The organism is Actinomadura kijaniata, assembly GCF_014138665.1.
GTDB classification, from domain to species: Bacteria; Actinomycetota; Actinomycetes; order Streptosporangiales; family Streptosporangiaceae; genus Spirillospora; species Spirillospora kijaniata.
Map to the genome: position 1 here is coordinate 283,952 of NZ_JACJIA010000001.1, position 56,343 is coordinate 340,294.

Annotated in this window: 53 protein-coding genes (2 of these 53 only partly in view); 22 read left to right on the top strand and 31 right to left on the bottom strand. The window is 72.1% G+C overall.

Features of this window, described 5'->3' with window-relative positions; translation table 11 throughout:
* Positions 1-2,242, top strand: the 3' portion of a protein-coding gene (locus HNR61_RS46600) for a glycohydrolase toxin TNT-related protein (RefSeq protein WP_220508846.1). It extends 191 nt beyond the left edge of the window; 2,242 of the gene's 2,433 nt are visible here — the last part of the coding sequence; its start codon lies off the left edge, out of view; it ends in the stop codon at positions 2,240-2,242.
* 67 nt (positions 2,243-2,309) lie between these two features.
* The gene (locus HNR61_RS49800; RefSeq protein ID WP_312897708.1) at positions 2,310-3,122 is read left to right on the top strand and encodes a VOC family protein; all 813 of its coding nucleotides are present in this window, start codon (positions 2,310-2,312) and stop codon (positions 3,120-3,122) included.
* A 210-nt stretch (positions 3,123-3,332) separates the two neighbouring features.
* Here HNR61_RS49800 and HNR61_RS01320 read toward each other — a convergent pair whose 3' ends face one another.
* Positions 3,333-4,874, bottom strand: a complete 1,542-nt coding sequence (locus HNR61_RS01320; RefSeq protein WP_246442065.1) for an alpha/beta hydrolase — start codon at positions 4,872-4,874, stop codon at positions 3,333-3,335.
* Positions 4,875-5,005: 131 nt separating this feature from the next.
* On the opposite strand from HNR61_RS01320, the gene HNR61_RS01325 reads away from it, so the two are divergent.
* Positions 5,006-5,260: a hypothetical protein gene (locus HNR61_RS01325; RefSeq protein WP_182841273.1), complete on the top strand. Its 255-nt coding sequence runs from the start codon at positions 5,006-5,008 to the stop codon at positions 5,258-5,260.
* A gap of 67 nt (positions 5,261-5,327) precedes the next feature.
* Here HNR61_RS01325 and HNR61_RS01330 read toward each other — a convergent pair whose 3' ends face one another.
* From HNR61_RS01330 to HNR61_RS01350, 5 genes are all read right to left on the bottom strand, one after another.
* Complete coding sequence (locus HNR61_RS01330; protein WP_182841274.1) at positions 5,328-6,416, bottom strand: trypsin-like serine peptidase; 1,089 nt, start codon at positions 6,414-6,416, stop codon at positions 5,328-5,330.
* Between the two features lie 143 nt (positions 6,417-6,559).
* On the bottom strand, positions 6,560-7,084 hold the full coding sequence (locus HNR61_RS01335; RefSeq protein WP_182841275.1) for a hypothetical protein: 525 nt from the start codon (positions 7,082-7,084) through the stop codon (positions 6,560-6,562).
* A gap of 332 nt (positions 7,085-7,416) precedes the next feature.
* Positions 7,417-7,971, bottom strand: a complete 555-nt coding sequence (locus HNR61_RS01340; protein WP_182841276.1) for a hypothetical protein — start codon at positions 7,969-7,971, stop codon at positions 7,417-7,419.
* Between the two features lie 122 nt (positions 7,972-8,093).
* Positions 8,094-8,720, bottom strand: coding sequence for a cysteine--tRNA ligase (locus HNR61_RS01345; RefSeq protein WP_182841277.1), 627 nt, complete (start codon positions 8,718-8,720; stop codon positions 8,094-8,096).
* Positions 8,717-9,511: a class I SAM-dependent methyltransferase gene (locus tag HNR61_RS01350; RefSeq protein ID WP_312897709.1), complete on the bottom strand. Its 795-nt coding sequence runs from the start codon at positions 9,509-9,511 to the stop codon at positions 8,717-8,719. Before HNR61_RS01350 ends, HNR61_RS01345 begins: the two co-directional genes overlap by 4 nt.
* Before the next feature lie 152 nt (positions 9,512-9,663).
* Between HNR61_RS01350 and HNR61_RS01355 the strand changes: the two genes are divergently transcribed.
* From HNR61_RS01355 to HNR61_RS01365, 3 genes are all read left to right on the top strand, one after another.
* The gene (locus tag HNR61_RS01355; RefSeq protein WP_182841279.1) at positions 9,664-10,020 is read left to right on the top strand and encodes a hypothetical protein; all 357 of its coding nucleotides are present in this window, start codon (positions 9,664-9,666) and stop codon (positions 10,018-10,020) included.
* 252 nt (positions 10,021-10,272) lie between these two features.
* Positions 10,273-11,334 carry a hypothetical protein gene (locus HNR61_RS01360; RefSeq protein ID WP_182841280.1) on the top strand — a complete coding sequence of 354 codons (1,062 nt, stop codon included), beginning with the start codon at positions 10,273-10,275 and terminating at the stop codon, positions 11,332-11,334.
* 47 nt (positions 11,335-11,381) lie between these two features.
* Positions 11,382-12,254 carry a crotonase/enoyl-CoA hydratase family protein gene (locus HNR61_RS01365; protein WP_182841281.1) on the top strand — a complete coding sequence of 291 codons (873 nt, stop codon included), beginning with the start codon at positions 11,382-11,384 and terminating at the stop codon, positions 12,252-12,254.
* A 9-nt stretch (positions 12,255-12,263) separates the two neighbouring features.
* Here HNR61_RS01365 and HNR61_RS01370 read toward each other — a convergent pair whose 3' ends face one another.
* A complete protein-coding gene (locus tag HNR61_RS01370) occupies positions 12,264-13,406 on the bottom strand; it encodes a serine hydrolase domain-containing protein (protein WP_182841282.1) in 1,143 nt (380 codons plus the stop codon).
* Positions 13,407-13,634: 228 nt separating this feature from the next.
* On the opposite strand from HNR61_RS01370, the gene HNR61_RS01375 reads away from it, so the two are divergent.
* Positions 13,635-14,375, top strand: coding sequence for a polysaccharide deacetylase family protein (locus HNR61_RS01375; RefSeq protein ID WP_246441912.1), 741 nt, complete (start codon positions 13,635-13,637; stop codon positions 14,373-14,375).
* A 3-nt stretch (positions 14,376-14,378) separates the two neighbouring features.
* Here the strand turns inward: HNR61_RS01375 and HNR61_RS01380 are convergent, their stop codons facing one another.
* The 3 genes from HNR61_RS01380 to HNR61_RS01390 all read right to left on the bottom strand — a co-directional run bounded on the left by HNR61_RS01380 (position 14,379) and on the right by HNR61_RS01390 (position 18,346).
* Entirely contained in the window at positions 14,379-16,937 is a 2,559-nt protein-coding gene (locus tag HNR61_RS01380) for a YhgE/Pip family protein (RefSeq protein ID WP_182841283.1), read from the bottom strand.
* Positions 16,937-17,653 (bottom strand): ATP-binding cassette domain-containing protein, encoded by a 717-nt coding sequence (locus HNR61_RS01385; RefSeq protein WP_182841284.1) that lies wholly within the window; start codon positions 17,651-17,653, stop codon positions 16,937-16,939. The genes HNR61_RS01380 and HNR61_RS01385 overlap by 1 nt, the downstream gene beginning before the upstream one ends.
* 441 nt (positions 17,654-18,094) lie before the next feature.
* A complete protein-coding gene (locus HNR61_RS01390) occupies positions 18,095-18,346 on the bottom strand; it encodes a putative acetyltransferase (protein WP_182841285.1) in 252 nt (83 codons plus the stop codon).
* 88 nt (positions 18,347-18,434) lie between these two features.
* Between HNR61_RS01390 and fdxA the strand changes: the two genes are divergently transcribed.
* From fdxA to HNR61_RS01435, 9 genes are all read left to right on the top strand, one after another.
* Positions 18,435-18,758, top strand: coding sequence for a ferredoxin (fdxA, locus tag HNR61_RS01395; protein ID WP_182841286.1), 324 nt, complete (start codon positions 18,435-18,437; stop codon positions 18,756-18,758).
* Positions 18,759-18,845: 87 nt separating this feature from the next.
* Positions 18,846-19,931, top strand: a complete 1,086-nt coding sequence (gene dapC / locus HNR61_RS01400) for a succinyldiaminopimelate transaminase (protein WP_182841287.1) — start codon at positions 18,846-18,848, stop codon at positions 19,929-19,931.
* Between the two features lie 145 nt (positions 19,932-20,076).
* Entirely contained in the window at positions 20,077-20,694 is a 618-nt protein-coding gene (locus HNR61_RS01405; protein WP_182841288.1) for a DUF4178 domain-containing protein, read from the top strand.
* Positions 20,694-21,200: a DUF2617 family protein gene (locus HNR61_RS01410; RefSeq protein ID WP_182841289.1), complete on the top strand. Its 507-nt coding sequence runs from the start codon at positions 20,694-20,696 to the stop codon at positions 21,198-21,200. Before HNR61_RS01405 ends, HNR61_RS01410 begins: the two co-directional genes overlap by 1 nt.
* Complete coding sequence (locus HNR61_RS01415; protein ID WP_182841290.1) at positions 21,197-21,601, top strand: DUF4247 domain-containing protein; 405 nt, start codon at positions 21,197-21,199, stop codon at positions 21,599-21,601. The genes HNR61_RS01410 and HNR61_RS01415 overlap by 4 nt, the downstream gene beginning before the upstream one ends.
* Positions 21,598-22,506 (top strand): hypothetical protein, encoded by a 909-nt coding sequence (locus HNR61_RS01420; RefSeq protein WP_182841291.1) that lies wholly within the window; start codon positions 21,598-21,600, stop codon positions 22,504-22,506. Before HNR61_RS01415 ends, HNR61_RS01420 begins: the two co-directional genes overlap by 4 nt.
* Complete coding sequence (locus tag HNR61_RS01425; protein WP_182841292.1) at positions 22,506-22,934, top strand: DUF350 domain-containing protein; 429 nt, start codon at positions 22,506-22,508, stop codon at positions 22,932-22,934. Before HNR61_RS01420 ends, HNR61_RS01425 begins: the two co-directional genes overlap by 1 nt.
* Before the next feature lie 32 nt (positions 22,935-22,966).
* Positions 22,967-24,559: a polyamine aminopropyltransferase gene (locus HNR61_RS01430; protein WP_182841293.1), complete on the top strand. Its 1,593-nt coding sequence runs from the start codon at positions 22,967-22,969 to the stop codon at positions 24,557-24,559.
* A 513-nt stretch (positions 24,560-25,072) separates the two neighbouring features.
* Positions 25,073-25,969, top strand: coding sequence for an alpha/beta fold hydrolase (locus HNR61_RS01435; RefSeq protein WP_182841294.1), 897 nt, complete (start codon positions 25,073-25,075; stop codon positions 25,967-25,969).
* On the opposite strand, the gene fxsT is transcribed toward HNR61_RS01435, so the two are convergent.
* The 10 genes from fxsT to HNR61_RS01480 all read right to left on the bottom strand — a co-directional run bounded on the left by fxsT (position 25,955) and on the right by HNR61_RS01480 (position 39,359).
* Positions 25,955-29,878: an FxSxx-COOH system tetratricopeptide repeat protein gene (gene fxsT / locus HNR61_RS01440; RefSeq protein WP_182841295.1), complete on the bottom strand. Its 3,924-nt coding sequence runs from the start codon at positions 29,876-29,878 to the stop codon at positions 25,955-25,957. The genes HNR61_RS01435 and fxsT overlap by 15 nt on opposite strands.
* Before the next feature lie 17 nt (positions 29,879-29,895).
* Positions 29,896-31,098 carry a TIR-like protein FxsC gene (locus HNR61_RS01445; protein ID WP_182841296.1) on the bottom strand — a complete coding sequence of 401 codons (1,203 nt, stop codon included), beginning with the start codon at positions 31,096-31,098 and terminating at the stop codon, positions 29,896-29,898.
* A gap of 92 nt (positions 31,099-31,190) precedes the next feature.
* A complete protein-coding gene (locus tag HNR61_RS01450) occupies positions 31,191-31,958 on the bottom strand; it encodes an AAC(3) family N-acetyltransferase (RefSeq protein WP_312897793.1) in 768 nt (255 codons plus the stop codon).
* Positions 31,959-32,017: 59 nt separating this feature from the next.
* Entirely contained in the window at positions 32,018-34,282 is a 2,265-nt protein-coding gene (locus HNR61_RS01455) for an FxsB family cyclophane-forming radical SAM/SPASM peptide maturase (protein ID WP_182841298.1), read from the bottom strand.
* Between the two features lie 13 nt (positions 34,283-34,295).
* Positions 34,296-34,427, bottom strand: coding sequence for a hypothetical protein (locus tag HNR61_RS49010; protein ID WP_281400282.1), 132 nt, complete (start codon positions 34,425-34,427; stop codon positions 34,296-34,298).
* A gap of 603 nt (positions 34,428-35,030) precedes the next feature.
* A complete protein-coding gene (locus HNR61_RS01460) occupies positions 35,031-35,504 on the bottom strand; it encodes a hypothetical protein (protein ID WP_182841299.1) in 474 nt (157 codons plus the stop codon).
* A 31-nt stretch (positions 35,505-35,535) separates the two neighbouring features.
* Positions 35,536-36,438, bottom strand: coding sequence for a DUF4231 domain-containing protein (locus tag HNR61_RS01465; protein WP_182841300.1), 903 nt, complete (start codon positions 36,436-36,438; stop codon positions 35,536-35,538).
* 205 nt (positions 36,439-36,643) lie between these two features.
* Positions 36,644-37,048, bottom strand: coding sequence for a MarR family winged helix-turn-helix transcriptional regulator (locus tag HNR61_RS01470; protein ID WP_182841301.1), 405 nt, complete (start codon positions 37,046-37,048; stop codon positions 36,644-36,646).
* Positions 37,045-38,457 (bottom strand): MFS transporter, encoded by a 1,413-nt coding sequence (locus tag HNR61_RS01475; RefSeq protein WP_182841302.1) that lies wholly within the window; start codon positions 38,455-38,457, stop codon positions 37,045-37,047. Before HNR61_RS01475 ends, HNR61_RS01470 begins: the two co-directional genes overlap by 4 nt.
* Before the next feature lie 59 nt (positions 38,458-38,516).
* Positions 38,517-39,359 (bottom strand): NAD(P)H-binding protein, encoded by an 843-nt coding sequence (locus HNR61_RS01480; RefSeq protein ID WP_182841303.1) that lies wholly within the window; start codon positions 39,357-39,359, stop codon positions 38,517-38,519.
* A 98-nt stretch (positions 39,360-39,457) separates the two neighbouring features.
* Between HNR61_RS01480 and HNR61_RS01485 the strand changes: the two genes are divergently transcribed.
* Complete coding sequence (locus HNR61_RS01485; protein WP_220508847.1) at positions 39,458-39,946, top strand: MarR family winged helix-turn-helix transcriptional regulator; 489 nt, start codon at positions 39,458-39,460, stop codon at positions 39,944-39,946.
* 5 nt (positions 39,947-39,951) lie between these two features.
* Here HNR61_RS01485 and HNR61_RS01490 read toward each other — a convergent pair whose 3' ends face one another.
* Complete coding sequence (locus HNR61_RS01490) at positions 39,952-40,665, bottom strand: MerR family transcriptional regulator (RefSeq protein ID WP_182841305.1); 714 nt, start codon at positions 40,663-40,665, stop codon at positions 39,952-39,954.
* Between the two features lie 87 nt (positions 40,666-40,752).
* Here HNR61_RS01490 and HNR61_RS01495 point away from each other — a divergent pair, with 87 nt between their 5' ends.
* Entirely contained in the window at positions 40,753-41,895 is a 1,143-nt protein-coding gene (locus HNR61_RS01495; RefSeq protein WP_182841306.1) for an acyl-CoA dehydrogenase family protein, read from the top strand.
* A gap of 101 nt (positions 41,896-41,996) precedes the next feature.
* Entirely contained in the window at positions 41,997-42,461 is a 465-nt protein-coding gene (locus tag HNR61_RS01500) for a hypothetical protein (RefSeq protein WP_182841307.1), read from the top strand.
* Here HNR61_RS01500 and HNR61_RS01505 read toward each other — a convergent pair.
* From HNR61_RS01505 to HNR61_RS01525, 5 genes are all read right to left on the bottom strand, one after another.
* A complete protein-coding gene (locus tag HNR61_RS01505; RefSeq protein WP_182841308.1) occupies positions 42,445-42,888 on the bottom strand; it encodes a universal stress protein in 444 nt (147 codons plus the stop codon). The genes HNR61_RS01500 and HNR61_RS01505 overlap by 17 nt on opposite strands.
* A gap of 24 nt (positions 42,889-42,912) precedes the next feature.
* On the bottom strand, positions 42,913-44,049 hold the full coding sequence (locus tag HNR61_RS01510) for a sulfotransferase family protein (RefSeq protein WP_182841309.1): 1,137 nt from the start codon (positions 44,047-44,049) through the stop codon (positions 42,913-42,915).
* A 9-nt stretch (positions 44,050-44,058) separates the two neighbouring features.
* Entirely contained in the window at positions 44,059-44,841 is a 783-nt protein-coding gene (locus tag HNR61_RS01515; protein ID WP_182841310.1) for an SDR family oxidoreductase, read from the bottom strand.
* Entirely contained in the window at positions 44,841-46,013 is a 1,173-nt protein-coding gene (locus HNR61_RS01520; RefSeq protein WP_182841311.1) for a hypothetical protein, read from the bottom strand. The genes HNR61_RS01515 and HNR61_RS01520 overlap by 1 nt, the downstream gene beginning before the upstream one ends.
* A 119-nt stretch (positions 46,014-46,132) precedes the next feature.
* A complete protein-coding gene (locus HNR61_RS01525; protein WP_312897710.1) occupies positions 46,133-47,020 on the bottom strand; it encodes a hypothetical protein in 888 nt (295 codons plus the stop codon).
* A gap of 215 nt (positions 47,021-47,235) precedes the next feature.
* On the opposite strand from HNR61_RS01525, the gene dapE reads away from it, so the two are divergent.
* From dapE to HNR61_RS01540, 3 genes are all read left to right on the top strand, one after another.
* Positions 47,236-48,291 (top strand): succinyl-diaminopimelate desuccinylase, encoded by a 1,056-nt coding sequence (gene dapE, locus HNR61_RS01530; RefSeq protein ID WP_182841312.1) that lies wholly within the window; start codon positions 47,236-47,238, stop codon positions 48,289-48,291.
* Positions 48,292-48,349: 58 nt separating this feature from the next.
* A complete protein-coding gene (locus tag HNR61_RS01535; protein ID WP_182841313.1) occupies positions 48,350-49,156 on the top strand; it encodes an LOG family protein in 807 nt (268 codons plus the stop codon).
* 185 nt (positions 49,157-49,341) lie between these two features.
* Positions 49,342-49,953 carry an LOG family protein gene (locus HNR61_RS01540; protein ID WP_312897711.1) on the top strand — a complete coding sequence of 204 codons (612 nt, stop codon included), beginning with the start codon at positions 49,342-49,344 and terminating at the stop codon, positions 49,951-49,953.
* A gap of 161 nt (positions 49,954-50,114) precedes the next feature.
* Here the strand turns inward: HNR61_RS01540 and HNR61_RS01545 are convergent, their stop codons facing one another.
* The 5 genes in view from HNR61_RS01545 to brxD are tightly spaced (at most 44 nt apart) and all read right to left on the bottom strand, a layout consistent with a single transcriptional unit that may run on beyond the window.
* On the bottom strand, positions 50,115-51,845 hold the full coding sequence (locus HNR61_RS01545; RefSeq protein ID WP_182841314.1) for a DUF262 domain-containing protein: 1,731 nt from the start codon (positions 51,843-51,845) through the stop codon (positions 50,115-50,117).
* A gap of 12 nt (positions 51,846-51,857) precedes the next feature.
* Complete coding sequence (locus HNR61_RS01550; protein ID WP_182841315.1) at positions 51,858-52,832, bottom strand: hypothetical protein; 975 nt, start codon at positions 52,830-52,832, stop codon at positions 51,858-51,860.
* The gene (locus tag HNR61_RS01555) at positions 52,822-54,123 is read right to left on the bottom strand and encodes a DUF3696 domain-containing protein (RefSeq protein WP_182841316.1); all 1,302 of its coding nucleotides are present in this window, start codon (positions 54,121-54,123) and stop codon (positions 52,822-52,824) included. Before HNR61_RS01555 ends, HNR61_RS01550 begins: the two co-directional genes overlap by 11 nt.
* 44 nt (positions 54,124-54,167) lie before the next feature.
* Complete coding sequence (locus HNR61_RS01560) at positions 54,168-56,261, bottom strand: DEAD/DEAH box helicase (protein ID WP_182841317.1); 2,094 nt, start codon at positions 56,259-56,261, stop codon at positions 54,168-54,170.
* On the bottom strand, positions 56,261-56,343 hold the end of the coding sequence (brxD, locus tag HNR61_RS01565; RefSeq protein ID WP_376770247.1) for a BREX system ATP-binding protein BrxD. The gene runs 1,222 nt beyond the window's last position; 83 of the gene's 1,305 nt are visible here — the last part of the coding sequence; its start codon lies beyond the right edge, outside the window; its stop codon occupies positions 56,261-56,263. The genes HNR61_RS01560 and brxD overlap by 1 nt, the downstream gene beginning before the upstream one ends.

The window sequence follows — 56,343 nt, forward strand, 5'->3', positions numbered from 1 at the left end:
GGGCGGCCTGCTGGACGAGCTGCGGCGGGCCTGCTACCGGTCGGAGGAGGGGACCTGGTTCTCGGTCGTCTTCTTCGTGGAGCCGTCGGGGTTCCAGGTCCTCTACAACCGGGAGTTCGATCCGGGGTGGGAGCCCCCGATCCCCGAGGAGTGGTGGCGGCGGGACCAGGTCGTCATGCCCCGGGACGCCGCCCACGTGCCCGGCTGGCTGCGGGACCGGATGGAGGGGCGGGAGCCGTCGCCCGGCGCCGGTGACGTCCCCGCGCTGGGACCGGTCGAGCAGGCGGAGGTGCTCTCGGAGGGGCTGGCCGGGCTGGTCGCGGACCAGGCCCCGCCGCTGTGGGAGAAGGTCTTCGGGTACTACCAGGCGGCGGGCGGGCACGTGGAGCTGCCGCCGCTGATGGTGGCCCTGGCCGGCGGGCGCATGGAGATGTGGACGCCGCCCCCGTCCGTCGCGGCCCTGCTGGAACGGCTGCGGGGAGGAACGCACGCGTTCCAGGGGGACACCTGGTCGCGGATCGACTTCGAGGTCCTGTACGAGCACGGCGGCGTGCGGTGCCGGGCGGGCTTCGTCTACGACGAGGACCCCGCCTGGAGCGCGGTGCCCTCGGGGGAGGACGTCCGGCGGGAGCTGGAACGCCACCCGCGCGAACGGGTGCCGGAGTGGATGCGGCGGGTGCTGGGGGCGGCGGAGCCGTCCGCCGGAGGGTTCCGGAAGGCGCGGGTCTTCGACCACGGCGATCCCGAGAGCGGGCGGCCGGTGGTGACGCGCCCCGCCGTTCCGTGGCACGAGGTCGAGGACGTGGTGGCGTACCTGCGGCACGCGCCGGTGGTGCTGGGGGCGCGGTCGCTCGCGCCCGACCGGGTCGAACCGGAGCGGGGCGAACGCGTGCCGCTGACGTTCCACACCGACGGCACCTGGGTGTGGTCGGGGGCGGTCGGCTACTACCTGGAGCAACACGGGGTCCCGCCGGAGGCGGACCTGGTGGCGCACATCCGCGCGCGGGGCTTCCGCGTCCCGGAGGTGAGCGACGCGGAACGCGAGGCGGCCCGCGCGGCGGTGACGGGCGGCCGGGACGCACCCGCACCCGCGCCGATGACGATGGTGGACTCCGCGCCCGCCGCCGGTCGCGCGCCCTCGGTGGAGTTCGCGCCTGCATCGAAGGCCGTCGCGGAGCCGGTGCCCGCGCCGATGACGATGGTGGACTCCGCCCCCGCCGCCCGTCGTGAGCCCTCGGTGGAGTTCGCGCCCGCGCCGGAGGCCGTCGCGGAGCCGGTGCCTGAGGCGGGTGGGGCTTCCGGCAACATGCCCGCGCCCGGCGCGATGACGATGGTGGACCCGGCGCCTGCTGCCGGTGGTGCGCCTGCGGTGGAGTTCGCGTCCGCGCCGGAGACCATCGCGGAGCCCGTGCCGGGGGGCGGGGGAGAGCGTGCTTCCGGCGGCGGGCCCGCGGACGAGCCCGTGGCCGGGGAGGGGCGCGGGGGCGCGGACGGCTCCGGTGGTGATTTCAAGGTCGCGCCCGTTCCCGCGCCCGCCACCACCGTCGCGGAGGGGCTGTCCACCGCCGTGTCGCTCGGCGCGGTGCCCGAGACCCTCGTCGACGACGGGGAGCCCCTGGGGAAGCCCACCCCCACCAAGGTGTGGCTGACGCGGTTGGACCGCAAGCTTGAGGAGCTGGGCGTCGACCCGGCCCGCTACCGGGTCAGGGGGACCGCCGAGGACGCCTGGTGCCTGGTGGTGGAGGACGGGCGGTGGGTCGTCTTCTACCTCCAGGACGGCGAGCGGCACCACGCGATGGCGTTCGAGGAGCCCGGCCAGGCCGTCTCCTACCTGCTGGGCAGCGTGCTGCTGCGGCGTCCGGGATCCCCCGAGCCGAAGGAGCCGTCGCCGCCGCCCGAGGAGGAGGAACGGATCGGGTCCCTGCCCGGAGAGCCGCCGCTCAGCCTCTTCCGGGAACGGCGGATCGTCGAGCTGCCCGCCGGAACGCGCGTGGACCGCCACGGCAGCCCCGCCGGGAACGTCGTGTACATCGCCCGCACGCCGTTCCCGCACCGCTCGCTGCCCCCGGACTGGGAGGAGCGGCCCTACCACGTGTACCGGACCGAGCAGCCGCTGCGGGTGCTGACCGGGACGGCCGTGCCCTGGTTCGGCCAGCCGGGCGGCGGCGTCGCGTACGTGCTGCCGTGTTCGGTGGCCGAGCTGCTGGCCGACGGGTTCCTCGTCGAGGGCGAGGCTCCCTGACGGCGGGCGGTGAGTTCCGGGGGCGCGCGGAGTCCATTTCGGGAGAGACCGCGAACGTGGAGGACGCATGACCCCGAATATCGGAAGCATCCTGCTGGCGAGCACCGACCCCGCCCGCCTGCGAGCCTGGTACGAGCGCGCCTTCGACGTGCGGGCGGACGGGGACGGGTTCCTGCCCCTGGGCGAGGTGGGGGTGCTCGTCGACGGCCGCGAGGACGTGGCCGAACGGGCCGCCGAGCCGGAGCGGGTGATCCTCAATCTGCACGTCGCCGACGCGCGTGCCGTGGCGCGGCGGCTCGACGCGCTGGGCGTGGAGTGGGTCGCCGAGCCGGAGTACCGGGAGGGGGCCGGGGCGTGGTTCGCGACGCTGCGCGACCCCGATGGCAACCTCGTGCAGATCATCGAGCTGACGCCGGAGTACTGGACCGCCCGCCGCGCGCGGCTGGGAACGGGGAGCGTCGGCCCGCTGGCCGGCGCGTCGGTCGCGGGGCGGCTTCCCGCGCTGGACCTCGACCGGGCCCGCCGGTTCTACCGGGAGAAGCTGGGGCTGGAGCCCGTCGAGACGCGGCCGGGCGGCCTGCGCTACCGGTTCCCGGGCGGCGAGTTCGCGCTGTTCGCGTCCGCCGGGAAGCCCTCCGGTGAGCACACCCAGCTCTCCTGGCACGTCGACGATCTCGAACGGACCGTCGCCGAGCTGCGCGAACGCGGGGTGGAGTTCGAGGAGTACGACCTGCCCGGCCTGCGCACCGTCGACGGGATCGCCGAGGTCGAGGGCGACTACCCCTCGCACGGCGGGGTCGGTGAGCGCGCCGTGTGGTTCCGCGACAGCGAGGGGAACCTGCTCGGCATCGGCCAGTCGCTTCCCGCGCCCGGGCGGTGAGGGGCGAGGCGTGGGGGGGGGGGGGGGGGGGCGCCCCCCCCCCCGGGGGGGCGCCCCCCGCCGTGCCCCGGGGCGCGGGGGGGCGCCGCGGGGGGGCCGGGGGGGGGGGGGGGGCCCGGGGGGGGCCCCCCCCCCCCCGGGGGGCCCCCGGGGGGGGGGGGGGGGGGGGGGGGGGGGGGGGGGGGGGGGGGCCCCCCCCACGCCGGGGCGTCAGAAGCGACGCGGCTTCGCCGGGCCGCGGCTGCTGCCGCGGGCCTCGGTGAAGTCCGGGGCCACCGCCGGGCAGGTCGCCCCGAGGCGGGGGGTCTTCCCGCTCAGCAGGTAGGCGTCCACCGCCTTGCGGGAGCACGGGCTCAGCGTGTACGCGCCGTGGCCCGCGCCGCGGTAGGTCAGCAGCGAGGTGCGCGGGATGCGCAGCGTCGTGCTGACCGCCCACGGGTAGACCGTCACCGGGTCGGCCACGGCGTTCACGACCAGCGACGGCGGGGCGTTCCGCACCCGGTAGGGGCGCTGCGGGTCCGTCGCGGCGGGACGGCCGAGGCAGGCGGTGATCGCCTCCCAGCCCAGCGGGTTCAGCCGGAGGTGCGGCGCGGCCCGGCGGGTCTCGGCGCGGACCGCCGCGAGCGCCCTGTGGTCGCGGATCGGGAACGACCAGTCCGCGCACAGGATGCCCGCGAACCTCCCGTCGGCCGCGACGGCCTCGGCGGTGCCCGTCCTGATCCGGCGGACCTTCTGGCGGGACAGCTCGCGCAGCTCCTCGCCCAGCTGCGCCCAGGAGATCGGGTCGTAGGACGACGCCCGGACCATCTGGGCGAGGTCGGTGGCCTCCAGGCGTTCCTTCGGGTCGCCGATCTCGTGGAGGGTGCCCTTGTCGGCGCGGGCCATCAGGCCGTCCAGGACCTTGACGGCGTCCTTGCCGCGCAGCGCGCAGTGCTTGGACGTGCGGCACCACCGCGCGAACTGGCCGTAGGCCGCCTCCAGCCCGCGGGCCTCGTCCACGGAGAAGCGGGCGGCGGTGTTCACCGTGTGGTCCATGGCGCCGTCGAGCGCCAGGCCGCGCAGGCGGGTGGGGAACAGCTCGGCGTACCGCTGGCCGAGCCACGTCCCGTAGGACACGCCGTAGAACGACACCTTCTTCGCGCCGAGCGCCGCGCGGATCGCGTCCATGTCGCGGGCGACGCTCCCGGCGCCGAGGAAGTCGTACAGCGTCCCGGTCTTCGCGCGGCACGCCTTGTACAGGGCGGCCTGGTACTTCTTCAGCTTGTCGAACTCGGCCTGGTTGCGCGGATACGCGCGCGGGGCCTTGCCGACCTTGCCGCACTTCACCGCGCGGCTGCCGCCGGTGCCGCGCGGGTCGAAGCCCACGATGTCGTAGCGCTGCCGGACCTGCTTGGACAGGCCCGCGCGGTCCAGCGCGAAATCGACGCCCGAGCCGCCGGGGCCGCCCGGGTTGACCAGCAGGACGCCGATGCGCTTCTTGGGGTCGGTGGCCTTGGCGCGGGCGACGGCGAGCTTGACGCTGCCGCGCTTGGGGTTGGACCAGTCGATGGGAACGGTGAGCGTTCCGCACTGCACGGTGCGGTCGTCGGGACACTTGCGCCAGGAGATCTTCTGGGCGGCGGTGGTGACGGGGGCGGTGGCGGGGGACTGCGGCCGTTCCGGCTGGCGCGGTGCGGCCTGCGCCGGGCCCTGGACCAGGAACGCGGCGGTCAGCGCGACGCCGCCGAACAGGACTCCGGCGGTTCGGCCCATACGGGTCACGTGGGGGGACTCCCTGTTGTCGCGGGGTTCACGGGGTCAGGGGAGATTGTCGTGACGACAGATCACGAAAGCGTCATCTTCTAGGATGAATTTCCGGGTCCATCGATCCCCGGGGAGGGCGTATGAACCGGCGCAGGATCGCCGTCCTGGCAGGCGCGGCCGCGATGGCGGCGGGCGCCGCCGTCGTGGGCCTGGCGACCGCGGGGCAGGCCGGCCGCGAACGGCGCGGCCCCGACGAGCCGGCCGGCGGCGCCGCCGTCGTGCACGAGGTGCGCGAGAGGCCCGAGGACGTCGCGGAGTACTGGACCGAGGAGCGCATGCGGGACGCCAGGCCCGTGGACATGCCCGAGGGGCCGACCGGCGACGGCCGCCCCTGACCCCTTCCGAACGCGGAACGCCCCCACGGGAACCCGTCCCGCGGGGGCGTTCGCGTGCCCGGTCAGGTCAGCCGGAGATCTTCTTGTAGACGCTCACCGCGGCCGAGCCGTGGTAGGGGGAGTACATGTTCAGGTTCTTCAGGTTGTGCATGCTGTTGATGCCGAAGATGCGGCCCAGGCCGTTCTTCTTCATCCCGGCGATCCACGGGCCGCCGCTGGCGCCGTTGCCCATGGTGCACTTCAGTCCGAGGCCGGTGCTGCCACCGCCGTAGTTGACGGCGAAGGTCCTGCCGGAGCAGTACCAGAGGCGGTTGCTGTTCATCGGCTTCTTGGACGGCAGGGCGCGGGCCGGGTAGCCGAAGCTGTAGGACGAGTACTTGCGGCCCTTGTAGTTGAACGCGTAGCCCTGGCTGCCGGTGTAGTACTGGATGCCCTTGCCCCGGTACTTCTTCACCGTGAAGGCCGCGATGTCGTAACGCGCGTCGCCCTTGGTCTTCCAGCCCGGCAGCGCCACGATGCTGTCGGCGTACCACTTGCCGTAGGACTTGCCGTCCTTGTAGTCCGGGCGGAACAGGAAGTTGCGGTAGTAGCCCTTCTCGCCGCCCTTGCCCTTGTGGACGCAGTGCCCGGCGGTCCAGACCGTCCGCTTGTTCTTGGCGGTGATGACCGCGGCGCTGCAGGAGTACTTGTTGCCCTTCTCGTCGGCGAAGAACAGCTTGCCGACCGTGCGCGCGGGGGGCTTGCCGTGCCGGGTCCACTGCCGGGCGGTGGTGACGGCCTTGGCGGAGACGCCCGCGCTCTGCGCGCTGAGCGGTTCGGCGGAGTCCTCGGGCAGCGTCGGCGCGCCCTGGAGGGACGGGCCGTCGTTCAACGCCCTGATCTGGGGCGCGGCGGCCGGGAAGGCGGCGGCCCGGGGCTGGCGGTGCTCGGCCGCGCGGATGGCGGCCGGGGTCCAGAACCTCTCCACCTCCGTGGAGTCCTGCGGGAGCTTGAAGATCTCCGCGCGGGCGTCGGGATCGGCCGTGGTCTGCGCGCCGGCGGAGGCGGCCCGCTGGGGCTTGGAGTCGGACGTGGCGGCGACGGCGACGCCGCTCGCCACCGCGACGGCGCCGAGCGCGCAACCCGCGATGAGGAGACGAGGCGAGGGGAGACGCAACCTGCTGCTGCCTTCCGGGAGGGAACGATCGGTTCTTTCGATCGGGAAAGCAAAGCAGGATGGGGCGAAAGGGGCAAGGGTGATAGATGGTGACTAATGCCTCTTAGTCCCCTTGTGTCGGTTTTTGGTGGTCTTTTGAAGGGTCAGGGGGTGGTTCCGGTCTGGATCTCGGAGACGCGGAGGGCGACCGTTCCGGAGGCGGGCAGCGGGTCGAACGAGCCGCCGGGAGCGTCGCACGCGCCACGGCAGGTCCAGGCGACGGCGTAGTGGACGGTCGCGGTGACGGCGAACGGGCCGGGCGTCGCGCGGGCGAAGGCGTGGGCGCAGGAGGCGCCGGTGGCGCGGCGGGTGTAGGGAACGCCGGGTCCGTCGCAGGTGAGGGTGGTCTCGCCGAGGTCCCAGGTGACGTGGGTGGGGCGGCCGGTGATGGTGACGGCCTGGCCGTCCACGGCGACGGAGGCGGACCGCGTCCGCCAGGAGATCCCGTCGATCCACAGGTGGGTGGGGAACCTGACCCAGGTGCGGCCCCGCGGGCTCGTCCGGGGACGCGGGGGAGGCAGCGCGATCGCGTCGCGCGCCATCTCGGCGACCGCGGCGGTGGGGGTCCTGACGGGGGCGGGGACGGAGACGGTGATGCAGTGGTCCGCCCCGCCGGTCGGGGCGCACATGGGCGTGATGGTGTCGCCTCGCGGACCCCCCGGGGCGGGCCGCCCGCCGCGGGCCCCTCCGGCCCGTGGCATGGCGGTCCGGCCCGGAGAGGAGGCGCTGATGCCGCACAGCCACCCCGCCCCCGGCGTGCAGGAGGCGTCGGCGGGCGCGAGCACGGCACCGGGCGAACGCCCCGCCGCGCTCCCGGACGAGGCGAGGGCCGCCGTGGGCGGCGAGGCGGACGCGGTGACGAGGAAGGGCGTCGTCAGGAGGACGAGGGACGGCGTCAGGCGTGGTGTCGGCATCGGGGTCCTGGGGCGAGGGGCGCCGCGCGGGCGGGTGGCCGGGGCGGTCAGCAGTGGGCGTTCCGGGGGGTCGTCAGGGCGGCGACCTTCCAGATGCCGTGGGCCTTGGTCAGGGTCGCGTGAACGAGGTGACGGCGCGGGCGGGGCGCCGGGCCGACGCGTTCGCCGGTGCGGGCGCGGTAGGTCCAGGGGCCCGACGCGGTGACGCAGTCCACGATCTCGGCGGTGCCCGCGCCGTGGCCCGGGCCCTCGCGGAGGGCCGTCAGGGTGGGGCGGGGAACGGCGTGGCCGCGCTGGACCACGCCCGCGCGGCGGTTGCGGCGGACCCGGTTCAGGAGGCGGGCGGCGGCCGGGCCGGTGGCGACCGCGGGGACGCGGCGCGGGTCGCCGGTCTCCAGCGTGTACTCGACGACCTCGTGGAACAGGCGGTAGCGGCCCAGCGGCGAGCCGTCGCCGCGCGGGGTGGAGACCGGGGACGCCGGACGCGGCGGCGCGGGGGCCTCGCCGGGGCGGAACGCGCCGGACGGCGTGGCCCCCGCCATCGCGCAGCCCCCGGCCAGGAGCAGCGCCGTCAGTAGAACGCCGATCTTGTGCTTCGCCATCCGTGTCCGCCCGTGTCCCTTCCGTCGTCGGTGCACGTTAGCGACGCGGAACCGGCCGGGAGGGGCGGTCGGGAGAACGTCCGGGTGTGGCCGCCGGTCGGTGGTTCGCCTGGTTGGGGGTGTTAGGCGGTGCCGATGGCGGCGACCACGTCCAGGCCGAGGAGGAGGTCGACGTGGACGAACGTCTCCAGCTTCGCGCCCGGCGGGATCTCGCCGGACCCGGCCAGGCGGTCCAGGACCGCCAGGGCCTCGGGAGTGTCCAGATCGGCGGCCAGGGCGTCCTCCGCCTCCGCCGCCGAGGGGCGGTGCATCGGGCGGCCGGGGGAGGTCGCCCATTCGGCGACCAGGCGGCGGTACCGCGCCAGGCGGTCGGCGGCGGACCGGAGCGTCTCGGGGGTGAGGGCGACGGGGACCCGGTAGGGGGCCTCCAGGAGCGCCAGGCGTGTGACCAGGGGGTCCGGGTCCGGGGCGCCGGTCTCGTTGGGGACCAGCAGCGCGCCGGGGGCCGGGGCCGGGGAGATCAGGACGTCGGCGGTGTCCGGCGCGAGGCTCTCGGGGGCGCGGACGTTGTAGTCCGCCGGGTCCGCCGGGAAGCGGGCCGCGGCGGTCAGGCGGACGCGGTGGCGGCGGCGTTCGGCCACCCGGCGCAGGACGTCGGCCACGACCAGCGGGCGCAGCCCCGCCCCCGGGGCCAGGTGAACGTGCACCGCCCGGGACGTCAGGGCGTGCGGGCCCACGTGGAGCGTCATGGCGCGCTGCCGTTGAGGGGCGGGCCCTCGGGCATCGGGGCCGTGCCGTCGGGCTTGCGGACCGCCGCGAAGCGCAGCCGGACGTAGTCGGCGACCCAGCCGGACTCGCGGCGCAGGGCCGGGGCCGCCAGCTCGTTGACCCGTTCCAGGAGGGGGTCCACCAGCTCCGGCGGGACGTCGGCCAGGGCGCTGCGGGCGTAGACGCGGACCCAGTCGGCCGCGCCGTCCGGCCCCTCGACCATGCGGGTGGGGCGGTCGGCGTGCTCCAGCAGGCGCACGGTGAACCCGCCGTCCTCCAGCCGCGTGGCGTACTCGGCGGGGCTCGGGAAGTACCAGGGCAGGTCGGGCTCGCCCAGGCCGAAGACGCGCCAGGCGGTCTGCATGGCGACGATCAGCTCGGCGCAGTTGCCGGCGCCGCCGAGCTCGCCGACGAACCGGCCGCCGGGCCGCAGCGCGGCGTGCACCTGCGCGATCACCGCGTCGGGGTCGCGGGTCATCCAGTGCAGGGCGGCGTTGGAGGCCACCGCGTCGTAGGGCATCGCGGTGGTGAACGTGTGCGCGTCCCCCACCGCGAACGACAGGCCCGGGTACAGCGCCGCGGCCTGCGCGATCATCTCCGGGGCGGCGTCGATGCCCAGCACCTCGGCTCCGCGCTCGGCGATCTCCGCGGTGAACGTGCCGGTCCCGCACCCCAGGTCGATGATCTTCTCGCCGGGCTGCGGGTCGAGCAGGTCGACCAGCGGTGCGCCGTGCGCGGAGACGTACCCGAAGGCGGAGTCGTACGTCGTCACGGCCCAATTCACTGTGGCAATTTATCCGAACAAATCCCGGGGCCGTCACCGGTGTCCAGCATCTGACATCGTTAGGTGATCTGTCTCACGTCCCCGGGGCGGGGGTGCGGGCCCGGTCGGCACGGCCGGCGCCGAGTCGGTACCGTCGAGGCATGAGCGGGGAGAACACGGCGCGGACCGAGGTCCGGATCGTGGGCGCGGAGCGCCCGGACGGCCTGGAGTTGCGCACCCTCGGTCTGGCCGTGCGCGGGCTTCCCGAGCTGCGCGTCACCGGCCTGCCGCCCTATCTGGGGCAGGGCTGGGCGCGGGTGCTGGGGCTGGTCGCCCAGCGGCTGGCCGCAAGCGGCCGCCGCGCCCCCACCGAGCTGGAGCTCGCCGAGGACGTCACCGTGCTGCTGGCCGTGGACAAGAACGGCGTGGCGGTGCTGCCCCCGCTGGGCTTCCGCGGCCCGGTGAACGACTGGCGGCGCGACCTGCTGGTCCGGCTCTTCCCGGAGGCGTCCCCCTGACCCGGACGCGCTGACCCCCGAGGGGCCGCGCGCCTTCCGTGACCGGCCGCCCACGGTCCGTGACCCCGGCGCCGGGAAGGGCCGCGCCCCTCGGCCGGCCGCCGCCGGAGGAGGTCACCCCGCGGTGAACGCCCCGGGACCCCGGGATCCACGAAGGTCGCGGTCCGGTGACGAACGGTGGCAGGGGGCGTGCGGGTGCGGGAGGATGCCGGGGCGGTCGGGCTTGATGCGGCTTGGAGAGGATCGTCCGGGATGACCACTGAGGCGGAACGGCAGGACACGACGGCGGCGTACGAGGTGCGCCCGCCGCGCGGCATGCTGTGGTGGGCGCTGCCGGCGCTGGTGGTCTCGGCCGCGCTCGCGCTGTCGTTCCTGGTCTACGACGGCTACGGCGTGATCACCATGGGGCTCGCCGGGCTGGTGGGCGTGCTGTACTTCGGGCGGCTGTGCAGCCTGCTGCTGCGCGGGCGCACCGTGGCCGACGGCAAGGGGCTGGCCTACGGCCTGCACGGCTCGTCCCACCTGCTGCGCTGGAAGCAGGTCAAGGAGCTGCGGACGCTGTCCACGCCGTTCGGGCGGCGGGTCGTGGCCGTCCGCAAGGGCGGGACGGCGGGCGTCGTCGCGCTGGCCGCGCCCCGCGAGGGGCTGCTCGGCCGCACCCCCGACTTCGACCGGGCCCTCGCCGACCTCACCGCGCGCTGCACGGGCAAGAAGGTCCGGGTCGAGGCGGCCAGAAGCATCGGGCCCGTCGGCGCGCTGGGGTGGACGCTGGGCCTGCTGCTGGCGGTGCAGCTGGTGGAGTTCCCCTGGCAGGAGACCTGGTGGCCGGGGAACAAGGAGGCGGGCACGCTGCCGCGGGCCTGCCGGGTCGTGGACGAGGGCACCGTGCGGGGCCTGGTGCCGGGGGCCGTGAACGACGACCGGTTCCACGACGACGGCGACCCGTTCCAGGCGTCGGCGTGCCACTGGGGCGTCGCCGGGCGCAAGGAGGGGCTGGAGCTGCGGCTCCAGCGGTACTCGCGCGAGGGCGGCAGCGGCGGCACCGCCAACGCCCGCGACCGCATGCGGACCTTCCTCCTGCTCGCCGACTCCCGTCCGGTGCGCGGGGTGGGCGAGCAGGCCTGGCAGGTCACCGAGCCCGGCGGCGCGGAGCAGGCCGCGCCCGACGGCCTGCGGCGCGTCCAGCTGCTCGGGCGCCGCCACAACGTCGTGGTGCTGGTCGACTACACCGCGCGGAACCGCCCCGCCGACGAGATGGAGCGGGCGGCGGCGGACCTGGCGCGGCGGGCGCTGGGCCAGGTGAGGTTCGGCTGAGACGGCTTCCTAGAATCGGCTTCTAAATCGCGAGTAAGGGGCCGCTGGTGTCGTACACCGAGATCGAGTACAGCGTTGCGGACGGGATCGCCACGATCACCCTCAACCGGCCGCACCGCATGAACGCCTACACCTACACCATGCGCAACGAGATGCTCGACGCGTTCGACCGGATCGACGCCGACGACGCCGTGCGCGCGGTCGTGGTGACGGGCGCGGGCAGGGCGTTCTGCGCCGGCGCGGACCTGGGCGGGGGCGGCGCCACCTTCGACCAGGAGAAGTCGAAGGAGATGTTCGCGGGCGAGCAGGACGTGCTGGAGGACGGCACCCCGCGCGACGGCGGCGGCACCGTCGCGCTGCGCATCGCCCGCTGCCTGAAGCCGGTCATCGGGGCGTTCAACGGCGCGGCCGTCGGCGTCGGCGTGACGATGACGCTGCCGATGGACGTGCGGCTGGCCAGCGAGAAGGCGAAGTTCGGGTTCGTGTTCGCCCGCCGCGGCATCGTCACCGAGGCGGCCTCGTCGTGGTTCCTGCCACGCCTGGTCGGGATCGCGCAGGCCATGGAGTGGGCGGCGACGGGCCGGGTGTTCGACGCGCGGGAGGCCCTGGACGGCCGCCTGGTGTCGCGCGTGTACGCCCCCGACGAGCTGCTCCCGGCCGCCTACGCGCTGGCCCGCGAGATCGCCGACAACACCTCGGCGGTGTCGGTGGCCGCCATCCGCCGCCTGATGTGGTCGGGCCTGTCGGCCCCGTCGCCGTGGGACGCGCACGTCGCCGACTCCCGGCTGATGGCCGCGCTCGGCGGCGCGCCGGACGCCAACGAGGGCGTCACGTCGTTCCTGGAGAAGCGGCCGGCGGAGTTCCCGATGCGGATCTCCACCGACCTGCCGCCCCAGGTCCCCGACTGGCCCCTGCGCTGACCGGGCCGGTCAGGCCGCGTACCGCCAGAGGTCGCGCAGCAGCGGCGGCGGCGTCGGGCTCGTCAGCGCCTGCTGGGTGAGCACGATCGCCGCCGTCCCGGTCGCCGGGACGAGGTGGGCCGCCGCGCCGCTGCCGCCGACCCAGCCGTAGCGGCCCGGGACGTTCCACGGGTCGATCCGCGCGACGTCCACCGATCCGCCGAACCCCCAGCCCTGGCCCTCCAGGAACGGCTCGCCCTCCTTGCGCTGGGTCCCGGTCAGGTGGTCGGTGGTCATGAGCCGCACCGACGCGGCCGACAGGACGCGGCGGCCCCGGAAGGCGCCCTCGTCCAGCAGCATCCGGTGGAACGCCAGCAGGTCGTCGGCGGTCGAGACCAGCCCGCTCCCGCCGGAGGGGAACGCGGGCGGGCGCGTCCACCGGCCGTCGCGCGCGTCGACCACCTCGCGGCCGTTCTCGCCGGACCCGTAGAGCACGGTGAAGCGGTCGAGCTCGGCGGCGGGCACGTCGAAGCCGGTGTCGTCCATGCCGAGCGGCGCGAACAGCCGCTCGCGCAGGAACTCGGGGAACGGCCGCCCCGCCACGCGGGCGACCAGCACGCCCAGGATGTCGGAGCAGGTCTGGTACAGCCACGCCTCACCCGGCCGGCACAGCAGGGGGATCTTCGCCAGCGCCGCCGTCCACTCGTCCGGCGGCGGGTAGTCGTGCGGGAGCAGCGGGTTGCGCTGCACGGTCTCGAACAGCGCGGCCGCCGCCGGGAACGTGAAGTCGGCGGCGAACCCGTACCCCGCGCGGAACGTCAGCAGGTCCTCCACCGTGATCGGCCGCTCGGCGGGGACGGTGTCGGTCACCGGGGACGACGGGGTCCGGACGACCCGGGGCGCGGCCAGCTCCGGCAGCCACCGGTCCACCGGGTCGGGCAGCGCCAGCAGGCCGTCGTCGACCAGCAGCATCGTCGCGGCCGCGGTGATCGGCTTGGTGAGCGAGGCGATCCGGAAGATCGAGTCGCGGGCCATCGGGAGATCGCCCGCCAGATCGGCGTGGCCCACCGCCGCCGCCTCGGTGCGGCCCCCGCGGGACACCAGGGCCACCGCCCCGGGGACCGTGCCGTCGTCCACCCGGGCCCGCAGGACGGAACGCAGATCGCTGCTCATCGACTTCCTCTCCACCGTCGTGATCACGGGGTGGACCGGCGCGGGGCCCCGAAATCATCGGCGGCCTTTGCCGTTCCCGGACGTGTCCTTGGCGGCGCGGCGGCACGCGCCCGGGAATGGATCTTGTGCGAAGCCTGGGCATGCCTATACGGACCAAGGGGTACGAAGTGCGCACGGCAACACTTTCGGGGGTAAGTGGTGCGTGTGACCAGGGGGACGGTACTCGCGATGGCCGCGACGACGGCCATGGTGGCGGGCTGCGGAGGCATGCGGGCGGGGCAGATCGTCGCGGCGCGGAGCAGCGTGCCGGCGGCGGGGAGCCCGTCCACGCCGACGCCGACGCCCACCCCGCCGCCGCCCCGCGCGATCGACTGCGCGCGGACGCCGTGCGTGGCGCTGACGTTCGACGACGGGCCGGGCGAGCACACCGGGCGGCTGCTGGACGACCTGCGCAGGGAGGGGGCGCGCGCGACGTTCTTCCTGCTGGGCCAGAACGTCGCCCCCCACCGCGACCTGGTCCGGCGCATGGCCCTGGAGGGCCACGAGGTCGCCAACCACAGCTGGTCGCACCCGCAGCTCACCGGGATGTCACCGGACGCCGTGCGGTCCCAGGTCCGCCGCACCAACGAGGCGGTCCGGGAGGCGTCGGGGATGACGCCCACCCTGTTCCGCCCGCCCTACGGGGCCACCGACGGGAAGGTCGCGCGCGCCGTCGGCATGCCGCAGATCATGTGGAGCGTCGACACGCTCGACTGGCGGGACCGCAGCGCCGCCCGCGTCGCCCGGATCGGCGTCCGCGAGCCGGGCAAGGGCGGCATCGTGCTGCTCCACGACATCCACCGGACGACCGTCGAGGCGGTGCCGCGCATGCTGTCGGGGCTGAAGAAGCGAGGGTTCACGCTGGTCACGGTGTCGGAGATGTTCCACGGCAAGCAGCTCAGGCCGGGGCACAAGTACAAGAACCGCTGAGCGTCACAGCTCCAGCTCCGGTTTGAGCCGCGCCATCGACCAGCGGCGCTGGAGATGGACCGCCAGGACCAGCAGCGCCAGCGCGCCCGCCAGGTAGCCGGTCAGCACCAGCGCGTCGGCGACGACGTGCGAGGTCTGGCCGCCGGAGATCGTCGCCCGCATCGGCGCCACGAAGTAGGTCATCGGGACCACGTCGTGGATCGCGCGGAACGGCTGCGGCAGCGTCTCCACCGGGTACAGCCCGCCGCACGACACCAGCTGCACCATCAGCATGACCAGGGCGAGCGCGTCGCCGACCGCGCCGAACGCCAGCCGCAGCACGTGCACGATCGCGCTGAACGCCGCCACGCCCAGCAGCATCAGCAGCACGGTCCCGGCCGCGTTCACCGCGTTCAGGCCGAGCGCGACGGTGAGCACGCCGAACAGCACCAGCGCCGCGAGCGCGCCCATGAACAGCACCGGCAGCCAGGCGGCGAACGCGACGGTGACCGAGCTCGCGCGCGACGCCAGCAGGCGTCCCGACACCGGCCGCAGCATCAGGAACGCCACGATCCCGAACACCCACAGCGCGATGGCGATGAAGAACGGCGCCAGCCCGCGCCCGTAGTACTTGGCGGGATGGGCGTTGGTGGTCCTCACGTCCACCGGGTTCGCGAGCTTCTCGGCGGTGTCGGCGGGGTCCTCGACGGTGGGGACGCGGTCCTCGGCCGACTTCAGGCCGGAGGCGAGATCCTTGGACCCGCCCAGCAGCTCGGCGTTGCCGGAGTCGAGTTCCCGCGCGCCCGACAGCAGCTCGCCCGCGCCGCCGTCCACCTGGCGCGCGCCCGCCAGGAGCTTGGCGTTGCCCGCGTCGAGCTCGCGCGCGCCCGCCAGGAGCTTCCCGCCGCCCGCGTCGAGGGCCCGCGCGCCGGCGAGCAGTTCGGCGTTGCCCGCGTCGAGCCGGCGGGCCCCGGTGAGCAGCAGGGCGGTGCCGGAGTGGAGCTGGTCCGCGCCGCCCGCCAGCCGGGTCGCTCCCGCGTCGAGGCGGCGGGCGCCCGCCGCGACCCGCGCGGCGCCCCGGTCCAGGGTCCGCAGGTCGCGGGAGGCCTTCGCCAGCCGTTCCCGCAGGCCGGGGACCCTCCGCTGGAACCGCCCGACGTCGGCGGCGATCCGCTGGGCGACGGCGTCGGCGCGGTCGGCGCGGCGGGCGACGCGGCGCACCCCCTCGGCGACCAGCTCGGTGATCTCCAGGGCCTCGCGGAACAGCGGGTCGTCGCGCAGCACGGGATACCGCTCGGCCAGCAGGTTCAGCCGGGCGAGCAGGGTCCGGTCCAGGCGCCGGGCGGAGGTGACGGCGGCGGGCAGGTCACGGCGGTCGGCGGCCTCGGGGAACGCGTTCGCCAGCGCCCACACCCGCGTCTCGGTGTGCCCGTCCACCCATGTCAGCGAGGCGTCCAGCGCCCGGTACTCGACGCTGCCGGCGATGGCGGGGCGGGCGGCGACCGCGCCCCGCATCCACCGCCGGATGACCCTGGTGTCGTGGACGGCGCGGTCGGCGACGGCGGCGGTCGTCGCGGTCACACCGGCGGCCTCCGTGGTCAGCGCCGCCGCGAGCGCGGTCAGGTCCGGCAGCGCCCTGGAGGCACGGTCGAGCAGCGGGACGGCGGTGCCGGTCACCCGGTGCACCCCCTGGGACACCTGCGCGGCGCCGGGCGCCAGCTGCGCGGTGCCCCGCTGGAGGGCGGCCAGCCCGTTCGCCAGCGTTCCGGCCCCCTGGTCGGCGGCGGCCAGCCCGTCCACCAGCGCGGCCGAGCCGGTCTTGGCCTGGCCGAGGCCGCCGGTGAGCGCGCTGGTGCCGGTACGGGCCTGCTCCAGACCGTCCACCAGCGCCGCCGAGCCGGTCTTGGCCTGGCCGAGGCCGCCGGAGAGCGCGGCGGTGCCGGTCTTGGCCTGCTCCAGACCGGTGGCGAGCCGGGACGACCCGTCCTTGGCCCGCCCCAGCCCGTCACGCAGCTTCCCGGCCCCGCCGGCCGCCTCGGTGATGCCCTGGTGCAGCTCGTCGAGCTGGCCGAACGCCGCCTGGAAGTACGCCGACACCGCCGCCGCCGAGATCTGCCGCTGCAACTCCGACTGGATGGTCTCGGCCATGATCCCGACAAGGAAGTTGTTGGCGTCGTCGAGCCGGATCTCCATCGCGGCGCGCTGCGGGCTGCCGGTCGCGCCGCTGGTCAGCTTGGCGGAGAAGTCGCGCGGCACGGTGATCACCGCGTAGTAGCGGCCGTCGCGCAGCCCGTCGGCGGCCTCCGGGGCGGTCGTGAACCGCCAGCCGAGCAGCGGCTCGCGCTTCAGCTCGGCCACGAAGTCGTCGCCGGCGTGGATGGTGCGGTCGTTCACCTCGACCGGCTCGTCCTGGTCGACCACCGCCACCGGCACCTGGTCGATCTTGGAGTAGGGGTCCCAGTTGGACCACAGGTAGATCCCGCCGTACAGCAGCGGCACCAGCAGCAGGAACCCCAGCCCCGCCCGCTGCATCGGCGTCCGGAACCGCAGCAGCTCGTAGGCCGCCAGCCGCAGCGCGCGCATCAGCCCCGTCCCCCCAGCGCGACCAGCCGGTCGGCCAGACCGGCGGCGGGGGAGGGCTCGGTGGCGGCGGCCAGCACGACCGGGCCGCTGTCGGCGGCGCTCCGGGCGGCCTCCCACAGCGCGCGCTGCGCGGCCAGGTCCGCGCCGTCGTCCAGGTCGTCCAGCACCAGCGCCTCCGGCGCCTCCAGCAGCGCCAGCGCCAGCGCCAGCCGGGTCGCGTCGGCCGGGGGAAGCTCCGCCACGACCGCCGCGCCCGGCACGTCCAGGCCCACGGTCCCGGCGGCCTCGCCGAACGCCGCCGCCGGGTTCCCGGCCGCCAGGGCGCGTTCCCGCACGTGGTCGCGGACGCGCAGGTCGGGTTCCAGCTCGGCGGCTCCGGTGGCCCGCGCGACCGCCACCCGGCCGCGCACCCGCGCCGCGCCGCCCGGCAGCGCGATCCCGCACACCCGCAGCGTTCCCGACGAGGGCCTCATCCGCCCCGCCACCGTCAGCAGCAGCGAGGTGCGCCCGCTGCCGCCCGGACCGGTGACCGCGACCAGTTCCCCCGGCGCGGCCCGCAGCGTCACCCCGGCGAAGACCGGGCCCCGCCGGGTGCGCAGCCCCAGGCCCTCGGCCTCGACCACCGGCTCGACCACCGGCGGCTCGACCACCGGCGGCTCGACCACCGGCGGCTCGGCCTCAGGTTCGGTCGTCGGCTCGTCCCGCGTCGGCTCCATCGCCACCCCCCAGGACACACTGGGGAGGAGCGGGCGGATTCCGGCGGCGGCACGGGCGGGGCCACCGCACTCATCGCCAAGCCTTTAACCGGGACTGGAAACGACCCCGGCCCACTCCGGCGGCCGGATGGCGCGGCCTGCGCCTGCTGTGCCGTTCCCGCCATCACCAGGGGCCACCGCCCCGATACCGGCCGTCACCCTTCTGATGGTCATGCCACTCCCTGGTCTCCGGAGGATCCGCGGCCGAAGCGGGGTTCCGGGCGCGGAGACGGGAAGGAGATCGTTCTGTGCGTCGGTCCGGGGTGGTCAGGCGCTGTCGCGGCCACGGCCCGAGACGGCCGACGGCGGCGCGCCCGGACGCTCGCCGTGCCCTCGAAGTGGGCCCCGGCCACGCACGCGGGCGCGTTACCTGGCCTGCGGGCCAGGGCTGGGAAACACGATCTAGGACGTGGTGCGGCGGCGCGCCGGGGGTGCCGGGGGGACGACCTTGGCCGCGACCACGGTGGCCTCCGCGACCTCGACCGGTTCGCCGGTGCGGCGGCGGACGCGCAGCACGCCGTCGGCCCAGGATTCGAGGACGCCCACGACGTCGCTGTACGCTCCCTCCGGCAGACGGCGGCGCAGCGAGACCCGCTGGCCCACGTCCGCGGGACTGATCGAGACCACCAGTCGCGCGGCAAGTCGGCCGGACATGTGAGGACCCCCGTGTCGAATCGACTGCGCCGTGACGGCCATACTATTCACAGCGAGCTTGCGGTGAGCCGGGAGAGGAGTCACTAACGTGACCTACATCATTGCGCAGCCCTGCGTGGACCTGCTCGACAAGGCATGCATTGAGGAATGCCCGGTCGACTGCATTTACGAGGGCAAGCGCCAGCTCTACATCCACCCCGACGAGTGCGTCGACTGCGGTGCGTGCGAGCCGGTCTGCCCGGTTGAGGCCATCTACTACGAGGACGACGTCCCCGAGCAGTGGAAGGACTTCTACAAGGTCAACGTGGAGTTCTTCGACGACCTGGGCTCGCCCGGCGGCGCCTCGAAGGTCGGCAAGATCGACAAGGACCACCCCATCGTGGCCGCGCTGCCCCCGCAGGCCCAGGACTGACGTTCGCGCCGCGGGCCGTGACCCTCCCCCGGCGGGAGGTCACGGCCCTTGGTCTTGTACCGAGCCTGTACCGAGAGGGGTGGGTCCTTGTTCACGCTGCCGGACTTCCCGTGGGACCGTCTCCAGCCGTACCGGGAACGCGCCGCGGCGCACCCGGACGGCGTCGTCGACCTGTCCGTGGGAACGCCCGTCGACCCCACCCCCGCGCCGATCCGGGAGGCCCTGGCGGCCGCCGCCGACGCCCCCGGCTACCCCGCCACCTACGGGACGCCCGCGCTGCGCGAGGCCGTCGCCGGATGGCTGCGGCGGCGGCACGGCGTGGCCGGCGCCGACCCCGACGCGGTGCTGCCGGTCATCGGGACCAAGGAGCTGGTCGCCTGGCTGCCGACGCTGCTCGGCGCGGGCCCCGGCGACCGCGTCGTCTTCCCCGAGCTGGCCTACCCCACCTACGACGTGGGCGCGCGGCTGGCCGGGGCCGAGCCGGTCGCCGCCGACGGGCTGCTGTCGCTCGGCCCGGCCGTCCCCAGGATCATCTGGGTGAACTCGCCGTCCAACCCGACCGGCCGCGTGCTGCCCGCCGAGCACCTGCGCAAGGTCGTCGCCTGGGCCCGCGAGCGCGGCGCGGTCGTCGTCAGCGACGAGTGCTACCTGGAGTTCGGCTGGGACCCCGGACGCGAGCCGGTGTCGATCCTGCACCCGGACGTGTGCGAGGGCTCGCACGCGGGCCTGCTCGCCGTCAACTCGCTGTCCAAGCGCTCCAACCTGGCCGGGTACCGCGCCGGGATCGTCACCGGCGACCTGGAGATCATCAAGCGGCTGCTGGAGGTCCGCAAGCACGCCGGGATGATCGTCCCGGCCCCGGTGCAGGCGGCGATGACGGTCGCGTTCGACGACGACGCCCATGTCGCCGAGCAGCGCGAACGGTACGCGCGGCGGCGGTCGGCGCTGCTGGCGGCGTTCGAGCGGCACGGGTTCCGCATCGAGCACTCCGAGGCCGGGCTGTACCTGTGGGCCACCCGCGACGAGCCGTGCTGGGACACCGTCGGGCACCTCGCCGACCTCGGCATCACCGTCGGCCCCGGCGACTTCTACGGCCCGGCGGGCGCGCGGCACGTGCGGATCGCGCTCACCGCGACCGACGAGCGCGTCGCGGCCGCCGTCGCCCGTCTTTGACCCTTTTCCTGGAGAAGCCCCGCCGGAGGGAACCGGCGGGGCTTTCGTCTCCTCTGATACGGAGATGGATCAGTGATGTTGCTTGTGTAGTATCCGCTGGTCCACGCCTCCTTGGAACGTCGGCCGCACAGCGGAGGGCCCCCTCATGACCGAGACCGTCATCGCGCTTCTGCTGGCGCTGATCCTGGCCGCGCTGGCCGTGATCATTGTGATCATGCTGCGCCGCAGGTCAACGCCGCAACCCGCTCCTCCGGGCCCGGCCGCGGCCCCGCGCGACCCGTTCGCGGCCGAGGACCTGCCCGGCGGCGACCCGCGCGCCGTCAAGGCGGGCGACATGATCGAGTACCTGGGCGAGCGGTACTTCGTGCGCGGCTCGCTGCGGATGCGCGAGGGCGGGTTCACCTGGGCCGAGCACCTGCTGGACCGGGACGGGGCCGAGGGCGGCAAGGTCTGGATCTCCGTGGAGGAGGACCCCGACCTGGAGGTCGTGTGGTGGACCGAACGCGAGCTCGGCGACCTGAAGCCCGACGCCAAGCTCCTTGAGGTGGACGGGGTCTCCTACCGCCGGGACGAGCACGGGACCGCCACCTACCAGAGCGAGGGCACCACGGGCGTCGGCGTCCAGGGGCAGGTCGAGTACGTCGACTACGAGGGGCCGGGCGGCCGGTACCTGTCGTTCGAGCGGTACGGCGGCGGGACCTGGGAGCTCGGCGTCGGCGAGGCCGTCCCCGCCGGGACGATGACGATCTACCCCGGAAGCTGATGTTGCCCGCCGCCCTCGACATCCCCTACGCCGACACCCGCGCCGACGCGCTGTCGTTCGCGCTCGGGCTCGCGCCGCTGGACGCGCTGGCCGTGCGGACGGTGGAACGCTCCGGCCAGGCGGTGGAGCTGCGCCTGCTCGGCGCCTCCCACCAGGTGATCGTCGGCGCGTTCAGCGAGACCGTCGCGTGCCTGCCCGGGCACGACCGGCTGCCCGGCCGGTTCCGGGGCCGGATCCGGGACTGGTCCTACGAGTTCCGCGACGAGACCCGCGTCCACGACGCGGCCGGCTTCCGCCGCGCCGTGGAGGGGCTGCTCGCCGATCTGGACACGCGGGACGACGCGCTGGTCGGGGTGTTCCCCGGCTCCCCGCACGCCGTCACCGCGCTCGCGGTGGACCCCGCGGACCCCGCGGCGCCGACCGGGTACGGCTGGCGCACCTGGCACACCTACCCCCAGACCCAGGAGGTCGTCATGACGCGGAGCCTGCTGAGGGACCTGCGATGAAACGAGCGCTCATCGGCGGCGGGCTGCTGGCCGGGCTCGGCGCGCTGATCCTGCTGATCGCCCTGTTCGCCGGCGGATCCTCGCCCAAGGGCTGGATCGCCCGCACCTTCCCCAAGACCGGGCCCGACACCTACCGGTCGTCGGACGGCCCGCTGCGCACCGCCGAGCGGATCGCCGGCAAGCACAAGCCGGACGACCGCGTGACGGACCCGACCGGCGTCTACCTGCGGTACCGCAGCGCCATCGTGGGCGTGCGGCCCGCCGGGGCCGGATCGCGGATCACCGTGGACACTCCGGCGCGCGGCTACGCGCGCTACCACTCGTCACTCGGCGGACGCTGGGGCGGCCCGGGCGGGCGCGCCTCGACGTTCCGCGGCGGCGGTCCGGGGGAGGGCAAGTGAGCCCGGCCAAGGACGGCGCGAAGAAGCGCAACGTCGTACCCCCTCTGATGATCGTGCTGGTTCTGACGCTCATCTTCGGTCCCCCCCTCTGGGCCATGTTCGACCGCGAGAAGGTCGACTACAACACCGCCCCGGTGTTCGGGCCGCGCGAGTCGGGACAGCTCGTGGCGCGCCTCGACGCCGCCGCCAAGGCGCAGGGCGTCTGCTACGGGTGGATCATCGACTCGGACCGGTTCGGGGACGTCCAGAAGGTCACGCCGTCGTATCCGGGAACGTTCAGCCCCCAGCCGAACGCCACCCCGTCACCGACGCCGACGCGTTCGGCCCGGCCCACGCCCACCACCCGGCCGACCGACCGGCCCACGACCCGGCCCACGACCCGGCCCACGCGGACGGCCGGTCCCACGCCGACCCCCAGCGGTCCCTCGTCCGAGCTCGCGGGGGTGTTGCGGGGCTCGGGAGTGGAGTACGGGTCGAACCTCGGCGTCGACATCGCCCCCTGGCAACGGCCCGAGGCGTGCCCGAAATGGGCGGTGCTGAAGGCCGAGTACACCTGGAGCTCGATCGAGGGGGAGTGGACGTCGGCGGACCTCGACGTCGAGACCAACTTCGGCGGGGACATCCCGAGCCCCGAGATCCGCATGGACATCTACGGCTCCGACCTGACCGGTGAGAACGGCATCGCGCGGCTGGCCGACGCGATCGGCGGGCTGCCGCTGCTGATGGCGTCCGAGGGCAAGGCCGGGCCCGTCCCCGACGCCCCGGCGCAGGCCGCGCCCGCCGGGGACACCCTGCCGGGCCGGGGCGCGGGCTTCTACATCTTCCTGACCATCGCGATCGGACTGATCGTGGGTGGCGTGGCGTGGATCGCCGTCGCCGCCGTCCGGACCCGGAGGGGCAACTGATGATCAACGACATCCTCGCCGAGAGCGGCGCCCTGCTGGCCTACGGGGTCCTCGGCATCGCGCTGATGGCGCTCGGCTACCTGGTCGTGGAGATCACCACGCCCGGCAAGCTGGGCGAGCAGATCTGGACCCAGCGCAACCGGGGCGCGGCCCTGATCCTGGCGGCCAAGCTGCTGGGCGTCGGCGCGATCGTCACCACCGCCATCGTCAGCAGCGAGGACGACATCGCCGCCGGGCTGCTCAGCACCACCGTGTACGGGGTGCTGGGGATCGTGCTGATGGTGGTGGCGTTCTACCTGCTGGACCTGATGACGCCGGGCAAGCTCGGCGCGACCGTGGTGCAGTCCGAGACGCTGCACCCGGCGTGCTGGGTGGTCGCCGCCGCCGACCTGGGCACGGCCGCGATCGTCGCCGCCGCGATCTCCTGACGTCCCGGACCGTTCGGGGGGAGGGTTCCGGGATGAGCGAGAACGACGGCGGGAACGAGACCGGCGACCAGACCGGCGGCGCGCTGAGCCTGCCCGCGCGGGCGGCGCGCAGCGCCGTGCTGGCGGCGGTGTTCACGTGCGCGGCGTGCGGGCTGGTGTACGAGCTGGCGCTGGTCGCGCTCGGGAGCTACCTGGTCGGGAACTCCGTCACGCAGGCGTCGATCGTGCTGTCGGTGATGGTGTTCGCGATGGGCGTGGGGTCGCTGCTGGCCAAACCGCTGCAGGGGCGGCCGGTGGTGGCGTTCGCGGTGATCGAGGGCGCGCTGGCGCTGGTCGGCGGGCTGTCGGTGCTGGTGCTGTACGCGGCGTTCGCGTGGCTGGACCTGTACGTGCCCGCGCTGGTGGTCGTGGCGTTCGCGGTGGGCGCGCTGGTCGGGGCGGAGATCCCGCTGCTGATGACGCTGCTCCAGCGCATCCGGCGGCAGGACGCGGGGTCGGCGGTGGCCGACCTTTTCGCCGCCGACTACGTGGGGGCGCTGGTCGGCGGGCTGGCGTTCCCGTTCGTGCTGCTGCCGCTGTTCGGGCACATCAAGGGCGCGCTGCTGGTCGGGGCCGTGAACGCCGTCGCCGGGATCGCCGTGGTGCTGTGGCTGTTCCGGCGGCAGGTCCGGCGCGCGGCGCGCACCGGGCTGTGGGCCGGGATGGCGGGCGTGCTGGCGGTGCTCGGCGCGACGTACGCGCTGGCCGACGGGTTCGAGGTGTCGGCGCGGCAGGCGCTGTACCGCGACCCGATCGCGCTGGCGACCCGGACGCCCTACCAGGAGATCGTGGTCACCAGGCGGGTCGCGCTGTCGGGACGGCCCGACCTGCGGCTGTTCCTGAACGGGGACCTCCAGTTCTCCTCGGTGGACGAGTACCGCTACCACGAGTCGCTGGTGCACCCGGTGCTGGCCGGCCCCCGGGACCGGGTGCTGGTCCTGGGCGGCGGCGACGGGCTCGCGCTGCGGGAGGTGCTGCGGTACCGGGACGTGCGCGAGGCGACGCTGGTGGAGCTGGACCCGGAGATGATCCGGCTGGCCCGCACCCACCGGGAGATCGCCGGGCTGAACCGGCACGCGTTCGACGACCCCCGCGTGCGGGTGGTGGCCGCCGACGCGTTCTCCTGGCTGCGGTCGGCGTCCGGCCGCTACGACGCGGTGGTCGTGGACATGCCGGACCCCGACGACGTCGCCACGGCCAAGCTGTACTCGCTGGAGTTCTACGGCATGGTGAAGCGGCTGCTCGCGCCGGGCGGCCGGATGGTGGTGCAGGCCGGGTCGCCGTACTTCGCGCCCAAGTCGTTCCGCAGCATCGAGAAGACGGTGCGGGCGGCGGGGCTGGAGGTCGTCCCGTACCACGTGGACGTGCCCAGCTTCGGCGACTGGGGCTACGTGCTGGCGGCGGCGGGCCGGACCCCGGCGCTGACGCTGCCCGCCGACGTTCCCGACCTGCGGTTCCTGGACGCCGAGGTGCTGCGGGCCTCGACCGCGTTCGGCCGGGACCTGCGGCACCGCGACGTCGAGATCAACACCCTGGTCCACCCCCGCCTGGTGGACTACGAGAACGAGGAGTGGAAGGACGCCTAGACGCGCCCGCCGGGGCGGGGTGGAGCCGTTCGCCGTCGGCGGTGATCCCAAGAATGTCCTGTAGCGGACGGAGGGCTTGACGCGTCCCGGGGTCCCTCCCCGCCGCGTGCGGGACGGCGGACATCGCCCCGGTGGTAGGGCGACCGCGATGATCGTCGGGTCGAAGGCGGGCGCGTCGGATCGGGCGCGGTGCGAGGGAATCGCATCCGGAGCTCCGGTGGCGGCGGCGGACACCGTGGTGATCAAGCCGCTGGGTGGGAGATCGGCGCATGGCGGGACGAACGTCACGGCCGGCTCCACGCCGTGGCGCGCCTCCTCCCGAAGAAGGCGGAAGGGCCCGGTGCTGGAGGGCGCCGTCACGAAAGACGCGGCCGTCGATTGTTATCATCGTGCCGTTTTGTCCATCATTTTATAGTGATCGCCATATTTGTCACTCCCTTCGCAGAGGCAACACTGAAGCAGGACTTACCGGAATCCTCATTTCCGCACCCTCGGTGAGAACGGAGGCGTGACTTGACCAGCCTGGTGTTCACTTCGGACCGAAGAGCGCTCGCGGTCGAGGAGTGGGGTGAGGACGCAGGCGCACCGGTCTTCCTTCTCCATGGCACGCCCGGAAGCAGACTGGGGCCGATTCCCCGGCCCATGGTGCTCTACCAGCTCGGAATCAGGCTCATCACCTTCGACCGCCCGGGTTACGGACGCTCGGAACGACACTTCGGACGGGTGGTCGCCGACATCGCCGCCGATGTGCGGCAGATAGCCGACCATCTCGGGCTCACGGAGTTCGCCGTCCTCGGCCGTTCCGGAGGAGGCCCCCACGCGCTCGCCTGCGCGGCCCTGCTGCCCGAACGCGTACGGCGTACGGCCGTGCTGGTGGGGCTCGCCCCCGCGCAGGCGGAGGGGCTCGACTGGTTCGAGGGAATGACCGCCTCCAACACCAGGGAGTACATGGCGGTACGCCATCAGGGGCGCCTGATCTCGGCCCGCCTGCGCTCGGCGGCGGAGCGCATCCGCGCCGATCCCGCCCGGCTCGTCGCCGACCTCTACCACGAGCTGCCGCTGTCCGACCGCAGGATCGTCGGCGACGGGGGAATCCGCAGGATGCTGGCGGCGACCTACACCGAGGCGTTCCGCGCCTCGGCCGACGGCTGGGTCGATGACCTGCTGGCCTTCTGCGCCCCGTGGGGTTTCGAGCTTGGCGGCATCACCGTTCCGACGATGCTCTGGCACGGCGCGGACGACACCTTCTCGCCGGTCGGCCACTCCCGGTGGCTGGGAGCCAACATCCCGAGCTCGACCGTCGTCATCGAGTCCGGCTCGGCGCACTTCGGCGCGTTCGACGTGTTGCCGGACGTCCTCGCCTGGCTGGCCGGGCCCTCTCGCGACGACCGCGCGTCACAGCGGCTGTAGCTCGATGTCGCGATTGACCCTGCGGCGGGCCTGCACGGCGTCGAACACCGGATGCGAGTGGTTCAGGGTGAGCGCGCGCAGCCCTTCCGTCGCCTCCCGATGGAGCCGGTGGGCCTCGGTGTGCTTGCCCAGATGCTCCAGAGTGATCGACAGGTTGGACCGGCACACGTTGGTGTCCGGGTGATGGCTCTTCAGGACGCTGAGCAGCCCGCCCAGCGCCTCCCGTTCCACGCGCTCGGCCTCCTCGTGGTGGCCGGCGTCACCCAGGCAGTTGGCCTGGGTGACCATCGCCGACAGGACGAAGGGATGGGCGGAGCCGAACTGCTCCCTGAGCCCCGCGACGGCCCGGGTGGAGATCGCGACGGCCTCGTCCAGTTCACCGCAGCCGCGCAGGTAGCCGCAGAGATTGTTCTCGATCACCAGGGTGTACGGGTGCGTCCCGCCCATCTCGGCGGAGTGCCGGGCGAGCGCCGCCCGGGTGCGGTCCCGCGCCGCCTGCTTGTCCCCGAGCGCCGACGTGCAGGCCGCGACCTCCAGATCCGCGGGCAGCGTGTCGGGCGAGTCCGGGAAGTGCCGCTGGTACCGGGAGTAGATCTCCTCGGCCAGCTCGAAGGCGGCCTCCCGGTGCCCGGCCTTCCGCAGCGAGACCGCCAGGCTCTTGCCGGTGCGCAGGGTGTCGAGGATCTGGTCCCCGAGGACCCTCAGGTACGTCTCGTACACCTGCCGCAGGATGTCCACCGACTCCTCGTAGTGCCCGAGCTCACGCAGGGTGCGGGCCAGGCTGGCCTTGGAGAAGAGCGTGTAGGGATGCTCCTCGCCGAGGACGGCACGACGCCGGTCGACCGTCTCCCTGTCGTACCTCTGGGCGCTGTACAGGTCGCCGTTGAGGCGGTAGTCGATGGCCAGGTTGTGCGCGACCATCAGGGTGCGCGGGTGGTCCTCGTCCCAGAGTCCGGCCAGGCGGTCGTAGGTGCGCTGGTCGAGATCGAGCGCCTCCTGGAACCTGCCCAGCGCGCGCAGGTCGGCGGCGAGGTTGCCGGCGGTGATGAGCGTGTGGGGGTGGTTGGGGCCGAGCGACGGCGAGCCCTCCTGCCGGTTCAGCACGTCCTGGTCCAGCCGGAACGCCGCGTTGTAGTTGCCCTGTGACCTGAGCACGTTGGCGATCTGTGACTGCAGGAACAGCCACTGCCAGTGGTCGCTGCCGAGCTTGTCCCGCCACTCTTCGGTCAACTCGGCCCCGGCGGACATCGCGCTTTCGAAACTGCCGCGTTTCCACTGGTAGCGCACGAGGTCGGTGAGCATCTGCCGGACGTCCTCGTCGTCGCACTGGGCCGCGGCGGACGGCTTCACGTGCGGAAGTATCTTGTCCAGGCTCGGCCAGTTGGCCGGATCGTCGGTGTCGCCGTGCTGCGGGCGGGCGCCGAGCAGGATCTTGTGCACGTCGTGGCAGGTGCTCGTCGCCAGCTCCTCCTCCATCCCGGCGCGTATGACGGCCTGGACGAGCGGGTGCACCTGGATCGAGTTGTTGCCCAGGTCCACCTTGGCCAGCGCGAACCGGCTGATCTCCCGGACCACCTTGCCCAGGACGATCTTGTCGCGCAGTGTCTCGTCGTAGGGCACGAGAATGCCGGCGGTCTCGTCGCTGTAGACGAGGTCCAGCGAGATCGGTTCGGAGGAGAAGAAGGCGAGCAGTTCGAGCAGGCGGGCCGCGGCGGGGGAGGCGTCACGTAGCTGACGGAAGGTGACGTTCCACGTCATGGCCACCGGCTGGGGGAACGCCTCGGTGCTGAGCGCCAGGGTGGACGCCGTCTCGTTCTCCAACGCCTGGAGGTACTCGGCGGCGGGCATGAACGTCGAGGCCAGCCAGGCGGCTGCCTGCTCGATGGCCAGCGGCAGGTAACCGAGCGCCTTGCCGATCTTCCGTGCGTTCTCCTCGGAGATCTCGGGAACGCGGCGGACCAGGTGGGCGGCGGACTCCTCCTCGGTGAACACGTCGACCTCCAGCGGCGCCGCCAACTGGGTCCAGGCCGGGTCGCGGGAGGTGATGAGCACGTGTCCGTCGCCTCCCGGCAGGTACTCCTGCAACTCCTCGGGGCTGTCGGCGTTGTCGAAGATCAACAGCCATCGGGACGTCGGGTCGCCGCGGCGCAGGGCCTCCAGCACGGCGTTCGCGGCGTCGGCGATGCTCTCTCCCACCCGCAGGCCGATCCGTTCGGCCAGCCTGGCCAGCGCCGTCCTGATGGAGTCGGGGTGCTGGGCGCTGACCCACCAGACCAGGTCGTAGTCGGCCTTGAAGCGGTGTGCGTACTCAAGGGCGACCTGAGTCTTCCCCACGCCTCCCAGGCCGTGCAGGGCCTGCGGGAGAACGACCCGCTGGGTGGTGCCGAGCAGGTGGTCCCGGAGCTCTTCCAGGAGGTGCCCGCGTCCGGTGAAGACCGCGTTGCGCCGGTCGACGTTCCAGATGTCGGGCGCGGTGCGCGCCGCGCCCGGGAACCGGGGGCCGACGCGCGGGTGGTCGGCGGCTTTCTCGAACGCCTGCCCGGGGCGTCCCAGGGAGCGCAGGAGCCTTTCGGCCCCGTCCCGTTCCCCCAGCCCGGTGAGGTCGATGGGCATCTGACCCGCCAGGTCCATCGAGAGCTGCGCGTCCAGAACCCGTACGGTGGTCAGCCGCCGATGGGGCACCGGAGCGCGGCTCAGCACCGAGTGCCACGCCCGCCTGCCCTGCGTGGAGACGACGTAGGCCGGAGAGAACAGCACGACCATGTGCCCGCTCGACTCCAGGGCCCCGTCCAGGTCGTCCTGCGGCAGGGTGTCCAGGCTCCGGGCGACCACCCGGAAGCCGGCGCGCCCCAGGACCACGTTCATCCAGTCGACCCACGGCCGGTCCTCGGACACGTAGATGATCAGTACGTCGGACACCTCCGACGGAATGCGCCGGGCGAACCGCTCCAGGGTCGCGAGCCGGAGGTCCTCGGCGATGGACGGGCAGGACCCCACCTGGCCCTCGGTGATCACGGAGGTCAGCCGCTCGTAGGCGGCCAGCATCGAGTTGGGGGAACCGGGCGCGTCGCCGAAGGTGGCGAGCGTCTCCTCGAAGGCGTAGTAGGGGCGATAGGGAATCTCGACGGACAGCCAGTAACGGTTGGCCTCCTCCTGGGACATGCCCCGGGGAAAGCGGTCGAACTGCGTCCGGGCGTACAGCCGGCCGGCCTCCACCTTCGCGTTCTCTCCGAAGTCGATGCGCATCGGCACCGGCAGGACGCGTATCCCGCGCTCGCGGTAGCGCTCGTCGATGTGCTTCGCGACGGCGGCGGCCCCGTCGATGCTCTGGTCGCTGAGGGTGAAGCAGTCGACGAGCACGTCGGGGAAGTGCACCGTGCATATGTCCGCGATGTCGCTCAGCCCCGTGCGACTGTCGATCAGAACGTAGTCGTAGTGGCGCCGCATGTCGGCCCGCAGCGCGTCGAAGAACTGGCCGCCGCCCAGCCGCTCGTAGAAGTTGTCCCAGTCCATGCTGGTGATCAGCGAGGAATAGTCGCGGTTCTGGCGTCCGGCCGAAACGAAGTCCAGCGTGCCGCCCGACTCGAAGTTCCAGTTGAGGGAGACCGCGTGTTTCAAGATCTTCGCATATTCCAGATGCCAGTCCCGCTCGGCGTTCTCGTGCCGGCGGGTCGCCGCCCACGCGTAGTCGCTGAGCAGTTCGATGACGCCGGGAGTCGCTCCCATGACGCCTTCGTCAAGGAAGGGATGGAAGAACTTGTGCAGTCCCGGCGATTCCAGATCCCAGTCGACGGCCAGCACCTTGCGTCCGGACATCGCCATGATCCAGGCGACGTTGGCCAGTGCGGTCGTACGGCCGGTGCCTCCCTTGTAGGAGTAGAAGGTCACGATCGTTCCGGCACTGCTCATGCGATTCTCCTGGACGCTCACGGCTGCGGCCCTTTCAGGGAGGGGCGCGGGATGGTCGGAGGAATCTGGGGCGGATGGGTCCTGGTCGTCTTGAAGTAGCGGCTGATCGCCTCGTTGACGGCCTTGGGCAGCGCGTCCCGGAACGCGCTGACCGTGGTGATCCGCCTGGCCGAACCGGCCAGCGCCAGGCACTGCCCCAGGGCCTTCTTCAGAGCGTCGTCCAGTTCGGCCGAGGCGTCCGTGGTCTGCTGGTCTTCGGCGTTGAACGGCGCCACGACGTTGACGGGCTTGGCGTCCAGCCGGCGGAGCCGGCCGCCCATGTCCTCGTCCTTGGCCGCCCAGGGATCGACGACCAGCACCCTGGGTGACTCCTCGGCGTCCGCCGCGGGCTCGCCGATGCTGTCGACGACGGACTGGTAACCCAGGTCTTCCAGGACCTGTTCGGCGTAGGCGCCGATCGGGGTGGTGTGCTCCTCACTTCGGAACGGCGTCCATTCACGGCTGGTGCGGCCGTAGTAATAGGTGTCGCGTTCGGCCGGGAGACCGTTGAGATCCTGGGCGGCGAGGGTGAGCCGGACGACGTGGCCCCGCACCGTCGGCGGCGACGCGGCGAACGGACTGTCCAGGGTGTCGAGGTCGGAGATCTGCCCGGGAGCGAGATCGCACTCGGCGGCCCGGTCCTTGATGATGTTCGCCAGGCGCAGCACCGTCTCCTTGTACTGCTCGCGAAAGCGGCCCAGTTTCATGATTCCGTAGAGTCCCTCGGCCGCGTACGCGGGCGGGAAACCGGGCGGGATGTTCTGCATCGAATGCAGCGTCGGCGGTATCTCGCTCATGTCCATGGCGACCCACATCGCGGGAATGATCGCCACCGGGCGTTTCAGGCCGGCGGACTGCCTGGAGATCCGTTCCAGGAAGGCCGCCCACTCCTTGCCGCAGTACTCGCTGCTGAAGTAGGCGGGCGAGAACAGCGCGACGAGCACCCGGCAGTTGGACAACGCGTCCGCCAGTTGGTCGGGCCACTTGCTGCCGGCCGGTATCTGTCTGTCCATAAACCCGGGATTTGGCATACCCGTCGCATGGCTGACGTCCTGACAGAGATCATTGAAGAACTTGACGACCCACCGGTCGGGGTCGGTGGCATCGGGCCGGTAGCGTGACCTGGCATAACTGAGAAAGAAGTGGGGTCGCCAGTCGTCGGAGTGGAACCTGTCAAGCATGCCGCTCCCTTCAGGAGCCACTGTATAGCGGCAAAGGTAAGGGAGACAGCCTGCGACAAAGTGTGTAAAAATACGGAGAATTCTTGCGCGGTTCAGCGCGTCCGGCGGGCCGCGAACCAGGCGACGGCGAAGTCCACCGCGCGGTCCACCGGAATCAGCCGGGTATCGGCATGGCCGACCCGCCCTCTGCGCACCCAGGGCAGGCGGTCGAGACCGGCGCCGACTTCCGGGAAGTCCCCGTCGTCCAGGACCACGTCCTCGTAGCTCCACCAGGCCGGACCGCCGTCACGCTCGACCACACACCGGTAGCGGCGCATTGGCGGATCCGGCGTGTAGCGGTATTCCGCCAGATGCAACGCGGTGCAACTGTCATAACCCACGCCGAGCAAGAGGATGTGGGCTTCGGCCTTGTACAACTTGGCCAGGGGCGAGGACTCACCGAGATGGCAGTCCGGGGCGTGCCCGTCGACGTAGTGGAGCGCCCTGGGGCCCAGCGCCGCGAAGGAGCTCTGCGGGTGTTCGCTCCGCCGCGCTCCCGGGGAGGTCCGGACGTGCTCCGCCAACGCCCCCATCCCCGACGACGGCGTGCGGGCGGGATCGAAGGCGGGCATGGACCGCAGATGGCGCTCCCGCTCGCCTTCGCTCATTCCGCGGACACGACGCAGGTGCACGCGGGAGGTGTCCGAGTTGTCAGGTGTGGCGGTGTAGACCACGACCGTTCCGTCAGGGCCGAGGACATCGCCCAGCGCCGCCAGAACGGCCGCTGGGCCGCCTTCGGGCCGACCGAGGTTGCGCAGCGACGCGTGAACGAGGAGGTCCCCTCCTCGGCGGACGCCGAGCAGCCGGAGATCGCGTGCCAGCGACGCCCGCGTCGGCGCGGCCGGCCCGCGTGACGCGGGGGGACTGACACACGCCGGCATCAGTCGCTCCGTGCGGTGGGGACGGAGGGGTCCCAGGACTCCAGGGTCGCCCGCATCAGCGCGACGAACTGCTCGCCGAGGCCCGTCAGCGCTTCCGAGGATTGAAGGGTGCCCACGGCCGCGAGCGTCTCGGGGTACCACTTGCCGAAGTGACGCTCGGCTTCGGCGACGGTGTCGGCCTGCGGCACGCGGCATCGACGGCGCCAGAAGTCCGCGACCGCGATATGCGCGTAGGTTCCCTGCAGGAGCCCTTCGAGCGGACGAGGGTCCTCGCGCCAGGGAGCGTGGAACCGCCGTTCGTCGTTGCGGTCGTAGAGGTCGACGAAGTCGAGGACGGCGCCGAGCTTCACATGCTGGAACTCGTGCAGCAGAAGCAGGCAGAGCGTCGCCGGATCCTCCGGCAAGGCGATCCCCACGGCGCCGAACGCGTCCCGTGCCGCCGAGCTGACGTTGGAACCCGGATGCGGCACGTCCAAAGGAACGATGGTGGTCAGCGCTTCGGCGATGCCCGGGGCGTACTCCCCGTAGTCCTTCTCCAGCAGTTCCCACGCTTGCTGGAAACAGGTCTGCCACTCCTGGAAGCGTTCCTCGTCGAGTCGCTCCGAGGCGGGCCAGTCATGGCAGTCGCGGAAGGGATCGAGGTCGTCGAGCGCCACGCTGGCGGCACCGGCCCTCAGCCGCCGGACCGGATCCATGCCGGTGGCCCCCTCGACGGTGAAGCGCCCGTCACCGACCTGGACGGTGGTGCGCTCCCGGCCGGGGACCCGGTACCGGCCCACCGTGGGGAGGTAGACGTCTCCGTCCCGCACCGGCACCGTCAGGGTGGAACGGGTTCCCGCCTTCGCGGCGGCGACGCAGGCGACCGTGGCCAGGAGACCGTCGTCGGTCCGGTCGTCGCTCTCCTCCAGGGAACGTAGCCGCCGCACGGCTCGGACGCGGACGTAGGGATGGGCGAGCACGGCGTCAAGCGCCGAAGGCGCGAGCCCCTCGACCTCTCTCAGCGTGTTCCAGGCCGCGGGAGCCTCCGACCTCGCCCCGACGGCCGCGAGCAGCGCCCGGCCGCCGACCGTCTGCGACCGGCGGAGCCACGCGATCGCCGCCGGATCGCCGTATCCCGTCGCGAGCGAGCGGAGCACCGGCGCCGGCAGCGCTCCGAGGCGCCGGGCGGAGCCTCGCTGCACGTGGGCGATCAGGGCGGACAGGTCCTCGCAGTAGACGCTCGGGTTGGCGAACCCCGAGCTGTCTCCCCGGTAGCGGTGCGCGCGGAGCCCTCCGCCGCAGACCGCGACGACGGGACAGGACCGGCAGACCTCGCAGAGGGCGGCCAGGCCGCCACGGCCCTCGGCGACGCCCGCGTGCCGGCCGACCTCGTCGACCGAGTGCCGGAAGACGTCCATCCCGGTCTCCGGAGCGCCGTCGTAGGCGGTCTTCAGGGAGTCCGCCTGCTCGTAGCCCCCGTCGCTCTCGATGACGACGAGGTCACCGGCCTCCAGGCCCAGGGACTCGGTCAGGCTGGGGCCGCCGCGCCCGGCGTTGATGATCGAGTCGAACGTCCGAACCGGCACCGGCCGGCCGCCGGCGAGCCACCGATCGAAGATCGCTGACAGCCAGTCCGCGTATGCCGTGACCGTCGGCCTCGGCGGCGGGTCGTCCCAGGTGTGATGCGGCAGCAGGAAGTCGATGGCGGGCGGCTCGTGATCCAGCAGCGCCTCGTAGACGGCGATCGGATCGTTGGCGACGTCGATGGTGCACAGCAGGCCCGAGTACAGCTCGGGGAAGTCGTGGCGGAGCAGGCCGATGGCGCGAACGGCCTTGTCGTAGCTGCTCCGTCCGTCACGGTAGAGACGGTGACGGTCGTTGGCGGCCCGGTCGCCGTCCAGAGAGACGCCCACCAGGACGCCTTCCCTCCGGAAGAGCTCGCAGAACCCGGTGTCCAGGAGCACGCCGTTGGTGTGAAGCCGGAACTCGACGTCGCAGATCCCGCGAAGCGGTTCCCGGGCGGCGGTGATGAGCTCGCCCAGCCGGTCGGGTCCGGCCAGCAGCGGTTCCCCGCCGTGCAGGACCAGGCAGACCTCCGCGAGCCCGTGCTCCCTCGCGTGCTCCGCGATGCGCTCCGCCGCCCTGCGCATGGTCCGTGTGGACATGACGGCCGGACGGTTCCGCCAGCTCTGGTCCGCGTGCTCGAACACGTAACAGTGATCACAGGCCAGGTCGCACCTGTTGTGGACCTTCAGTATGAATTGGCGGAAAAGGGCCGACGGCATTTGTCCTGCCCTGTTAACCGATGAAAGAGTTGAAAGCCGCGACCCGGACCGGGTCGGAGTCCTCGACGTCCATCCGGGCGAATCTGGCGGCGATCCGCGCCGCCCCGTCGTCCAGCGCCAGCTCGTCCAGGGTGAGGTCGCTCAACTCGATCAACCTGGTGGGCGCTTCGGGCGCGTCCATTTTTACAGGAATGTTCATTTTTGCCCATCGACGGTTGGTAGCAGTGTGTAGCAATGGTATGACAGTGCGCATGCGACATGCGAACGACGGGGGTAGTCGATCTTCCTCGCCGCCTCCACATTCATGGTTCGAGATCAAGACTCCTACCCTGAGCGACATAGTGTGATACAGATCACAAGCTGTCGGTGCGTGTTCGGCAAACTTTTCCCAGATCATTGGCGTGGCGGTCTATTTTTGCTCTTCTGCGTTATATTCATACGTTTGGGAGCTTGTTAGACGTCTGGTGTCATGCGTCGGTTCGCAGGGTCGTGCCGTTGCTGGCCGCGAACGGCCAGGTCGATCCCCGGGCGCGCCTCGCCCTGTCGGCGCGGTGGTGCCACGTCCGTCCCGAATGTCACGCCTGCGCGGTGCCATGTGCGGGACTTGTCACATTTGCCCGGATGTGACGGCGGTGCCGGAATGGCGGTCCCGTTTCGGCCGGTGTCATGGAAAGGCCGCCGCCGGTGTCCGGGTGATCCGGGAGGCGGTGAAGGACACAGGGACGTTCCCTGTCGCCTGACGCGGATCTCAGCCCGTGCGGACCGCGCCCTCGGGCCAAAGGACATGCACGGTCATGCGGCGCCGGCGGGCGTGCTCGACGATCTCGCCCGTGCCGCCGCGACCCGCGGCGGGCAGGCCGTCCCACACCGCGATGAGCTCGTCCGCGTGGTCGAGCATCTTCAGTCCCGCCTGAAGATAGGGGCCCGGTCCCGGACCCGTGTGGGCCAGCGCCCATATGCGGGAGGCACGGCCCTTCAGCTCGTCGAACCCGTGTTTCGCCCGGACCCCGAGGGTCGCGGTGTAGCCCGCGGACGGGATGACGACCTCGAGCCGCCCGCCAGCGTCCAGGACGGCGCGTGCGAAGATCTGGTCGGCGCCTTCGGCCAGGCAGGAGACGCCGACGATGTCCCGGGACCGGCTCAGCCGGGTCCGGATCGCGGCGTCCACCAGCGCGGCGGTCCTCTCGTCGAGATCCCGGTGCCCGGTGATCGCGATACGCATGCGCCCTCCTCGGAGGAGGTCCCTCCCCGCCCTAGGAGGGGGCCGAAACGTGCGAGGCCCACCAGAGCGTGTGTTCCCGGGAGATGGCCTCTTCCACCTCGTCGACGAAGTGCGCCCAGTCCGCCTCGTTGTCCGGCCACTCGATCCGGGAGGCGACGTCGGCGAGTTCCTGGGCCACGATGGCGTAGGCCGTGGCGAGCTGCTGGTGCTGGCGGGTCTGCAGCCAGGCCACGCCACAGGCCGCGGCGGCCCCGGCCATCCCCGGCAGGTCCAGATCGATGACGCCGACGGCGCTGAGCACCGCCGCGATCAGGCCGAGCGCCTCCAGTGCCGCCAGCGACACCGACCATCGTGCGCTGCTGCGGGCGTGCTCCTTCGCTCGTCTCGTGTACCAGAGACGCTGATCGCCGATCCTGCCGCCGGCGTACGCCTGCCTCCGTTCCTCGAGGCTCATCCCCCGCATGCGGCGCATCCCCTCGGTGATCTGCAACCCTTCGGCGCCGTAGGCGGGCAGGAGGAGGCCGCTGAGGTTCCCGGTGATCGAGGCGAACCGGCACAGCAGCAGTTGCTCGGCCGTGTGCCGGTCCTGCTCCCCGGCCCCCCGGAACTCGAACGGCTGCCCGGCCACCGCGTACCGCCACGTCAGGGTCTTCACCGACTCCGCCGCGGCTCTGGACTCGTACCACTGTCGGTCAGGGCGCTCCGACAGCAGGTACACCTCGACGACCACCGCGATGCCGAGGCCGGCCGCCGCCCCCACGGCCGCCATGTCGAGCCCGCCGAGGTCCAGGCTGACCGCGCCCAGGACGGAGGCGGAGAGCAGGGCCACCAGCCGCACGGCCGTCGCGACCAGCAGACGACGTTGGCCACTGACGGCGCTGCTGTCGGCGGCCTGGAAAAGCGCGGGATAGTCAGCATCCAGAATCGCTTCCATAGCCCGAGTGGAGAATGGTGGGGCGGTCCTGTCAAGGCCGCCAAAGATGTGTGGAAAATTCCTCACAGCGACCCTCTTGACAAGTCACCGGTTAAAATCGGGTCCGGCAATCATGAAACACTTATCGGATTCGGGGCGACGTCGCTGCGGTGAACAGCGTGATGGCCGTGGTGTGAAGGGAAAAGCGCGGTCCCGTCTCAGGCGGTCACTTGCCGGGCTCTTCGAGGTTGCGGGTCAGGCGTTCCAGGACGTCGACGGCCGTGCGGTACTCCTCGGGGGAGATCCCGGTCAGCGACAGTTCGCGGAAGGCCCGGACGCGTTCGGCGGCGGCGGCCATGCGTTCCCGGCCGCCGTCGGTGAGGGCCAGGCGGCCCGGGGCGGGGCGGGTCAGCCAGCCGTCGGTCAGCAGCGTCCCGACGGTCCCGGTGAGGGTGGGCGCGTCGGCGTTGGCGGCCAGGGCCGCCCGGACCTCGGCGTCGGTGGCGCCGTCCTCGGCGACGTTGAGGATCTGCCAGCCGACGCGGGTGAGGCCGTGGGCGGCGAGCGCGCCGTTCATGCGGTCGGTGATGGCCCGGTCGGCGCGGTTGAGCCAGTAGCCGATGGGTTTCACGGCGGTCCTCCTTCTCCGTGGTGGGCGCGGGCGGCGCGCGGCATGAGCCGGACGAGGCCGCAGCAGGCGAACGTGAGGGCGGCGACGACGGCCAGGCTGGGCGCGACGCCGCCGGTGTGGAAGTAGACGGTGGTGACGGCGGCGGCCCCGATGCTGTTGGCGAGCTGCTGGACGGCCGACAGCGAACCGCTGGCGCTGCCCGACCCGGCCGGGTCCACGTCGCCGAGCGTGACGTCGTAGACGGTGCCGAAGCAGGTGCCCATACCGAGGCCCGTGACGAGGACGGGCAGGGAGAGCAGCCAGGAGCCCGGGGCCGTCTCGACGGCGGCGAGCGCGCCGAGGACGCCGGTGAGGGTGAGCAGCAGGCCGATCAGGACGAGCCGCCGGCCGAGGCGCGCGATGAACCGGTGGGCGGCCACCGACGCGATGATGATGCCCACGGCGACCGGCGTGAGCCCGAGGGCGGTCCGCGCGGGGGTGCGGCGCAGGTCGTTCTGGAGGTACAGCGACAGCACCAGCAGCAGGCCCGAGACCGCGGCGTAGAACACCAGGCCGAGGACCAGGCCGGAGGTGAAGCCCCGGTTGGCCAGCAGCGACGGCTCGATGAGCGGGGCCGCCGCGGTGCGCTGCCGCAGGCCGAACAGGGCGAGGAACACCGCGCCCAGCGCCAGGCAGCCGACCGGGAGCGCGGTCCAGCCGTGCGCGGAGCCGTCGATCAGCCCGTGGAGCAGGCCGAGCATGGCGGCGGCCAGCAGGGCGGCGCCGAGGGCGTCGATGCCGACCGTCCGGTCGCCGCCGTCGCGGGGCAGCAGCCGGACCGCCAGCGCGATGGCGAGGCCGCCGAGCACGATGTTGATCAGGAACATGGCGCGCCAGCCGAGGTCGAGCACGTCGGCGTCGATGAGGAACCCGGCCAGCACCGGGCCGCCGACCGCCGACAGGCCGAGGGCGGGCGCGAACACCCCGAACGCCCTGCCGATCTCGTCGCGGGGGAACACCGCGCCGAGGATGCCGAACCCCTGCGGGATCAGCAGCGCGCCGAACGCGCCCTGCGCGAGCCGGAAGACGACGGCGGACGCGGGGTCGAACGCCAGCCCGCACGCCACCGAGGCCACGGTGAAGCCGGTGATGCCGACCAGGAACAGGCGGCGGCGGCCGTACCGGTCGCCGAGCCGCCCGCCGACCACCAGCAGCACGCCCATGGCCAGGGCGTAGCTCGCGCCGAGCCACTGGACGAGGGCCTCGCCGCCGCCGAGGTCGGCGGCGATGGACGGGGCGGCGATGTTGGTGATGGTCGCGTCGAGCAGGTCGAGGACGGAGGCGAACAGGACGACGGCGAGGATCGCCCAGCGCCGCCGGTCGGCCGGGGGAGAGGCGGCCGAGGGTGAGGAGGTCACGGGAGTGGTCATGAGGATGCCTTGTCGAGGTGGGGGAGGGGGCGGGCCTTGTCGTGCGTCGGCCCGCCCGGTCAGCGTCCGGTGAAGGCGGCGGCGTTCTCGGTGGCCCACTGGCGGAAGGTGCGCGCGGGCCTGCCGAGCAGGGTCCCGGTGGTGTCGGCGATGGCGGCGGGGCCCTCCGCGGCCTCCTTCTGCAGGGCGAGCAGGGAGGCGGCCATCGGGGCGGGCATGTACCGGGCCATCTGCTCCTCGGCCTCGGCGTGCGTGATGTCCACGAGGGGGATGTCGCGGCCGGTGGCCTCCGACAGGATCGCGAGCTGCTCGCGGAAGGTGAGGGCCTGCGCGCCGGTCAGGGTGGCCGCGCGGCCCCGCAGGAGGTCGCCGGTGAGCGTCGCGACGGCGATGTCGGCGATGTCGTCGGGGTGGATGGGGGCGAGGGAGGCGCCCGGGTAGGCGAGCTCCACCGGGAGTCCCTGGGAGATCGGGTGGATCCAGGCGAAGGCGTTGCTGGCGAACGCGTCGGGCCGCAGGAACGTGCTGGTCAGGCCGGAGGCGGCGAGGGCGCGTTCGACCAGCAGGCTGGGCGAGGCGAGCGGGTCGGTCTCGGCGCCGGGGGCGAGGACCGAGGAGGACGACAGCAGGACGACGTGCTCGACGTCCGCGGCCAGCGCGGACTTGACGAACGCGTCGATGCCGGAGGGCTCGGGGTACAGGAAGACCTGCCGGACGCCGTCGAGCGCGGCGTCGAAGGTCTCGGGGGCGTCGAGCCGGAGTTCGGCGGTCGCGACGCCGTCGGGGACGGCCAGCTCGGCGGGGGCGGCGCTGGCGGCGCGGACGGGGAGCCCGGCGGCGTGCAGCCGGGCGACGACGCCCCGGCCGACCTTGCCGCGGGATCCGGTGACGAGGATGGTCATGGGAATTCCTTTCGTGTTTGAAGACATATGCATGCTGGCATGCACATAATTTCCTGTCAACACATGCCTGCTGACGTGCAGGACCTACGATGGTCGGTATGAGCGACAGCGGGCCGGAGACGGCCGACGAACTGCTGAACGCCGTGGGCCCGGCGTTCTCCAAGCTCCGGCGGACCTCGCTGCTGGAGGTCGAGAACCCGATCTCGGCCAAGGACCTCAGCCGCACCCTGGTCCTCAACATCGTGCTGGAGCACACGCGCGCCGCCGAGGCCGAGGTCACGGTCGGGATGGTGGCCGAGGTGCTGGGCGTGGACCCCTCGGTCGGAAGCCGCATGGTCTCCGACAACATCAAGGCGGGCTACCTGCGGCGCGCCGCCTCCCAGCGGGACGGGCGGCGGACCGTCCTGGAGCTCACGCCCGAGGGGACCGAGCTGATGGAGCGGTTCCGGCGGCACCAGCGCGAGGCGTTCGAGTACATCACCGCCGACTGGCCGGAGCGGGACCGCCTGGAGTTCGCGCGGCTGATGCTCAGGTACGTGGACTCGCTGGCCTCACTGCGGGAACGCGGCCTGGCCAAGGACGGCTGAGCCGTTCACCGCCCCGGCGCGCGCGGCACGGAGTCGCGGAGGGTCCTGTCCACCGCCCGCTGGAAGCTGGTCACCAGCGACTGGATCATCAGCGGCTTGAGCTTCGTCGCCAGCTCCAGCAGGCGGTCGCGCTCCTCGGGGGGACGGCCGCGTTCGCGGTAGGGGCGGACGACGGTGTCCTGGAAGACGCGTTGCAGCTCGGCGGCCAGGACCGTGGTGTGGCGGTCCACCGCCTCGTGCGCGGCGATGAGCGTCTGCAGCGGCATCGCCAGCTCGGCCAGCTCCGCGCCCACGCCCAGCAGCGCCGGGCTGATGACGCGGACGGCGTCGCCGTCGCGTTCGACGATGCCCAGCGCCTCCAGCCGCCTGAGGGCCTCCTCGTCCAGATGGCGGCCCGCGCGGCGGTCCAGCTCGTGGCGGTCCAGGTCCTCGGGTTCCTCCGGGGCCCAGGGGGACAGCAGCGCCCGTTGCAGGGCCAGGTCCTCGGGCGGGGCGTCCGGCGGGATGCGTTCCAGGTGCTTCTCGATCGCCGCGAGCGTCAGCCCCAGCGACTGCAACTCGCGCACCAGCTCCAGGCGGGCCAGGTGCTCGGGCCCGTACAGCCCGGTCCGCCCCCGCAGCCGCGGCGGCGGCAGCAGGCCCCTGCCGGCGTAGAACCGCACCGTGCGCACGGTCATCCCGGCACGGGCGGCCAGCTCGTCCACCGTCATGTCCGCCATGGGGCTCCCTGCGCCGATCTATGTGACAGTGCCAGTGTTACATTGAAGCTGTATCAGGAACCACTTACCCCTGAGGAGAGCCGCCGCATGGCACGGGAGATCTTCACCGAGGAGCACGAGGCGTTCCGCGACATGGTGCGGTCCTTCATCGCGAAGGAGGTCACGCCCCACCACGAGCGGTGGGAGAAGGACGGCGTCGTCTCCCGCGAGGTGTGGCTGGCCGCCGGCCGGCAGGGGCTGCTGGGCATCGAGATGCCCGAGGAGTACGGCGGGGGCGGCGACGACGACTACCGCTACTACACGATCCTCAACGAGGAGCTGGCCCGCGCCATGGCCAGCGGCCCCGGCTTCGCGGTGCACAACGACGTCGTCGGCGGCTACCTGCGGCAGCTTCTCACCGACGAGCAGAAGCGGCGCTGGCTGCCCGGCTACTGCTCCGGCGAGCTGATCACCGCCATCGCCATGACCGAGCCCGCCGCCGGTTCCGACCTCCAGGGCATGAGGACCACGGCCGTCAAGGACGGCGACGACTACGTCCTCAACGGCTCCAAGACGTTCATCACCAACGGCATCCTGTCCGACCTGGTGATCGTCGCCGCCAAGACCGACCCCGGCGCCGGGGCGCACGGTGTCAGCCTCCTGATGGTCGAGCGCGACATGCCCGGCTTCACCCGCGGCCGCAACCTCGACAAGGTCGGCATGCACGCCCAGGACACCGCCGAGCTGTTCTTCGACAACGTCCGCGTCCCCAGGGCGAACCTCCTCGGCGAGGAGGGCATGGGATTCATCTACCTGATGCAGAACCTGGCCCGCGAACGCCTGTGCATCGCGGTGTCGGCGGTGGCGGGCTCCTGGCAGGCGTTCGAGACGACCCTGGAGTACTGCAAGACGCGCACGGCGTTCGGCCGCCCGATCGGCAGGTTCCAGCACAACCGCTTCACGCTGGCGGAGATGAAGACCGAGATCACGGTGGCGCAGGCGTTCCTGGACCAGTGCATCGCCGAGGAGGTCAGGGGCGCCCTGTCCGCCGAGAACGCCTCGATGGCGAAGTGGTGGACCACCGAGATGCTGAAGACCGTGGTGGACCGCTGCGTCCAGCTGCACGGCGGCTACGGCTACATGAACGAGTACCCGATCGCGAAGGCCTACCAGGACGTCCGCATCCAGACGATCTTCGGCGGCACCACCGAGATCATGAAGGAGATCATCGGCCGCGGCCTCGGCGTCTGATCCGCTCCACCGGCCGGGGGCGAAGATCACCGGGACATGAATGTCTGTTTGATCGGTCCAGTGCCGGAACCCGGGCCCCCGCCGGAGGCATCCAACAGATCATGGGTGATGCGGGGTTCGGGCGGGAGCGGCTCTGGACGGTCCTGTTCCGGGTGGGGCTCGGCGGGGCGTTGCCGGTCATCGCGTGGGGGATCCACGCGGGGGACGCGGCGTTCGCCCGCCGGGCCGTCACCGTGGACGCGACCGTGACGGGGGTCGGCGAGGCGGCCGTCCGGGACGAGGCGGCCTCCGGCGAGGGCGACGGGGTCGCGGTGGTGCGGTTCCGGGCCGGGGGCCGGGACGTGACGGCCAGGGTCCTGCTGGACGACGTCGGTGAGGTCCGGCAGGGGCAGATCCTCGCGGTCGGCTACGACCCGCGCAACCCGGTACGGGTGGTCGCGCCGCCGCCGTCCGGCGGCCCCGAGCCGCAGGCGATCGTCTACGTGACCGCCCTGGCGGGACTGCTGCTGCTCAACCCCTGGCGGCTGCCGGCGCGGGGAGGGAACGCGGTCAGGGGACGACGGTGACCGGCCAGCGGCCCGCGCGGGCCAGGCGGACCGCCACCGAGCCGACCAGGCGGTGGCCCGCCTGCTGGGAGGCGCCCACCACGACGGCGTCGGCGCGTTCCTCGTCGGCGACGCGCGACAGCACCGTGCAGGGGGCGCCCTCCCGCGCGTGGAACTCGTACCGCACGTCCCGCGCCTCGGCCGCGATGCGCTCCAGCCGGGCCCGCAGCTCGGCGTCCACCTGCGCCCCGGCCTCCCGCATCACCATCGCGCCGCCCGGCGTGAGCGCGCCCAGCGTCCCGACCGGCGTCACGTGGACGAGGACGAGCCGCGCCCCGCTGCGCCGCGCCAGCCCCCAGGCGTAGGCCCCGGCCCGCAGCGAGGTGTCGGACCCGTCCACCCCGACCACGATCACCCTGGGCCCGACCGGCCCCCCGTCGTCGCTCATACCGCCAGCTTAGAGGGGGTGCCGTCAGGCGAAGCGGGCGTCGATCTCCTCCGGGGTCAGCCCGAAGTCCGCCAGGTCGTAGCGGTGGGCGGGACGGGCGTCGCCGGTGCGGCTCCCGGCGTGGAGCTCCCGCATCGCGGCGCGGGCCCCGCCGGTGAGGGGCAGGCCGAAGTGGGCGTAGATCGCCTCCACGGTGCCGAGGGGGTCGCGGACGAAGTCCTCGTAGCGGACGTCGAAGAACCGGGCCCGGTCGTGGCGGGCCCGTTCGGCGCGGAACGCCGCCAGGCCGCGGCTCCACAGGTCGAGCTGGCCGCGCCCGATGACCGGGCCGGTGAACAGCTCCGACCAGCCCTCGGTGGCGTGCGCGGCCAGGCTGCACATCGACGCCATCGCGGTGCGGGGGTCGCGGTGGGTCTGCACGACCAGCGCGTCCGGGTAGACGGCCAGCAGGGCGTCCAGCGCGAACAGGTGGCTGGGGTTCTTCAGCACCCAGCGGCGGTCCGCGTCGGGAAGGCCGATGAGCTGGAGCAGGCGGCGGTGGCGGCGGTAGGCGGGGGTCCAGTCCTGCCCGGCGAGCCAGGCCGAGTAGGTCGGCACGTGCGCCAGGCACTCGAACGAGACCGACCGCATCGACTGCCGCAGCAACTGCCAGCACTCCTCGACCATGCCGGCCGACATGTAGTGCACGCCCATGAACTCGGGGTGCTCGACGTGGTGGCGCTCGTAGCCCGCCTGGATCGCCTGGAAGACGGGGTCGTCGGCCCAGGTGTCGCGGGGCGGCCGGGGCTGGGGGACCTCGGCCAGCCACACTTCGAGGCCCTGGTGGGCGGGGTCGGCGGTGAGCAGCCGGTGCAGGGCCGTGGTGCCGGTGCGGGGCAGGCCCGTGACGAAGATCGGACGCTCGACCGGGACGCTCGCGTGCCCGGGGTGGCGCTTCCAGGCGTCCTCGGCGAACAGCCGCGCGGCGAGGGCCCCGCGCAGGAACGCGCGCTGCACCTTGTTGCCGAGCGGCGTGAGCCGGGCGTCCTTGGCGTAGGACTCCAGCAGCACCTCCAGCCCGTCGAGATGGTCGTCGCCGCCGAAGTCGGTCAGGCTGGTGATCCGGCCGGCCGAGGCGTGCAGGTCCTCGACCGTCCCGACACTGTCACGTCCCGCCGCCATGCGTTCTCCTCAGTGGTGGTATTCGCCGCCGTTGACGTCCAGGCACTGCCCGGTCACCGCGCGGGCGAGCGGGGACAGCAGGAAGACGACGGCGTCGGCGATCTCGTCGGGTTCGGGGAGCCTGCGCAGGTCGATGGTCGCGGCGGTCTCGTCGTAGACCTGCCGGGGCGGGACGCCGCGTTCCCGGGCCAGGTGGTCGAAGTACCACTTGAGGCTGTCGGCCCAGATGTAGCCGGGCGCGACGGTGTTGACCCGGACGCCGCGCGGGCCGAGCTCGGTGGACAGGCTCTGGGCGAGGGCCAGCAGCGCGGCCTTGCTCATCTTGTAGGCCCCGAACGTGCGCCGCGAGTGCCGCAGCACCGCCGAGTTGATCATCACGACGGAGCCCGCGCCGTCGGCGAGGTCGGCGGCGAACAGCCGGGTCAGGCGGAGCGCGGCGAGCACGTTCACCTCGAACGCCGCGCGGATCGCGTCCTGGTCGGCCTCGCACAGGTCGGTGAGGGGCGGGATGGAGAACGCGTTGTTGACCAGGCCGTCCACGCGTCCGTGGACGTTGAGCGCGGTCTCCACCAGGCGTTCGCACGACGCCTCGTCGGTGACGTCGGTCGGCACGGCGGTGGCGCGGCGGCCCAGCCCGGTGATCTCCTCGGCGACCTCGGCCAGCCGCGCCTCGGTGCGGGCGGCGAGGACGACGTCGGCCCCGGCCGCGGCGCACCGCAGCGCCAGCCCGCGTCCGAGGCCCGGCCCGACACCGGAGATGACGACGACGCGGTCCTCCAGCGGCGGCCGCATCAGCCGAGCATCCTTCGCGCGTGGGCGACCTGCCGGGCGGCGATCCGGTCGGCCCACTCCTTGGGGGTCACGCGCTGGCGGTCGTGGAAGGGGAGGCGTCCGGGCAGCTCGTCGAAGGGGACGACCTCGACGCGGGGACCGTCGGCGTCGGTGAGCTCGCGGGTGAGGCGCTGCCAGCGGATCTGGAGGTAGCCGCGGCGGTGGCCGGTGCGTTCGACCCAGTTGGCGAGGCCGGGATCGCGCTCGCTGACGACGAACCGGATCATCCCGTCGGGGTCGACGCGCGCCTGTTCGGCGGTGAGGCTGGTCTGGTGGTTGACGTAGTCCAGCGAGACGTACCACATGCTGCCGAGCTGGAAGCCCTGGTAGGGGGCGTCGCTCCGGGGGACGGTCACGACGAGCGCCTGGTCGTCGCCGAGCTCGTAGTGCCCGGCCGACGAGTACTGCGTGGCCAGCCCGCCGGGCGTGATCCGGGGCTCGGTCATGGTGTTGACCGGCAGCTTCAGGTAGTGCCACTCGGGGAAGACGAGGAAGGTCCGCAGCCGCGACACGAGGATCCTCCCCGCCACGTCGAACCGTTTGGCGGCCCGTTCCGGGTCGGCCGGGGGCGGCGGCGAGACCCCGAGCCGGTCGGCCCGGTGGATGCGGATCTCCCCGGGGCGCTCGCCCTCCCAGTCGCCGAACACCTCGCGGACCAGCAGCATCGCCGCGCCCGGCCCCAGCGTGAGGTAGCCGGGCCCGGCGTCGGCGCGCGGCGGCCCGAACCGCAGCTCGAAGCTCCCGTCCGGCGCGATCTCGAACGCCCGGTCGTCGAACGCCGACAGGCTGTCGGGCGAGCTGGTCGGGGTGTAGTCGCCGTTGAGGACCTGGAAGCTGAGGTCGGCCGTGGTGCCCCGCCGCCCGCTGACGACGTACTCGGCGTCGTCGCGCAGGTAGGCGCTGAAGTAGAGCGCGTCGGGATTGTCCAGCCCCAGCTTGGAGTGCGGCCCGGTGGACCGCACGAAGAACGGGAAGTCCCGCTCGTAGGCCCAGGCCATGTGCAACGACGCCTTGATGCTCCCGGCGAGGTAGTCCAGCCCTTCGGTGAGCCCCTGCGCATCCTGCGCGTGGGGGGCCTCCCGGACGATCCGCTCGGCCTCGGCGACTGCCTGCGTAAAGGACTCCGTGCTCACGGCACTCCCTCGAACGACCCGATCCGGCCAAGCGTTAGCTTGGTCATCGGCGTCGAGACTAGAACCCGTTCTACCGTCGGTCAATGCCCGCGGCCCGGCCCGCGGTCCCGGAGAACGGTCTAGCGGATGATGACGCGGTCGGTGGGGGCGTTGGTGTCGGTGGTCCAGCCATCGTGGCCCGAGTCGGCGTGCCAGCGCTTCCCGGCGAAGCGCACCTCGGTCAGGCCGTAGGACTGGGCGTGGGTGACCGCCCAGGACGCCACCGCCCAGCCCGTGCGCGCGTTGCTGACGCGGACGCCGTCGGGGGGCGTGGGCGTGGGGCCGGCCGGCTTCTTCTCGGCGGCCGTGGGCTGGAGGCGGCCGCCGAACGCGCGGCGCATCTCCCGCAGCGCCTCGGCCTGGCGCGGGGCGGTCTTCTTGTCCGGCGGGTACCAGCAGCGCACGGCCGCCGGCTCGCGGCCGGTGAACGCGCGGGCCAGCGTCTTGCCGTCCGGCTCGTGCCGGGCGTAGGCGCGGCCGTCGGCGCTGCGCTGCACCTCCTGGGCGGCGTCGTGCAGGTCGCGGTCCAGGTAGTCCTTCACCTTGACCAGCCCGTCGAAGAACTTGCTGGTGGACACCACCGGGTCGCGCAGCTTCGCGGGGGTGCCCCAGCCCTGCGAGGGGCGCTGCTGGAACATGCCGACCGAGTCGCGGTCGCCGCCCGCCAGGTTGCGCAGGTGCGACTCCTGGATGGCCGTCGCGTAGGCGATCACCGCGGCGCGTTCGGGCAACTGCTTGCGGAACGCCACGCCCGCGATGATGGCGGCGTTGGCGGCCTGGTCCAGTTCCAGCGGCATCTTGCCGATGGCCGTGCGCACCTCGCACCCCGAACCGTGCAGGTAGGGGCGGGCGTGCAGGAACAACGCGTACCCGCCGGCGCCGAGCGCGAGCGCGACGCCGGTGCCGACGGCGGTCCAGCGCCACCGCCGCCGCCCCTTCGGGGTCTCTCCATTCGCCCTTGCTGCCACGGGTCGACCGTACCGGGAGATGGCCACCAGTGAGCTCAAGGCCCATGACCCCGTCCACCGCCGCGCCTCCGCGCGGCCGGTCCTGGCGCCATCGCGCGGTGGTCGGGTCGGGCACGAGCCTGCCGGCGTCGATACGAGAGGGCCGAGTTCGACGCCGTCCTGCGCGAGCGCGGGGTGGACACCTGATCACGGAGGGACGCGTACCCTTTCCGGGTATGCGGCTTGATCTCTCTGTGGACGTGGCGGAACTGACGGCGGCGATCGTCGACATCGAGTCGGTGAGCGGGAACGAGAAGGCCCTCGCCGACGCCGTCGAGGAGGCGCTGCGGGCGCTGCCGCACCTGACCGTGGTGCGCGACGGCGACTCGGTCGTCGCCCGGACCGACCTCGGGCGGGCCGAGCGGGTCATCCTCGCCGGGCACCTGGACACCGTCCCCCTGAACGGCAACCTGCCCTCGCGCGTCGAGGGCGACAGGCTCTACGGCTGCGGGACCAGCGACATGAAGAGCGGCGTCGCCGTCCAGCTCAAGCTGGCCCACGGCCTGGCCGCGCCCAGCCGGGACGTCACCTACGTCTTCTACGACTGCGAGGAGATCGAGGCCGCCCGCAACGGCCTCAAGCGGCTGGTCGAGACCCGTCCCGAGCTGCTGGCCGGCGACTTCGCCGTGCTGATGGAGCCGACCGGCGGGCTGATCGAGGGCGGCTGCCAGGGAACGGTCCGCGTGGAGGTCACCGCGCGCGGCGAGCGCGCCCACAGCGCCCGCGCCTGGATGGGCGTCAACGCCATCCACGGCGCCGGGGAGATCCTGGAACGGCTGCGCGCCTACACGCCCGCCAGGCCCGTGGTGGACGGGCTGGAGTACCACGAGGGCCTGAACGCCGTGTTCGTCCGCGGCGGCGTCGCCGGGAACGTCATCCCCGACGAGTGCGTGGTGACCGTCAACTACCGTTACGCGCCCGACAAGAGCGAAGAGCAGGCCGTGGCGTACCTGCGGGAGTTCTTCGACGGGTTCGAGGTCGAGGTGACCGACGCGTCGTCCGGCGCGCGGCCCGGCCTGGACGCCCCGGCCGCGCGGGCGTTCGTCGCCGCCACCGGGGCCGAGGTGCGCGCCAAGCTCGGCTGGACCGACGTCGCCCGCTTCGACGCGCTCGGCGTGCCCGCCGTCAACTACGGCCCCGGCGAGCCGACGCTGGCGCACACCAGGGACGAGCACGTCGAGATCCCGCTGATCGGCGAGGCGGAGCGGCGGCTCCGCGCCTGGCTGGGCTGAGCGCGTGGCACGGAGATATCACCGGGTGAACGGGGCTTTCCTTCGTTACGGTGAAGCCATGACATCCGAACAGTCCCGTACGCATCGTCAGGGGCCCGCGACGCTGCGGGGCCGCGCTCTGCCGTCGACCACCACCGACCAGCGGCTGCTGGACAGCCGGGGTCCGGCCGACTGGGTGCACGCCGACCCGTGGCGGGTGCTGCGCATCCAGGCCGAGTTCGTGGAGGGCTTCGGCCTGCTGGCCGAGCTGCCCAAGGCCGTCAGCGTGTTCGGCAGCGCCCGCACCGACCCGGGCTCGCAGGAGTACCGGCTCGGCGAGGAGATCGGCGCCAAGCTGCACGAGGCCGGATACGCGGTGATCACCGGCGGCGGCCCGGGCATCATGGAGGCCGCCAACAAGGGCTGCGACCAGGCCGGGGGCCTGTCGGTCGGGCTGGGCATCGAGCTGCCGTTCGAGCAGAGCATGAACGAGCACCTCGACATCGGCCTGGAGTTCCGGTACTTCTTCGTCCGCAAGACGATGTTCGTCAAGTACTCCCAGGCGTTCGTCGTGCTCCCCGGCGGCTTCGGCACGCTGGACGAGCTGTTCGAGGCGATCACCCTCGTCCAGACCCGCAAGATCACGCGCTTCCCGATCGTGCTGGTCGGCACGCAGTTCTGGGGCGGGCTGGTCGACTGGGTGAAGAACACCATGCTGCCCGGCGGCAAGATCTCGCCGGAGGACCTGGACCTGTTCCACCTGACCGACGACCCCGACGAGGCGGTCCGCGTGATCGTCGAGGCGCACCAGGAGGCCGAACGCCGCCTCGCCGAGGAGGAGGCCGCCGCCAAGGCCGCCGCCAGGGAAGCCGGCGACGGCTCCTGACCCCCCGAAGCCACCCGCCCCAGGCCCGCCCGACCGCCGGGCGGGCCTGACGGCCCGAGCACGGTCCTTGGGAGGGGACGCCCACTCCTGCCGGGAACGCCTGCCCGCGCGGATGTTAGATTGGCCGACGCCACGGCGCCGGCCCATCGGCGGCCGGGCCCCCACCGCGGAACGGAGCGCGACCGGTGACATCGGCGGACAACGGCTCGGGCCTGGCGATCTGCGTGTTCTGCGCGTCGTCCAGCCGGATCGACCAGCGGTACGTCGACCTGGCCGCCGAGGTCGGCGCGGAGCTGGCCCGGCGCGGCCACAGCCTCGTCTCCGGCGGCGCGCAGGTGTCCTGCATGGGGGCCGTCGCCCGCGCCGCGCGCGCCGGGGGAGCCCGCACCGTCGGGGTGATCCCCGAGGGGCTGGTCAGCGTCGAGATCTCCGACGAGGACAACGACGAGCTGGTCGTCACGCCGGACATGCGGTCCCGCAAGGGCGAGATGGACCGGCGCAGCGACGCGTTCCTGGTGCTGCCCGGCGGGATCGGGACGCTGGAGGAGCTGTTCGAGATCTGGACGGCCCGCGTCCTCGGCATGCACGACAAGCCGCTGGTCATCCTGGACCCGACCGGCGTCTACGAGCCGCTGCGCGAGCTGATGAACGGCCTGGCCGACCAGGGCTTCGCCCGCCCGAAGATCTTCGACGCGATCGGCTGGACCGCCGACGTGTCCGAGGCGTTCGACCTACTGGAACGCACCCAGCCCCACATCGAGCCCACCGCCGAGGACTACGCCGAAGCCGAGCCGTAAACCGGCGACAGACGTTCTCAGAGGGGCGGAAGCGCCTCTGAGAACGTTTCAAAGCCGAGAAGTGCCTCCTGCGCGCCCTGGCAGCCTTCAGACAGACAGAGCCTCACCGGTGAAGCCGGGCTTTTGGTGCCTATCGCGGGCCATGAAAGTCCGACCACATGTCATTCGGTGTCGATTTCGGAGCCGCCGTGGTTGCTGGTGGTCGTGGTCACGGCTATGTTCGCGATGAAGCGACGTTCGCGCTCGGCCAGTTCGGCGGCGCGCAGGTTGATGAAGCTTTCGTCATCGCCCTGGGCCAGGAGGGTGAGTGCCTCCTTGGAGACGCAGAGGATGTCGTTCGCCTGCGCTCTGGCCAGGCTGAGGAGCATGTACTCCTTCGAGTTCATGCCGGGGCTCGCGTCCAGGACGACCCGGTTGGCGGGACTGGAGCCATTGGTGAGTCCTGTCGCGTTGGAGACCCGGCGGAACGCGGCGGTGTCCAGCTTGCGGATCATGTCGATCGCTGAATACTCAACGCCGTTGACGGTGTAGCGGACGGGGAATTCCTGCAGCTCCCAGAGCAGGTAGGCACGGACGCGGGCGCTGCGCAGGTCAAACTTGTCGGGGAACGGACGGGGACGCTGGTCGGCGAAGTCGAACATGCCCTGCTCGCTGGCGAAATCCGCGATGTCCTTCTCCCCGAGCGCGAACGCCCGCATGTCCTGGATGGCCTGCCTGCTGGTCGTGGAGTTCATGCTGGCGAACTGACCCGACCAGGAGGTGATCCAGAACCACTTGGTCAGCCCGTCGACCTGCTCGGCGTGGGGATAGGGCTGCAGATGGAAGAATAGGGTCAGCAGCATGAGCTGGTTGTTGTAAGGGATGAGCCGGGCGAGTGGCACCCCCAGATGGTGGCGAAGGAACTCGACCGCCAGCGACAGGGCCTTGTCGGTGTCCTCGATGGCCTGGGAGACCTTGCCCTCGACCCGGCGGGCGAGCACGTCCCAGTGCGCGCCTGTCACTTCCTCCTCGCCCGCGACGGCCAGGACCGCACGGAAGGCCGTCGTGGAGTTGATCTCCCCGAACCCTTCCGCGGCGATGCGCTCCAGGATCGTGTTGATGCGGTTGGCGAGGCTCTCCTCCCCGCCGCCCTTGTAGGTCAGCGCCGAGACCATCTGGTCGGGACTCATCGCCTGGCCCTTGCTGTTGACCCGGGAGAAGACCTCGACGGCTTGGGCGAGATTACCGCCGAGCAGCGTCACAACCGAGATCTTGTAGGACTTGATCCGCTGGGCGACGTTCTCGGCCTCCTCCACCAGCGCGTCGTACAGCTCGCCATCATGATGTTTGGCCAGCTCCCGGGCGTAGGAGAGGAAATCGAGCGTTTTGCGCACCGAGGCGACTGGAAGATAGTTGGGCGGAGGCGGCGTAGCGCGCTTCCAATGCACATAACGGTTGGTGCGGCTGTCAGCGGTCTGCCCGAGGATCCGGTAGACCTGCCAGACCCACTCGGGCTCCTCCTGGTCGTGCTTGCGGTTCTCGGTCCAGTACAGGCAGGAGTAGAGAGTGGAGATCCGCTGGTGCCCGTCGAGGACGTAGGTAGCCTCGTTGCCAGGTGCGTCCGGGACGTTCAGCGCGCCCACGTGGTCCAGGCTCTCGATGTGCAGGCTGGTCTTCCACAGAAGGAGACTGCCGATGGGATAGCCGCGCTCGATGCTGTCGAACAGGTCGAGCATCTGCTCGGGCCGCCAGACGAACGGCCGCTGGAACTTGGGGATGCGCAACCTGCCCGCGTGCACGTCGTCGAGGAAGGTCTCCAGGAAGTCGACCTGGGGCCGCACGCCGATGTCGTTGCCGGTCCCCTCGTACTCGTCGGGTCCGGTCAGTCCGTGCTCGTCTTCGTGGTTGGCCATGCCGTCTTCCTACTAAACGATCCGCTCGATCAGTGCGAGGATCTCACGCAGCTCGTCGCACACACCCGGTCCGAGGTCGCCGAAGTCCTCTTCTTTGAGCCTGCCCGCCTTGGCCTCGCGCAGGAGAAGCGCCGTGAGCCCGTCACCGAACCCTTTCCGGAGCGCGACCACCGTGGTCTGCCGCAGGGAACCATAGAGCTGCCGCTGTTCGTCGGGGACCCTGGCGGCCTGTGTCCGGGAGTCGTGGAAGCCCTTCTTCATGTCGAAGTGGGCGCGTTGCTCGGGAACGAGGCCGCGCAGGCTCTTCAAGCGCTCGTCGAACTCCCTGCGCTGTTGCCGGGGCACGGCCACCGCGGCGAGGATGCAGTTGGGCACATAGTTCTCGATCTCGCGAAAGCGCAGGATGTGTCCGTGGACGCCCTCAGCCCGCAACTCCGCCACGGCCTTCTCATGTTTGGAGGGCTCACCGGGTGTCCAGCGATCGCTGTCGAGGAGGAAGACCACTCTCTTCACGCGTCGGAAGTCCGCGCACTCGTCGCGGACCACCTTGGGGACCTCTCCGCTGCCGCCGCCCTGAACGAACTTCAACCACCGGCGCTCTTTCGCCTCGATGATTCTTTCCGCCCTGAAGACGTGTGCGACAGCGAGCAGGAAGTCCCCGTCGCCTCCCTTGTTCTCCAATACGACCCGGGCGGTCGCGCTGAGGTCTTCGACGTGCTCGGGCAGACTCTCGTGGGTGACTCGCACGGTCGGCGGCTCCGGTCGCCCGGCGGACCACACCTGCCTGGTCGGCTCCTTGCGGACCAGCGAGCTCCAGACCTGCGCACGGACCGGAGCGTGACGGCGGAAGTAGCCGTCCATGACGACCAGGGTCTCATTATCATCAGCGATCCAGTCATGCCGGGCTTCGATGAAGTAGCCGATCAACCTGGTGAGAAGCTCGAAGTTTCCGTCGGTGAATACGTTGGCCGAAAGCTCAACCCGCATCGCGCTCCCTGTCGAACTGGGCCTTGGCGAGTTCCCGTGTCTCCTCGAAGTCCTCGGAGAAGACTCCGCTGGGCCAGTAGTCCAGATTGCCGAACTCATCGATTCCGACGCGGCGCACGTGCGAGGCGCCGTCCTCGTGCTCCACGAAGTAGACGGCCACATCGTCGGCGCTGAACTTTTTCTCAGCGATACGCCTTCGCATGCGTAGCAGCAGGTTCTCGCTGTGCGTCTCGACCAGGAAGCGTGAACCCTTTTTCGCGGCAGTGATGAACAGATCGGCGAGCAGGGGATGAAAGGCGGGATGCAGGTGCAGCTCGGGTTCTTCTATCACCTGGAGGACGTCACCTCGGAGACGCTCGGCTAGGTCCTGTGCCTGCTGCACCAGCAGGGGGAGCACTTGGGCGACTCCGGTGCCCGAGTCCAGGATGTTCACCGAGAGCGCGGGATCGTCGATCGAACGGAGATTGATCGCATAGGTCGCTCCCTGCGATACGACCTCGAACTGCCAGCCCGCCAGGCTGTCGCCGAGCAGTTCGTTGACTTTGGCGATCAAATGGCCGTCGCTGCGGACGTGGTCGTTGGCGAGCATGCCCGGAGCGTTCTCGCCCATCGGTCCGACCTCGCGCGGGAGGCGTGAGGGCAAGCGGACGTACCGGGGCGGACGCTGTCGGTAGGGGCCGAGGTAACGAACCTGGCCAAAGTTATGACGGATACCTTCCGTGCTAGAAAAAGGCTCAAAGAAGTAATCGGCATCCGAGGGGTCAAAATTGTGGAGGATCTCTATTTTTTCGCTACCTCTAGGGCGACTGAAAGATTCCCCACGAGGCAGGATTCCTCTGAAGTTGAGGTGGAATTCATTCTCGTCTTCTCCGTTGGCATTGTAAATAGTCCCCCCCTTCTCGGGAGTCCACCTCAGTTCGAGGTTCGCATCATTGCCCGAGAAGCAGAGGTAGCTGACGACCTGGAGGCTTTTCTCGGCAATGTTCTGGATCGTGGCCCGGACGGTGTGGAATGGGTCTCTATCTACGGAGAACTCCATCTTCAGCGGGCGGTGCGGGCTCTTCCCATGGACCAGGTCCAGGAACTCGGGCGGATCGTCGCCTAGTTGGTCCAGGTCGAGAGGGAGATCCGAACCGGTGTTGAGCCCGGTCTGGATGATCAGCGGGAAACGTGTGACCGCGCTCTTGCCGGCATTGTTCTTGCCGAGGACCAGCGTGATCGGACGGAGTTCGATCTCCTGACGGTCCTTGAAGCAGCGGTAGTTCTCGAACGCCATGCGCACCAGGGCCATGCGGAGACTCTAACGAGCAGTGAACCGCTCTGTAAGCGATCTGATCAGGATCGGTGGGCGATGGTGAAGCGGGTCGGTTCGGACAGGACCTTCTCGGCACTCGGCAGGTCGGCCAGGCGGGTCGCCACCGTCGCGGTCGCCAGGTGCTCGGGAAGGGCCGCCGAGAACTTCAGACCACGGACCGCCCTGGGGTCGATGTCGGGCAGGACCAGTGGGGCTTCGGCGCGGGCCGCCTTCCACATGTCCGGGGTCAAGTCCTCGCGCAGGCGCACGTACAGGTCCGTTGGGCGTTGGACTGGGTCGGTCACCGACGACAGCGTCGAGGTGAGAGTCGCGTTGGCGCGGTAGCCCGCCCATGTCCACCAGCGCACGTCCCCTCCCGTCCGCGTGATCAGCAACCCGGCCGGGTGAACGGTGTCGGCTGCCAGATCCGTCCGTAGCTTCTCCAGGTGCGCCACGGCCCGGCGGGTCAGGTTCACAGGCGGGCCGGTGCCCAGCAGGACGTCGCGCATCGCGCGCGTCAGCTCGAACGACAGGCCCGCGACGCCGTTGGTCGTCCACTTGGCCAGACCGCCGGCGCCCTCGGACGGCTCGACGAAGCAGCGGCGACGCTTCCAGTCGATGTGGGTGACCAGCCAGGTGCGGCCCGCCAGCAGGAGGCGACGAGGGCCGGGGTGCTCCTCGGTGAGGACGGATGGGTCGGTCTTGCCGATCTCCGAGCGACCCGACAGGACCGTGAACTGCGGGGGCGCGGTGAACGAGGCCGTGAGGTCGATGAAGTGACGGTGACCGAACTTCTTCTCCGCCTCGGGTCCGATGAACAGCATGCCATCGTCGGAGTCGAGGAAGCCCTCGTTGACCAGGTGGCGCAGGATCGGTTCGGCGGAGCGGTCGAACGGGGCCAGGCCGTTCCACTGCTCGGACCACAGATTGCCACCCAGGCGGTGCTTCTGGAGCGTGACGGCCAGCAGTTGCTGGGCGACTAGGTGGCGCGGGGTGGGCGGGGCCGCCACGTCCTCGACCCAACCCTGATCCCACAGGTGCAGCAGGCCCGCCGCCTGGAGAAGCGTGAGGGACTTGGTCGTCAGGAACAGGCAGGAACGCTCGGCTCCGGCGCGGCGGCCGGTACGGCCCAGGCGTTGCAGGAACGATGCCACCGTCGCGGGCGAATCGATCTGGATGACGCGGTCCAGGTCGCCGACGTCGATGCCGAGTTCGAGGGTGGAGGTGGAGACGATCACGCAGTCGCGGGCCTCGGCGAACGCCTGCTCGGAGCGGTGGCGCTCCTCGGCCGACAGGGAGGCGTGGGACAGGAACGTGGTGACGTCGCGGGCGCGCAGGGCCGCGCCGAGTTGTTCGACCTGGGCACGCGAGTCGCAGAAGACGAGGCGTTTCTCGCCGTGGTGGAGGGAGGCGATGACCTTGGCCGCGTTCTCGATGGAGCCGACGTAGTCCAGGTCGATGCGGGCGGAGGGGGAGGCCGTGGGGGTTTCGGGGGCGACGACCTGGGCGGGGCGGGTTCCGGCGCTCGCGCCCTGGAGCCAGGTCAGCAGGTGGCGGGGATTGCCGACCGTTGCCGACAGGCCGATGCGCTGGATGGGGCGGCCGGTGAGGCGGGTGAGGCGTTCCAGGACGGCCAGCAGGTGCCAACCCCGGTCGTCCCCGGCGAACGCGTGGACCTCGTCGACGATGACCGCGCGGACGTTGCCGAGCAGATGCGAGTGGTCGGTCTTGAAGCTGATGAGCATGGCCTCCAGCGACTCGGGTGTCGTCAGGAGGATGTCCGGCGGGTCGATGCGGATGCGCCGGCGCTGCGAGTCGCGGGTGTCGCCATGCCAGAGGTCGGCGCAACGGCCGAGCCACTGGGCGTACTGGTCGATGCGGGGGGTCAGGTTGTTGAGCAGGGCCTTGAGCGGGCACAGATAGAGGACCGAGACGCCCGTCCAGTCCTGCTCGGCCATCGCGGTGAGGATCGGGAACGTCACGGCCTCGGTCTTGCCGCCCGCCGTGGGGGCCAGCAGGAGCGCGTCGTGGCCGTCGAGGAGCGGGGCGACGGCGTGGCGTTGTAGAGGGCGCAGGTCCGGCCAGCCCAGCGTGTTGACGATGTGGTGGAGCAGGACCGGGTGGAGGCGCTCCATCAGAGGTCCAGGTCGACGTCGTCCGCGGTCAGGTTCCGTTCGACCTCGGTGAGCTCGGAGTCGGAGACGGTGAGGGTGTAGT

Coding starts and splice junctions, on each gene's coding strand:
- HNR61_RS01355 (WP_182841279.1), top strand. CDS start 9,664: ATGAGCGGGGAGAACACGGCGCGGACCGAGGTCCGGATCGTGGGCGCG.
- HNR61_RS01545 (WP_182841314.1), bottom strand. CDS start 51,845: ATGGCCAACCACGAAGACGAGCACGGACTGACCGGACCCGACGAGTAC.
- HNR61_RS01340 (WP_182841276.1), bottom strand. CDS start 7,971: ATGGCGAAGCACAAGATCGGCGTTCTACTGACGGCGCTGCTCCTGGCC.
- HNR61_RS01475 (WP_182841302.1), bottom strand. CDS start 38,457: ATGACCACTCCCGTGACCTCCTCACCCTCGGCCGCCTCTCCCCCGGCC.
- HNR61_RS01405 (WP_182841288.1), top strand. CDS start 20,077: ATGACCGAGACCGTCATCGCGCTTCTGCTGGCGCTGATCCTGGCCGCG.
- HNR61_RS49800 (WP_312897708.1), top strand. CDS start 2,310: ATGACCCCGAATATCGGAAGCATCCTGCTGGCGAGCACCGACCCCGCC.
- HNR61_RS01380 (WP_182841283.1), bottom strand. CDS start 16,937: ATGCGCGCGCTGCGGCTGGCGGCCTACGAGCTGCTGCGGTTCCGGACG.
- HNR61_RS01490 (WP_182841305.1), bottom strand. CDS start 40,665: ATGGCGGACATGACGGTGGACGAGCTGGCCGCCCGTGCCGGGATGACC.
- HNR61_RS01535 (WP_182841313.1), top strand. CDS start 48,350: ATGACATCCGAACAGTCCCGTACGCATCGTCAGGGGCCCGCGACGCTG.
- HNR61_RS01460 (WP_182841299.1), bottom strand. CDS start 35,504: ATGCGTATCGCGATCACCGGGCACCGGGATCTCGACGAGAGGACCGCC.
- HNR61_RS01495 (WP_182841306.1), top strand. CDS start 40,753: ATGGCACGGGAGATCTTCACCGAGGAGCACGAGGCGTTCCGCGACATG.
- HNR61_RS01325 (WP_182841273.1), top strand. CDS start 5,006: ATGAACCGGCGCAGGATCGCCGTCCTGGCAGGCGCGGCCGCGATGGCG.
- HNR61_RS01415 (WP_182841290.1), top strand. CDS start 21,197: ATGAAACGAGCGCTCATCGGCGGCGGGCTGCTGGCCGGGCTCGGCGCG.
- HNR61_RS01550 (WP_182841315.1), bottom strand. CDS start 52,832: ATGCGGGTTGAGCTTTCGGCCAACGTATTCACCGACGGAAACTTCGAG.
- HNR61_RS01465 (WP_182841300.1), bottom strand. CDS start 36,438: ATGGAAGCGATTCTGGATGCTGACTATCCCGCGCTTTTCCAGGCCGCC.
- HNR61_RS01375 (WP_246441912.1), top strand. CDS start 13,635: ATGGCCGCGACGACGGCCATGGTGGCGGGCTGCGGAGGCATGCGGGCG.
- HNR61_RS01505 (WP_182841308.1), bottom strand. CDS start 42,888: ATGAGCGACGACGGGGGGCCGGTCGGGCCCAGGGTGATCGTGGTCGGG.
- HNR61_RS01430 (WP_182841293.1), top strand. CDS start 22,967: ATGAGCGAGAACGACGGCGGGAACGAGACCGGCGACCAGACCGGCGGC.
- HNR61_RS01510 (WP_182841309.1), bottom strand. CDS start 44,049: ATGGCGGCGGGACGTGACAGTGTCGGGACGGTCGAGGACCTGCACGCC.
- HNR61_RS01390 (WP_182841285.1), bottom strand. CDS start 18,346: ATGTCCGGCCGACTTGCCGCGCGACTGGTGGTCTCGATCAGTCCCGCG.
- HNR61_RS01335 (WP_182841275.1), bottom strand. CDS start 7,084: ATGTGCGCCCCGACCGGCGGGGCGGACCACTGCATCACCGTCTCCGTC.
- HNR61_RS01445 (WP_182841296.1), bottom strand. CDS start 31,098: ATGCTTGACAGGTTCCACTCCGACGACTGGCGACCCCACTTCTTTCTC.
- HNR61_RS01385 (WP_182841284.1), bottom strand. CDS start 17,653: ATGGAGCCGACGCGGGACGAGCCGACGACCGAACCTGAGGCCGAGCCG.
- HNR61_RS01320 (WP_246442065.1), bottom strand. CDS start 4,874: ATGGGCCGAACCGCCGGAGTCCTGTTCGGCGGCGTCGCGCTGACCGCC.
- HNR61_RS01360 (WP_182841280.1), top strand. CDS start 10,273: ATGACCACTGAGGCGGAACGGCAGGACACGACGGCGGCGTACGAGGTG.
- HNR61_RS01345 (WP_182841277.1), bottom strand. CDS start 8,720: ATGACGCTCCACGTGGGCCCGCACGCCCTGACGTCCCGGGCGGTGCAC.
- HNR61_RS01560 (WP_182841317.1), bottom strand. CDS start 56,261: ATGGAGCGCCTCCACCCGGTCCTGCTCCACCACATCGTCAACACGCTG.
- HNR61_RS01425 (WP_182841292.1), top strand. CDS start 22,506: ATGATCAACGACATCCTCGCCGAGAGCGGCGCCCTGCTGGCCTACGGG.
- HNR61_RS01455 (WP_182841298.1), bottom strand. CDS start 34,282: ATGCCGTCGGCCCTTTTCCGCCAATTCATACTGAAGGTCCACAACAGG.
- HNR61_RS01480 (WP_182841303.1), bottom strand. CDS start 39,359: ATGACCATCCTCGTCACCGGATCCCGCGGCAAGGTCGGCCGGGGCGTC.
- HNR61_RS01515 (WP_182841310.1), bottom strand. CDS start 44,841: ATGCGGCCGCCGCTGGAGGACCGCGTCGTCGTCATCTCCGGTGTCGGG.
- fxsT (WP_182841295.1), bottom strand. CDS start 29,878: ATGAGCAGTGCCGGAACGATCGTGACCTTCTACTCCTACAAGGGAGGC.
- HNR61_RS01555 (WP_182841316.1), bottom strand. CDS start 54,123: ATGGCCCTGGTGCGCATGGCGTTCGAGAACTACCGCTGCTTCAAGGAC.
- HNR61_RS01410 (WP_182841289.1), top strand. CDS start 20,694: ATGTTGCCCGCCGCCCTCGACATCCCCTACGCCGACACCCGCGCCGAC.
- HNR61_RS01370 (WP_182841282.1), bottom strand. CDS start 13,406: ATGAGCAGCGATCTGCGTTCCGTCCTGCGGGCCCGGGTGGACGACGGC.
- HNR61_RS01500 (WP_182841307.1), top strand. CDS start 41,997: ATGGGTGATGCGGGGTTCGGGCGGGAGCGGCTCTGGACGGTCCTGTTC.
- dapE (WP_182841312.1), top strand. CDS start 47,236: ATGCGGCTTGATCTCTCTGTGGACGTGGCGGAACTGACGGCGGCGATC.
- HNR61_RS01485 (WP_220508847.1), top strand. CDS start 39,458: ATGAGCGACAGCGGGCCGGAGACGGCCGACGAACTGCTGAACGCCGTG.